General features: G+C 70.3%; 50 protein-coding genes (1 of these 50 cut by a window edge). 33 read left to right on the top strand and 17 right to left on the bottom strand.

Going from position 1 to position 57,031, the window contains the following annotated elements:
- The first annotated feature begins 211 nt into the window (after window positions 1-211).
- From ACGFYP_RS18800 to ACGFYP_RS18845, 10 genes are all read left to right on the top strand, one after another.
- Window positions 212-343, top strand: a complete 132-nt coding sequence (locus ACGFYP_RS18800; protein ID WP_393494379.1) for a hypothetical protein — start codon at window positions 212-214, stop codon at window positions 341-343.
- Window positions 344-479: 136 nt separating this feature from the next.
- Complete coding sequence (locus tag ACGFYP_RS18805) at window positions 480-4,169, top strand: DEAD/DEAH box helicase family protein (RefSeq protein WP_393494382.1); 3,690 nt, start codon at window positions 480-482, stop codon at window positions 4,167-4,169.
- Complete coding sequence (locus ACGFYP_RS18810; protein ID WP_393494385.1) at window positions 4,166-5,569, top strand: restriction endonuclease subunit S; 1,404 nt, start codon at window positions 4,166-4,168, stop codon at window positions 5,567-5,569. Before ACGFYP_RS18805 ends, ACGFYP_RS18810 begins: the two co-directional genes overlap by 4 nt.
- Window positions 5,566-7,164 carry an N-6 DNA methylase gene (locus ACGFYP_RS18815; protein WP_393494388.1) on the top strand — a complete coding sequence of 533 codons (1,599 nt, stop codon included), beginning with the start codon at window positions 5,566-5,568 and terminating at the stop codon, window positions 7,162-7,164. The genes ACGFYP_RS18810 and ACGFYP_RS18815 overlap by 4 nt, the downstream gene beginning before the upstream one ends.
- Window positions 7,165-7,320: 156 nt before the next feature.
- Window positions 7,321-8,244, top strand: coding sequence for a HEAT repeat domain-containing protein (locus tag ACGFYP_RS18820; protein WP_393494391.1), 924 nt, complete (start codon window positions 7,321-7,323; stop codon window positions 8,242-8,244).
- Window positions 8,187-8,819, top strand: a complete 633-nt coding sequence (locus tag ACGFYP_RS18825; protein WP_393494394.1) for a DUF6000 family protein — start codon at window positions 8,187-8,189, stop codon at window positions 8,817-8,819. Before ACGFYP_RS18820 ends, ACGFYP_RS18825 begins: the two co-directional genes overlap by 58 nt.
- Before the next feature lie 279 nt (window positions 8,820-9,098).
- Window positions 9,099-10,352, top strand: coding sequence for a helix-turn-helix domain-containing protein (locus tag ACGFYP_RS18830; protein WP_393495051.1), 1,254 nt, complete (start codon window positions 9,099-9,101; stop codon window positions 10,350-10,352).
- A gap of 267 nt (window positions 10,353-10,619) precedes the next feature.
- Entirely contained in the window at window positions 10,620-11,408 is a 789-nt protein-coding gene (locus ACGFYP_RS18835; RefSeq protein WP_393494397.1) for a toll/interleukin-1 receptor domain-containing protein, read from the top strand.
- Entirely contained in the window at window positions 11,405-13,414 is a 2,010-nt protein-coding gene (locus tag ACGFYP_RS18840; protein ID WP_393494400.1) for a hypothetical protein, read from the top strand. The genes ACGFYP_RS18835 and ACGFYP_RS18840 overlap by 4 nt, the downstream gene beginning before the upstream one ends.
- A complete protein-coding gene (locus ACGFYP_RS18845; RefSeq protein WP_393494403.1) occupies window positions 13,411-14,697 on the top strand; it encodes a hypothetical protein in 1,287 nt (428 codons plus the stop codon). The genes ACGFYP_RS18840 and ACGFYP_RS18845 overlap by 4 nt, the downstream gene beginning before the upstream one ends.
- Window positions 14,698-14,821: 124 nt before the next feature.
- Here the strand turns inward: ACGFYP_RS18845 and ychF are convergent, their stop codons facing one another.
- On the bottom strand, window positions 14,822-15,910 hold the full coding sequence (ychF, locus tag ACGFYP_RS18850; protein WP_393494406.1) for a redox-regulated ATPase YchF: 1,089 nt from the start codon (window positions 15,908-15,910) through the stop codon (window positions 14,822-14,824).
- Between the two features lie 173 nt (window positions 15,911-16,083).
- On the opposite strand from ychF, the gene ACGFYP_RS18855 reads away from it, so the two are divergent.
- A complete protein-coding gene (locus tag ACGFYP_RS18855; protein WP_393494409.1) occupies window positions 16,084-16,752 on the top strand; it encodes a DUF6542 domain-containing protein in 669 nt (222 codons plus the stop codon).
- 58 nt (window positions 16,753-16,810) lie between these two features.
- Here ACGFYP_RS18855 and ppgK read toward each other — a convergent pair whose 3' ends face one another.
- The gene (ppgK, locus tag ACGFYP_RS18860) at window positions 16,811-17,554 is read right to left on the bottom strand and encodes a polyphosphate--glucose phosphotransferase (protein WP_361966856.1); all 744 of its coding nucleotides are present in this window, start codon (window positions 17,552-17,554) and stop codon (window positions 16,811-16,813) included.
- 65 nt (window positions 17,555-17,619) lie between these two features.
- Complete coding sequence (locus ACGFYP_RS18865; protein ID WP_361966854.1) at window positions 17,620-18,624, bottom strand: 4-hydroxy-3-methylbut-2-enyl diphosphate reductase; 1,005 nt, start codon at window positions 18,622-18,624, stop codon at window positions 17,620-17,622.
- Window positions 18,625-18,885: 261 nt separating this feature from the next.
- On the opposite strand from ACGFYP_RS18865, the gene ACGFYP_RS18870 reads away from it, so the two are divergent.
- The 4 genes from ACGFYP_RS18870 (at window position 18,886) to ACGFYP_RS18885 (ending at window position 22,763) form a co-directional block, all read left to right on the top strand.
- Window positions 18,886-20,232, top strand: a complete 1,347-nt coding sequence (locus ACGFYP_RS18870) for an APC family permease (protein WP_393494413.1) — start codon at window positions 18,886-18,888, stop codon at window positions 20,230-20,232.
- 176 nt (window positions 20,233-20,408) lie between these two features.
- Entirely contained in the window at window positions 20,409-21,629 is a 1,221-nt protein-coding gene (gene xseA / locus ACGFYP_RS18875; RefSeq protein WP_393494416.1) for an exodeoxyribonuclease VII large subunit, read from the top strand.
- Between the two features lie 10 nt (window positions 21,630-21,639).
- Window positions 21,640-21,888: an exodeoxyribonuclease VII small subunit gene (locus tag ACGFYP_RS18880; RefSeq protein WP_361966846.1), complete on the top strand. Its 249-nt coding sequence runs from the start codon at window positions 21,640-21,642 to the stop codon at window positions 21,886-21,888.
- A 284-nt stretch (window positions 21,889-22,172) separates the two neighbouring features.
- Window positions 22,173-22,763: a malonic semialdehyde reductase gene (locus ACGFYP_RS18885; protein ID WP_393494420.1), complete on the top strand. Its 591-nt coding sequence runs from the start codon at window positions 22,173-22,175 to the stop codon at window positions 22,761-22,763.
- 105 nt (window positions 22,764-22,868) lie between these two features.
- Here ACGFYP_RS18885 and ACGFYP_RS18890 read toward each other — a convergent pair whose 3' ends face one another.
- A complete protein-coding gene (locus ACGFYP_RS18890; protein WP_393494423.1) occupies window positions 22,869-23,402 on the bottom strand; it encodes a DUF4245 domain-containing protein in 534 nt (177 codons plus the stop codon).
- A gap of 117 nt (window positions 23,403-23,519) precedes the next feature.
- On the opposite strand from ACGFYP_RS18890, the gene glpX reads away from it, so the two are divergent.
- The gene (gene glpX, locus ACGFYP_RS18895; protein WP_393494426.1) at window positions 23,520-24,551 is read left to right on the top strand and encodes a class II fructose-bisphosphatase; all 1,032 of its coding nucleotides are present in this window, start codon (window positions 23,520-23,522) and stop codon (window positions 24,549-24,551) included.
- A 183-nt stretch (window positions 24,552-24,734) separates the two neighbouring features.
- Here the strand turns inward: glpX and ACGFYP_RS18900 are convergent, their stop codons facing one another.
- Window positions 24,735-25,106 carry a WhiB family transcriptional regulator gene (locus ACGFYP_RS18900; protein ID WP_393494429.1) on the bottom strand — a complete coding sequence of 124 codons (372 nt, stop codon included), beginning with the start codon at window positions 25,104-25,106 and terminating at the stop codon, window positions 24,735-24,737.
- Between the two features lie 291 nt (window positions 25,107-25,397).
- On the bottom strand, window positions 25,398-26,114 hold the full coding sequence (locus ACGFYP_RS18905) for a DUF1707 domain-containing protein (RefSeq protein WP_361966835.1): 717 nt from the start codon (window positions 26,112-26,114) through the stop codon (window positions 25,398-25,400).
- Between the two features lie 117 nt (window positions 26,115-26,231).
- Between ACGFYP_RS18905 and ACGFYP_RS18910 the strand changes: the two genes are divergently transcribed.
- The 5 genes from ACGFYP_RS18910 to ACGFYP_RS18930 all read left to right on the top strand — a co-directional run bounded on the left by ACGFYP_RS18910 (window position 26,232) and on the right by ACGFYP_RS18930 (window position 30,622).
- Window positions 26,232-26,597, top strand: coding sequence for a DUF1304 domain-containing protein (locus tag ACGFYP_RS18910; RefSeq protein ID WP_393494433.1), 366 nt, complete (start codon window positions 26,232-26,234; stop codon window positions 26,595-26,597).
- A 35-nt stretch (window positions 26,598-26,632) separates the two neighbouring features.
- The gene (locus tag ACGFYP_RS18915) at window positions 26,633-27,226 is read left to right on the top strand and encodes a TetR/AcrR family transcriptional regulator (RefSeq protein ID WP_393495054.1); all 594 of its coding nucleotides are present in this window, start codon (window positions 26,633-26,635) and stop codon (window positions 27,224-27,226) included.
- A 155-nt stretch (window positions 27,227-27,381) separates the two neighbouring features.
- The gene (locus ACGFYP_RS18920) at window positions 27,382-29,052 is read left to right on the top strand and encodes a fumarate hydratase (RefSeq protein WP_393494436.1); all 1,671 of its coding nucleotides are present in this window, start codon (window positions 27,382-27,384) and stop codon (window positions 29,050-29,052) included.
- A 254-nt stretch (window positions 29,053-29,306) separates the two neighbouring features.
- Window positions 29,307-29,948 (top strand): HAD family acid phosphatase, encoded by a 642-nt coding sequence (locus tag ACGFYP_RS18925; RefSeq protein WP_393494439.1) that lies wholly within the window; start codon window positions 29,307-29,309, stop codon window positions 29,946-29,948.
- Window positions 29,949-29,992: 44 nt separating this feature from the next.
- Window positions 29,993-30,622 (top strand): lipoprotein, encoded by a 630-nt coding sequence (locus ACGFYP_RS18930; RefSeq protein ID WP_393494442.1) that lies wholly within the window; start codon window positions 29,993-29,995, stop codon window positions 30,620-30,622.
- Between the two features lie 117 nt (window positions 30,623-30,739).
- Here ACGFYP_RS18930 and ACGFYP_RS18935 read toward each other — a convergent pair whose 3' ends face one another.
- The gene (locus ACGFYP_RS18935; protein ID WP_393494445.1) at window positions 30,740-32,272 is read right to left on the bottom strand and encodes a ricin-type beta-trefoil lectin domain protein; all 1,533 of its coding nucleotides are present in this window, start codon (window positions 32,270-32,272) and stop codon (window positions 30,740-30,742) included.
- Between the two features lie 105 nt (window positions 32,273-32,377).
- On the opposite strand from ACGFYP_RS18935, the gene ACGFYP_RS18940 reads away from it, so the two are divergent.
- The 3 genes from ACGFYP_RS18940 (at window position 32,378) to ACGFYP_RS18950 (ending at window position 36,788) form a co-directional block, all read left to right on the top strand.
- A complete protein-coding gene (locus tag ACGFYP_RS18940) occupies window positions 32,378-33,817 on the top strand; it encodes a class II fumarate hydratase (protein ID WP_393494448.1) in 1,440 nt (479 codons plus the stop codon).
- A 44-nt stretch (window positions 33,818-33,861) separates the two neighbouring features.
- Entirely contained in the window at window positions 33,862-34,527 is a 666-nt protein-coding gene (locus tag ACGFYP_RS18945; RefSeq protein WP_393494451.1) for a DUF402 domain-containing protein, read from the top strand.
- Window positions 34,528-34,817: 290 nt separating this feature from the next.
- Window positions 34,818-36,788, top strand: coding sequence for a SpoIIE family protein phosphatase (locus ACGFYP_RS18950; RefSeq protein WP_393494454.1), 1,971 nt, complete (start codon window positions 34,818-34,820; stop codon window positions 36,786-36,788).
- A 98-nt stretch (window positions 36,789-36,886) separates the two neighbouring features.
- Here ACGFYP_RS18950 and ACGFYP_RS18955 read toward each other — a convergent pair whose 3' ends face one another.
- A complete protein-coding gene (locus ACGFYP_RS18955) occupies window positions 36,887-39,088 on the bottom strand; it encodes a transglycosylase domain-containing protein (RefSeq protein ID WP_361966815.1) in 2,202 nt (733 codons plus the stop codon).
- Between the two features lie 247 nt (window positions 39,089-39,335).
- On the opposite strand from ACGFYP_RS18955, the gene ACGFYP_RS18960 reads away from it, so the two are divergent.
- From ACGFYP_RS18960 to ACGFYP_RS18970, 3 genes are read left to right on the top strand one after another with little or no spacing between them, the layout of a single operon-like run.
- Window positions 39,336-39,860 carry a PadR family transcriptional regulator gene (locus ACGFYP_RS18960; RefSeq protein ID WP_393494457.1) on the top strand — a complete coding sequence of 175 codons (525 nt, stop codon included), beginning with the start codon at window positions 39,336-39,338 and terminating at the stop codon, window positions 39,858-39,860.
- Entirely contained in the window at window positions 39,857-40,540 is a 684-nt protein-coding gene (locus ACGFYP_RS18965; RefSeq protein WP_393494460.1) for an ABC transporter ATP-binding protein, read from the top strand. The genes ACGFYP_RS18960 and ACGFYP_RS18965 overlap by 4 nt, the downstream gene beginning before the upstream one ends.
- Window positions 40,537-42,885 (top strand): FtsX-like permease family protein, encoded by a 2,349-nt coding sequence (locus tag ACGFYP_RS18970; RefSeq protein WP_393494463.1) that lies wholly within the window; start codon window positions 40,537-40,539, stop codon window positions 42,883-42,885. The genes ACGFYP_RS18965 and ACGFYP_RS18970 overlap by 4 nt, the downstream gene beginning before the upstream one ends.
- 31 nt (window positions 42,886-42,916) lie before the next feature.
- On the opposite strand, the gene ACGFYP_RS18975 is transcribed toward ACGFYP_RS18970, so the two are convergent.
- Entirely contained in the window at window positions 42,917-43,867 is a 951-nt protein-coding gene (locus ACGFYP_RS18975) for a LysR substrate-binding domain-containing protein (protein WP_393494466.1), read from the bottom strand.
- A gap of 134 nt (window positions 43,868-44,001) precedes the next feature.
- On the opposite strand from ACGFYP_RS18975, the gene ACGFYP_RS18980 reads away from it, so the two are divergent.
- Together ACGFYP_RS18980 and ACGFYP_RS18985 are read left to right on the top strand one after the other, a co-directional pair.
- Complete coding sequence (locus ACGFYP_RS18980; RefSeq protein WP_361966802.1) at window positions 44,002-44,556, top strand: peroxiredoxin; 555 nt, start codon at window positions 44,002-44,004, stop codon at window positions 44,554-44,556.
- Window positions 44,557-44,562: 6 nt separating this feature from the next.
- Window positions 44,563-45,096: an alkyl hydroperoxide reductase gene (locus ACGFYP_RS18985; RefSeq protein ID WP_147980985.1), complete on the top strand. Its 534-nt coding sequence runs from the start codon at window positions 44,563-44,565 to the stop codon at window positions 45,094-45,096.
- A 54-nt stretch (window positions 45,097-45,150) separates the two neighbouring features.
- Here the strand turns inward: ACGFYP_RS18985 and ACGFYP_RS18990 are convergent, their stop codons facing one another.
- The 5 genes from ACGFYP_RS18990 to ACGFYP_RS19010 form a co-directional block, all read right to left on the bottom strand.
- Window positions 45,151-45,846, bottom strand: coding sequence for a hypothetical protein (locus tag ACGFYP_RS18990; RefSeq protein ID WP_393494471.1), 696 nt, complete (start codon window positions 45,844-45,846; stop codon window positions 45,151-45,153).
- The gene (locus ACGFYP_RS18995) at window positions 45,843-47,444 is read right to left on the bottom strand and encodes an AI-2E family transporter (protein ID WP_393494474.1); all 1,602 of its coding nucleotides are present in this window, start codon (window positions 47,442-47,444) and stop codon (window positions 45,843-45,845) included. Before ACGFYP_RS18995 ends, ACGFYP_RS18990 begins: the two co-directional genes overlap by 4 nt.
- A gap of 114 nt (window positions 47,445-47,558) precedes the next feature.
- Window positions 47,559-48,248 (bottom strand): transglycosylase SLT domain-containing protein, encoded by a 690-nt coding sequence (locus tag ACGFYP_RS19000; RefSeq protein ID WP_393494477.1) that lies wholly within the window; start codon window positions 48,246-48,248, stop codon window positions 47,559-47,561.
- A 385-nt stretch (window positions 48,249-48,633) separates the two neighbouring features.
- A complete protein-coding gene (locus ACGFYP_RS19005; protein ID WP_393494480.1) occupies window positions 48,634-49,956 on the bottom strand; it encodes a PhoH family protein in 1,323 nt (440 codons plus the stop codon).
- A gap of 434 nt (window positions 49,957-50,390) precedes the next feature.
- Window positions 50,391-51,152, bottom strand: a complete 762-nt coding sequence (locus ACGFYP_RS19010; protein WP_361966793.1) for an isoprenyl transferase — start codon at window positions 51,150-51,152, stop codon at window positions 50,391-50,393.
- 111 nt (window positions 51,153-51,263) lie between these two features.
- On the opposite strand from ACGFYP_RS19010, the gene mgrA reads away from it, so the two are divergent.
- On the top strand, window positions 51,264-52,301 hold the full coding sequence (gene mgrA, locus ACGFYP_RS19015; RefSeq protein ID WP_393494483.1) for an L-glyceraldehyde 3-phosphate reductase: 1,038 nt from the start codon (window positions 51,264-51,266) through the stop codon (window positions 52,299-52,301).
- A gap of 396 nt (window positions 52,302-52,697) precedes the next feature.
- Here the strand turns inward: mgrA and ACGFYP_RS19020 are convergent, their stop codons facing one another.
- A complete protein-coding gene (locus ACGFYP_RS19020) occupies window positions 52,698-53,147 on the bottom strand; it encodes a winged helix-turn-helix transcriptional regulator (protein WP_393494486.1) in 450 nt (149 codons plus the stop codon).
- Between the two features lie 98 nt (window positions 53,148-53,245).
- Between ACGFYP_RS19020 and ACGFYP_RS19025 the strand changes: the two genes are divergently transcribed.
- Window positions 53,246-54,403, top strand: a complete 1,158-nt coding sequence (locus ACGFYP_RS19025; RefSeq protein ID WP_393494489.1) for a winged helix DNA-binding domain-containing protein — start codon at window positions 53,246-53,248, stop codon at window positions 54,401-54,403.
- A 72-nt stretch (window positions 54,404-54,475) separates the two neighbouring features.
- Here the strand turns inward: ACGFYP_RS19025 and ACGFYP_RS19030 are convergent, their stop codons facing one another.
- Window positions 54,476-55,054 carry a TetR/AcrR family transcriptional regulator gene (locus ACGFYP_RS19030; protein WP_393494492.1) on the bottom strand — a complete coding sequence of 193 codons (579 nt, stop codon included), beginning with the start codon at window positions 55,052-55,054 and terminating at the stop codon, window positions 54,476-54,478.
- A 90-nt stretch (window positions 55,055-55,144) separates the two neighbouring features.
- On the opposite strand from ACGFYP_RS19030, the gene ACGFYP_RS19035 reads away from it, so the two are divergent.
- Both ACGFYP_RS19035 and ACGFYP_RS19040 read left to right on the top strand, forming a co-directional pair.
- Window positions 55,145-55,591, top strand: a complete 447-nt coding sequence (locus ACGFYP_RS19035; protein WP_393494495.1) for an anthrone oxygenase family protein — start codon at window positions 55,145-55,147, stop codon at window positions 55,589-55,591.
- Between the two features lie 124 nt (window positions 55,592-55,715).
- Window positions 55,716-56,141, top strand: a complete 426-nt coding sequence (locus ACGFYP_RS19040; protein ID WP_393494498.1) for a DUF4267 domain-containing protein — start codon at window positions 55,716-55,718, stop codon at window positions 56,139-56,141.
- A gap of 73 nt (window positions 56,142-56,214) precedes the next feature.
- Here ACGFYP_RS19040 and ACGFYP_RS19045 read toward each other — a convergent pair whose 3' ends face one another.
- A protein-coding gene (locus ACGFYP_RS19045; RefSeq protein WP_393494501.1) for a DUF2079 domain-containing protein crosses the window boundary here: on the bottom strand, window positions 56,215-57,031 show its 3' portion. It continues 704 nt past the right edge of the window; only the last 817 of its 1,521 coding nucleotides appear in the window; its start codon lies beyond the right edge, outside the window — the gene reads right to left on this strand; its stop codon occupies window positions 56,215-56,217.

Consider the following 57,031-nt stretch of genomic DNA (forward strand, 5'->3'; position numbering starts at 1 on the left):
ACCCGTGGCCGGGTCCAGAGCGAGCAGCAGAAGCTCCTCCGGAATTGTTCTGCGGCTCCTGCCCATCCATGCCTCCCCGCGTGGATGAGTCACAGAGTGGCCCCTCTCACATTCATCTGTCGAGAGCGCCTGGGTGCTTCGTACGGGAACCAGTAGGTATGTCGTTCTCGTCTAGCACGGGGGCCAAGGGGTTCACACAGGACACCGATACATGGTTCGGACAGCGCTGGTCGGCTTCGGCATCCCGCAGGACATCGCCGACGAGGGGGCCGGTTCCGAGACCGGGCGGGGCCGACTCCAGTTCCGACGACTGCGATGGTTCGGATTCCGGTTCAGGTTCTGAATCGGGAGGCCGGCGACGCGCGCCTGCGTGCCGCGGTGGCTGGGGTGGGTGGGATCGCAGCTCACGGCCGCAGTGCTGGTGTGGCCGTGATCGGCCGCGGCGAGGATAACGGTTGGGTGTACTGAGCAGGACGGAGATGCTTCGCGCCTACGCTGACGGCACGGAGATCAGCTCCATCTGGAACGACGATCGGGACGGCGGGGACAACGTGAGGCGCGACCGTGAGCACCGGAACAATGACGTACCGGAACCGCTGCGGCAGGCGGCACGGAACTCCACGAACTTCGGCCGCCTTTACCGGCTCGAGCCGCTCCTCTCGATCTACGGCTCACAGGCCGAGCAGGCTGTCTTCGCCAACCCCAACGCGTCCTATGTCAGCGCAGGGCAGTTTGGTGAGGTGTTGGCGGAGGAGCTCGTCCGCCGCCTCGGCCTGCGCGTGAACGGTGATCGGCAGATCGACCGGCTCGAGGCCCTGGACAGGGTGGGGGCCTTGCCGGGCACCACACGCCGTGCCTTCGACGCGCTGCGTCGAGGACGCAATGACGCCGCGCACAACCACCTCTTCGACACGACGAAAGCGTTGGAAGCCGTCCAGACCTGCTTCCAGCTCGGCGATTTCTTCCTTCGCGCCGTCGAGGGTGTGCGCGAGGTCGCAGCCTTCGTCCCGCCCCGCCTGCCGGACGTGGAGTCCGCCGCCGAGCTCGACGAACTGAGGGAAGCCCTCGCCAGCCACCGGGCGACCCTGATCGAGTCCCGTACCCGCCTTGGGGAAGTCCGCTCCAAGCTGGAGGCGGAGCAACAGGCGCGCGCCGAGGCCGAGAACCTGATCGCCGCCGCCGAGCGGGCCCGCGCCGAGGCCGCTGAGCAGGCTGCCCGCTACCGGATCGAGGTCGAGGCGCTCCACGCTGAGCAGCAGCGCCGTTACGACGAGGCCCGCCGCAACCCCCGCAAGATCGCCCACTCCGCGCGGGACGCGATCGTGCAGCGTGCACAGAGCCCGGCGCCGCTCAATGAAGTCCAGGCACGGACCCGTATCGACGAGCTGCTCACCGCCGCCGGCTGGATCGTTCAGAACCGCGACGAGCTGAATCCGGATGCGGGGACCGGTATCGCCGTCCGGGAGTTCCCGGTAGCCACCGGCCGCGCCGACTACGTCCTGTACGTCAACGGCAGGATCGTCGGCGTGATCGAGGCCAAGCGGGAAGGGACCCCGCTGGCCGGCGCCCTCGCCCAGAACGAGCAGTACGCGGCAGGAGTGCTCAAGGAGCACTCGATGGCCGTCTGGAACCAGAATGAGCCCTTCGTCTTCCGCTACGCGACGACCGGCACCGAGACCTACTTCCTCAACCGGATCGACCCACACGCCCGCTCCCGCGAGGTCTTCGCCTTCCATCGCCCGGACACCTTCGCCACCTGGATGCAGCGGGCCGAAGAGAACCCGGACGCACCCACCTACCGAGCCGCCCTGCGGACTCGAGTGCCCCAGCTGGAGTCGCACGGTCTGCGCCTCGCGCAGGTCGAGGCGATCGCCGGCCTGGAGTCCTCGCTGGCGGACGACCGTCCCCGCGCGCTGATCCAGATGGCGACCGGCGCCGGCAAGACCTTCACCGCTGTCACCGAGAGCTACCGCCTGCTCAAGCACGCGGGCGCCCGTCGCATCCTCTTCCTCGTCGACCGCAACAACCTCGGACGTCAGGCCCGCGCCTCGTTCGACAGGTACATCACTCCGGAGGAGAACCGGAAGTTCACCGACCTGTACAACGTGGACGTACTGGGCAGCGCGGGGCTGCAGGACACCTCGTCGGTGGTCATCTCAACGATCCAGCGGATGTACTCCCTGCTCAAGGGCGAGCGATTGGACGACTCCCCCGCCGCCGCCGACATGCAGGAGGTGTCTGGTGGCTCCGCCTTCGACGAAAGCTACGAATCGGACGCTCCGGTCGGCGTCGAGTACAACTCGAAGGTCCCCATCGAGTCCTTCGACGTGATCGTCATCGACGAGTGCCACCGCTCGATCTACGGCCTGTGGCGCGGCGTCCTGGAGTACTTCGACGCTCACCTCGTCGGCCTCACCGCCACCCCGACCCCGCAGACCAAGGGCTTCTTCAACCAGAACATGGTCTCCGAGTACACCTATCCGCAGGCCGTCGCCGACAACGTCAACGTCGACTTCGACGTCGTCCGTGTCAACACCGATCTACGGGAGAACGGCGGCGCGAAGATAGAGAAGGGGACGACCGTCAAGGTCCTGGACCGCGCGACGCGCGAGAAACGTCTGGAGGAGCTGGAGGACGATTTCACCTACACGACCTCCCAGCTCGGCCGCACCGTCATCACCCCGGACGAGATCCGCGCCGTCCTCGTCACCTACCGCGACAACTGGCGGCGCTGGTTCCCGGGCCGGGCCGAGATCCCCAAGACCCTGATCTTCGCGGCGGGCGACCACCACGCCGAGGACGTCATCAAAGAGGTCAAGGAAGTCTTCAGTCGGGGGGACGACTTCGCCAAGAAGATCACTTACCGCTCACGCGACAACGGCGAGGACCCGGACCAGCTCATCAATGACCTGCGCAACTCCGCCCTGCTGCGGGTCGCAGTCACCGTCGACATGATCGCTACGGGCACGGACATCCAGCCCTTGGAAGTGGTCATCTTCCTGCGTGACGTCAAGAGCCCGACCCTCTTCGAGCAGATGAAGGGCCGCGGCGCCCGCACCATCGACCCCGAAGATCTGAAGGCGGTCACCCCGGAGGCAGCGGCCGACCTCACCAAAGACCGCTTCATCATGATCGACGCGGTCGGCGTCACGGACTCGCCCCTGGTCGACGCCCGCCCGCTGGCGTCATCGGACAGCCGAGGGCTGTCACTGCAGAAGTTGATGGACAAAGCAGGCAGCCGCAGTCTTACCGCCGATCAGGCCGGCACCTTGGCCCGTCGCCTCGCCCGAGTCAACCGGCAGCTCGACAAGGACCAGCAGCAGGCCGTCGAGGCGCAGACCGGGGGAGTCCCGCTGACCTCGATCGTCCGCGCCATCACGGACGCCGCCGACGTCGACAGCCAGGACCAGGCATACCGCCGGGGCGGAGCAGCCGAGGCCCGCCGCCTCATTCACGAGGCGATATCGCCGCTCACCACCAATCCCGAGCTCCGCAAGACCATTCTCAGGATCCGCCACAACCAGGACCTTACGTACGACGAGGTCACGGAAGTAACGGTCACCGAGGTCGTCGAGGTGCCGCGCAAGGAGCGGTCCCGTGTCGAACTGGAGCACTGGCGCGAGCTACTGGAAGAGGAACAAGAGCGGGCCCGCTCGGCCGGGGAGGAAGCAGCCCTCCAGGTCATCCTGGGCAGCGGCGTACGACACCGTCCGGAGGCGGCCCGCGCCTACCTCAAAAATCTCGAGACCAAGATCAAGGCGGGCAACGCGGCCTGGACCACGGCCGCGCTCTGGGGAAAGTACGAAGACCTGGGCAAGACCGCCGAGCCCCCCGGCAAGAACGCCGGCATCGGTGACCTGATGAACCTCATCCGCTACGAGCTCGGCGTCGACGACACGTTGCGCCCGTACCATACGGTTGTCGAGGCGCGCTTCGAGAACTGGCTGGAGCGCCGGCGTCAGGCAGGCGCCGACTTCACCGACGACCAGCTCTGGTACCTGGAGCGCATCATGGACGTCATTGCTGTCGGCGTCGGCGTCGAACGCGCCGATTTCAACAGCGCGCCGTTCACCGAACGTGGCGGCGGGCGGGGGTTCGTGAACGCGTTCGGAGGCCAGCCGGACAAAGCGCTTGAACTTCTGGACGAACTCAACAGGGATGTGGCTTGAGCAAGGGTAATGACGGGGTGCCATCGGGGTGGATCCAGACCCCCCTGGCCGATGTTGTCGACGTTCTCGATCGATATCGCATCCCGGTGAGCGCAAAAGAACGTTCCCAGAGGGCGGGAAATGTCCCGTATTTCGGCGCGTCCGGACAGGTCGGCTGGATTGACGAGGCGATCTTCGACGAGGATCTGACGCTTCTCGGCGAGGATGGAGTTCAGTTCTTTGATCAAACCAAGAAAAAGGCGTATTTGATCTCAGGCAAGAGCTGGGTCAACAACCACGCCCACGTCTTGAGAGCTCGATCAGAGATCCTCGATTGGCGATACCTCTGCCACTACCTCAACGTATTCAATTACGAAGGATATGCAAACGGCACGACGCGACTGAAGCTGACCAAGGCCGCGATGCTCGGCATCCCCGTCCTGCTCCCTCCCTTGGGCGAACAGGTCCGCATCGTCGAGGCCCTCGAAGAGCAGCTCTCGCGGCTCGACTCTGCAGAGATGGCGCTGAAGCGCAATTCCGCCCGCGTCAAGCGACTCGTCCCGCGCGTCATGACACAGATCCTGGCGGACGCTGGAGGTGAGGAACTTCGATTGGATCAACTCGCCGAAGTTCGACTCGGCCGCCAACGATCACCCAAGAATCATCAGGGCGAGAACATGGTGCCCTACCTGCGCGCGGCAAATGTCGGCTGGCAGGGTCTCCTGCTCGACGACGTCAAGGAAATGAACTTCTCCGGCAAGGAAACCGAGAGGTACAGACTCAGAGACGGCGACATCGTCCTCAGCGAAGCTTCGGGAAGCCCCGGCGAAGTCGGAAAGCCGGCGATCTGGCGCGGCGAAATCGAGAACTGCTGCTTCCAGAACACCTTGATTCGCGTCCGCCCTACCGGAATCGATCCGGAGTTCCTTCTGCTCTATCTGCGCTGCCTCGCACTTCGGGGTGACTTTCGCGCGGGGGCTCGTGGAGTCGGGATTCATCACCTGGGAGCTGCGAAGCTCGCCTCCTGGCCTGTCCCGGTGCCCAGCCAGGAGAAACAGAAGGAAGCTGTCGAAAAGATCCAGTCGTTCTTGGATCTGATCGATGCGACTTCCCCTGCCTTCTCCTCGAAAGGTGACGTCGCGAAGCGCGCTACCGCCCTCCGCACCGCCCTCCTCCGCAAGGCCTTCAACGGAACCCTCGTCCCTCAGGACCCCGCCGACGAGCCCGCCTCCGAGTTGCTGGCCCGGATCAAATCCGGGCAGGAGGCTGCCGCCGCTTCCAAGAATCCGCGCACGGGTGGCACTCGCACGGGTGGCCCTCGCAAGCCCGCCAAGACGGCACAGGCTGCCGACGACCGACCGCCCGCACCGGCCCCGACTGCCGCCCCTACCATCGCTGTTCAGCAGGAGTTCGAGCTGTGACGACCACCCCGGCCACCACCGCGTCCCAAGCGAAGCCCGCCAAGGCTGCCGCGCAGACCAACCACCTCGTCGCCAAGCTCTGGAACTATTGCAACGTCCTCCGGGACAACGGCATGTCCACCATCGAGTACGTCGAGCAGCTCTCCTACCTGCTCTTCCTCAAGATGGTCGACGAGTTGGAGCACGACCCCTTCGAGACCCGCGACTTCAGCGCCATCGTGCCGCCCAAGTACAACTGGGCCTCCCTCGTCTCCAAGCGCGGATTCGAGCTGGAGAGGCACTACAGCGAGACACTCGAAGTGCTCGGCTCCCAGCCCAGGACGACGATCGGCACGATCTTCGCCGGTGCCCAGAACCGCATCACCAAGCCCGCCCTCCTGGAGAAGCTGGTCGTCGAGCTGATCGGCAAGGAGGACTGGACGGTCACCGGGACGGACCTCAAGGGGGACGCCTACGAAGGCCTACTGAACAAGGGTGCGTCCGACACCAAGACCGGTGCCGGCCAGTACTTCACCCCGCGTGCGCTGATCGACGCGATGGTCGACGTCTGCCAGCCGCGCCCTTCCGATACCATCACGGACCCCGCCTGCGGCACCGGCGGCTTCCTGATCGCGGCCTTCGCCTACCTGAACAAGCACCACATCAGCAAGATGCCGATGGAAGAACGGCGGGCGTTCGACACCGGCGAGAAGATCTGGGGCAACGAGCTGGTCACCGGCACCGCCCGGCTCGCCGCCATGAACATGCTGCTCCACGGCATCGGCAAGAGCGACGGGCCCAGCCTGATCACCGTCGGCGATGCACTCGCCGAGAAGCCGAGCGGCAAGCACGCCTCTCTCGTCCTCGCCAACCCGCCCTTCGGGCGCAAGTCCGCGATCACAGTGGTCGGTCAGGACGGCGAAGTCGAGAAGGAGGACGTCCAGTACGACCGCGACGATTTCACCGCCACCACCACCAACAAGCAGCTCAATTTCCTGCAGCACATCATGTCGCTGACGGCCGTGAACGGCAGGGCAGCGGTCGTCCTGCCGGACAACGTCCTCTTCGAAGGCGGAGCCGGCGAGAAGGTCCGCCGCAAGCTACTCAAGGAGTTCGACCTCCACACCCTCCTGCGTCTGCCCACCGGCATCTTCTACGCAGGTGGTGTCAAGGCGAACGTCCTGTTCTTCGACAAGAAGCCCCCGCGCGCGGACGGCAAGCCGCACACCACGGAGACGTGGGTCTACGACTTCCGCACCGGCCAGCACTTCACCCTCAAGCAGCGCCCTCTGACTCGCGCCCACCTCGACGATTTCGTCGCCGTATACAAGCCGGGGGAGCCCGCCGGCGCCCGTGTCGAGGTAAAGGACGAGGAGAGTGGGGATTTCGGTCGTTGGCGCGCGTTCTCGTACGAGGAATTGACCGCCCGCGACAAGGTCAACCTCGACATCTCCTGGCTCAAGGACCCAGCCCTGGAGGACGCGGACAGCGACCTGCCGCCCGAGGTCATCGCCGAGGAGATCGTCAGAGACCTGCAGTCGGCTCTCGTCGAGTTCGCCGCCATCGCCACGTCTCTGGGCGGAGACGTCAACGTTCCGGAGGCCGAGGAGGAGTAGAGCGCTTCGTTCCGGCCAACGTCGAGCAAGATTCCGGCAGATGGCTTGACCCGGCTCCAAGGTACGCGTGGACGATCACTCCGACCCATCCACTGCGCAGCGAGGATTCGCATGGCCATCCCCCACCCACAGACCCGCCCATTCGCGTCGTTCAGCATGAATCTGACGTATGCCAGGAAGATGGTGACGGCCGGGCGGGCCCTGGAGGTGTTACGCCCCGACGGCATCGACACGGGGGACTTCTACCGGGCGGCCTGGGTGCAGGCCATCTCGGCCCTGGAGCACTGGGTGCAGGAGGAGGTGCTCCGCAGAGTTGCCGAGCGGGCGGACAAGGACAGCCCGCAGATGCCCGGGAAACTGCGCGAGTTCCGGCTCCCCTTGGAAAGCGTGGAGTCGGTACAGCGCGGCGACGTCTCGCTGGCGGAGGCGGTCGTCGAGCACGTCCGGGCCGATGTCGCCTACCGCTCCCTGCAGAACCCCGACGCCATCGCCCAGATCATGGAGAGCACCGAGCGGTCGTCGGGCCACGGGGCCCGGTCCTCGTCGTCCCAGTTGGTGGCTCCCCACTTTCTGGCGCCGGGACCACCCATGACCACCCACATCGAGAAACTCATCCAGCAGCTCGACGACTCGACCGGCCCGTCGTACGACGCCCGCGCAGAACTGATCGACATCGGCCCCGACGCCATCCCCGTCCTCATCGACGGACTGCCCTCCCTCGGCGGCTTCGGTCAGCTGACCGCCATCGAGGTCTTCGAAGAGGTGGCGGACCCGCGCTGCGGCCCGGCCCTGATTGCCCTCCTGGGCAGCGACGACTCCACCGTCCGGGAATGGGCGGCAATGGCCCTGGCGAGCCTGGAGATCGACGGCGCGGTCGAGCCCCTGCGCCGCGCCTACCGCGCCTGCCTTGAACGGGCGACCCCGCCCGACTGCTGGAAGCCACCGAAGCCCCCGTCGGCGACAACATCTTCGTCGCCCCCACTTGGATCGACCGGACCGACCTGCACCCCGAGAGGTGACCGATGCCGTCCCAGCACCCCGAGGAAGTCGGCTACGGCCACGTGGTCGAGAGCTACGTGACGAGGATGCACGGCGGCCTCCCGCGCTATCTCGTACTGAATGGCGGGCGGTTCCTGGGCCCCCGGTGGTGGCACACCACACGCTTTACCCGGCACCTGATCGCTGACGCCGCTGCGATCAACGACGAGGAACTGGAAGCCCTCCTCGGCTACGAATGGCGCTCACGCCTCACTGCCGCCTGGCTGATCGGCATCGACCGCCGCGAACGGTTCAGAGCACGCATGGGCGACCTGCTCATGGCCAGCGAGGTCTGCTACTCCGGCAGCGCCTACTGCTTCGCCCTGGCCCGCTTCGGCACACACGCCGACGCCGAGATCCTCACCGCCTACCTCGACCACTACCTCCCCCGCACCGACCTCCACTACGACCAGCCCGCCGCCCTGGGCGCCCTCCTCCGCCTCGACGCCCTCCTCGGCACCCACCACGCCAACCGCTTCACGGAGCCCGATGGCCTCTGGGACCGGTGGGTCCAGGCCCTTGCGCACCTCCAGGACTCTCCCTACTTCACCCCTGCCGAACAGCGCCGATTGACCGACCTCCTCTGCGACTTCGCCAACGGCTGGACCAGCCCGTGATCCTGTCATTCTCGATCGCTTTGTCCCGATCGTGGTCGACCCCGGTCACTCCGAGGAACGTACGGGGAACAACGGAGAGCGAAAGAGGCAACGGGCAACACCGCCGAACCCCGATTCTCCAGGCACGCGTCGTGCCAGACTATTTCCGGATGCGAAGCGCCACGGCGCCGTCACAGCGGGTGCTCGCCGTCGGGTTTTGTGTCGACCGGTGGTCGTCGGATGACGGCTCCCCGTGGGGGCGGACAGCTCTCGCGGTCACTGTTCAAGGGGAGGTTGATGATGAGCACGACTTTACGTTTTGGCCCGGAACTTCGCCGTTTACGAGTGGAAGCGGGGCTGACTCTGACCGAGTTCTCCGTGGCGCTCAACTACGACAAAGGGCACCTCAGCAAGGTCGAGCGCGGGGAGCGTTCCGCGTCCCCCGAACTGGCCCGGCGGTGCGACGCCTTCCTCGGCGCGGACGGCGAGTTGCAGCGCCTGGTCACCCGTCCCGAGACGGACTCGGACTCGGGCACCGCCGAATCACCCGCCGGTCCGAGCCGCTGGCTCATAGGGCGCCGGGCGGTCCTCTCGGCGGGTACGGGAGCGCTGATCGACCTCGGCCTGAAACTCGGCGGTCAAGCGGTGTCCTCTACCGACGATCCCCTCCTGCCCTCCTTCCGTATGCAGTTCGACCAACTTCGGAAGCTCGGCCAGTCCACCGCGCCCAAGGTCCTGCTGCCCCTGCTGGAGACGCAGACCCGCATGGTCGCCGGGCTGGCTGTCGACGCCCGATCCGCTTCTCGGGCCCCGGCGCTCCTGCTCGCCTCGCGGTTCGCGGAGTTCACCGGCTGGATGGCCCAGGAGGCCGGGGACAGCGACGCGGCACTCGGCTGGACGGGCGAGGCCGCCGAACTGGCGCGCGCCGGGGGTGACCCGTACCTCGGTTCCTACGCACTGGTGCGACGCGCCCTGGTCACGATGTACGGCGGGGACGCCGCCGGCACCGTCTCCCTGGCCCGCCGCGCCCAGAGCAGCGAACTCCCGCCGCGCATCCGGGGACTCGCGGCCCAACGGGAGGCCCAGGGGCACGCGCTCGTCGGCAACGAAGTCGACTGCCTCCGCAGCCTCGACAGGGCGCGGGAACTGCTCGCCAGCGACGACGCCCGCAACGGCGCCGAGCCCGTCATCGGCACCTCTCATGTAAGCGATCCGGCGGCGATGTCGACCGGCTGGTGCCTGCACGACCTCGGCCGCCCCAAGGCCGCCGCCGAGGTACTCGACCGTGAGTACCGCCGCCTCCCGCCGCACGCGCTGCGCACCCGCGCCCGGTACGGGTTCCGCAGGTCCCTGGCCCACGCCGCTTCCGGAGAGGTCGAGCACGCGTGCACGATCGCCGCGGAGCTGCTCGGCTTGATGCCGGCCGTTCCGTCGGCAACGGTAAACAGCGACGTTCGGCGTCTCGCACGGGAACTCTCCCGGTTCCGGAGCAGCCGCGCCGTACGTGATTTGCAGCCCACGCTGGCACGCGTACTCGCCCCCGCGCACGACTGACAGCCGCTCCAGGACCGACACCGGCTGGAGCCGCCCGGCTCGCCGGATCCCTGGTCCCGGTCCCGGTCCGTCCGGACCTGCAGACCTGCTGATCCCTGCCCGACGCAACACGCCGAGCGGCAAGCCCTCGCTTCCTTCGGGCTGCCCGCGACCAGTGACCCGCCGGGCGGCGCACCCTCCTCCTTACGCCTCCGATGGCTGCGCCATGCCGCCACGAGGTCGCGCTCCCCATCTCCGTCCTCCGTTCCTCTCACGAAGGGAATCGGCATGTCCGACGTCTTCATCAACTACCGCACAGGCGACGAGGAATCCGCCGCGACCCTGATCGCCCGGGAGCTCGTCCGGCGGTTCGGCCGCGAGCACATCTTCTTCGCCAGCAATTCGATCGAGCTCGGACACCGCTTCCCGGCGGAACTGGACGGGGCGGCGGAGAAGTGCGACGCGCTCATCGCGGTGATCGGCCCGCGCTGGGCGAAGGTCCTGGGGCCCGACGGCCGCCCCGCCCTCGAAGCCGAGCAGGACTGGACCCGGCGCGAGATCCGGACCGCGCTCGACCGCGGAATCCTGGTCATCCCCGTGCTCGTCGGAAAGGCCACGCGGATCGACCGCCTTGTCCTCCCAGAAGACCTGCGTGAGCTGGCGGACTGCCAGTACAAGCGCTTCGACCACCGCAACAGCGACGCGGACCTGGCGGTGCTCGGCGACGCCCTGGCCCGGCAGCTCCCCGAGCTGGGCAAGCTGGACCGCGACGCCCCCGCGGCGCGGGACAGGGCGGAGACGAAGTCCCGCAAGGGGTCGGCCAAGGACGCGGGGCACACCAGGATGCGGACGCGGGACGTCGAGCAACGCGTGCGCGGCGGCATCGGAAACCTCAACGGCGACCTCGGCACCTTCGTCAACGAGCCCCAAGGGCCGGTGAACACCGGCCCGGGGCCCCAGTACAACGCCCCCCACTTCGAGGGTGACAACACGGGCCAGTTCACCGCGGGCGACAACAGCGGCACCGTCCACCAGCGCTTCGAGCGCGAGCGCCGGCCCTCGGACGACCGACGATGACCGCGCAGGACCGCGTCACCGTCAACGATGCGCGTGGCCCGGTGAACAACGGCCCGGGGCCCCAGTACGTCATCTACGGCGCCCGAGCTGCCTGGAGGATCCGCAGAAGTGCGGAACCCCTGCGGATCGTCCGCGAGGACCGGTTGCATCTGGCCGACCGGTTCGCCTCACCGGTGAACTACCGCGTCGCCGCCGACCGCGTGGAGAAGCCGGGCTCGGTGGTGCTGCTCGACGCCCAGCCCGGCACCGGCCGTCGCGCCGCGGCGATCATGCTGCTGCACGAGCTCGGTGAGGACGGCGACACCGAGGAGGGAGACGTCCGGTTCGAGGAGCTTCTCACTCCGGACAAGCCCAAGGACGGGGACGGGGACGGGGACGTGGAACCTGCTGCCCCCGGTGCGGGGGACCGCTTCCTCCTCGACCTCTCCCGGATCGCCGACGAGGAGGCGTACGCCGAGGCCCAGCACCGCTTGGCCGGGCTCCGGTCACAGGTCCAGGAGGCCGGGGCCCACTTGGTCGTCGTCCTGCCCTCGGACATGACGCACACCCATCCGCCGGAGCTCGCACCGCAGACGGTGACACTGGAACGCCCCCGGGGCATCGCCGTCATCACCCGGTACCTCCGGATGGACCTGATGCCCTTCCGCCCCGCGGACCTGGAGCGCCCCGACCTCCGACTCCTGTGCGACCGCTCCCCCATGCGGGAACTGGCGCGGCTGGCTGGCCTGGTGAGGACCGCTCGCGACAGCGGCCGGTTTGGCACCGACTTCGCGAGCTGGCTTGAAGAGGCCTTGCGCGCGGTGAAGGACCGCGCCGCCGAGGTGGGCCAGCGAGTGGCCGCGGCCGGCACCGCGCCCGAGCGGGCCCTGCTGCTCGCGGCGGCGGTGTTCGAGGAAGCGCACGCCGACACCGTCCACGAGGCGTGGCGCGGCCTGCTGAAGACGGTGGGGCACGAGGAAGAGGCGACCACCGAACTCGCGCGGATGGATTTCGGGCAGCGGTTGAGGGACCTCGGGATCGAGCGGGCCCCGGACGGACGGCTCCGCTTCGAGCAACTGGCCTACGCCGACGCGGTACGGACGTACTTCTGGGCGAACTTCCCCGGACTGCGCGACAAGCTCGCGGAATGGATCGGCGTGGCCGCCGGGCTCCCCGGTCTGACCACCGACGACCGGGTGAACATCGTCGTCCGCTTCGGCGAGCGATCGCTGGCCGTCGGGCGACCCGACCACCTCTTCGACCTCGCGGCTCGGTGGGCGAACGGCGCGACCGGGGCGTCCAGCGACCCGCGAGCCGTGGCGGCCCTCGAACTCGGCCTCAGCCACGAGGGGTTCGGGGTCTGGTTCCGCAGGCGGATGTACGACTGCGTGAACTCCAGCTCCTTGTCGGACGGTCTCGTCCGCGCCCTAACCGCCGCGTGCGTCCGGAGTCTCGCCTCGACCCACCCCGATCAGGCCGTCGTGCGGCTGCGGCACCTCGCCGCACGGGAAGGGGAGGCGGCCCGCGCGGCCGGGGAGGCACTCTTCGGGCTCGTCGGCAACGACCGCCGGCTGTACCGATTGCTGATCGACCGTCTACGGGTCCCGGCGCGCCGGGAGTCCCGCGCGGCCGAGCCCCCTCTTCGGCTCCTCACCGCGCTGTTGAGGAGCGACCGGGTACCGGGCCCGCCGCGGTGGCCGGACCTGTTCCTGGGCTGGGAGACGGTCTTCGCCCAACCACCGACGAAGCTCTGGGATCCGCTGGTGAAGAGCTGGCTCGACACCGTGGAGGGCGACCGTACTCGGGAAGTGGCGCTGGACGTGATGGTCGGGGCGACGCACGGCCGCACGGTCGCCCTCCACCGCCTCTACACCATCGCCTGCGACTGGGCGGGGACCGCGCGCAACTCCTCCCGAGCGGCCGTCGCCGCCGTTTTCTGGCAGCACATCGACCACGCACAGTACGCCCGCACCGAGAGTACGGAGCGTGCGGGCGCCGGACCACCGACCACGGAAGAGGCACGATGAAACACCGCTTTCCCAGCCTGCTGTTCGTCGCTCTCTGCGGCCTCGCGCCGGCCGTGCTCGGAAACCTCCTGCACTGGTCGGCGTGGCTGTGGGGCTTCATGTCCATGGTCACAGCCTCGGGCTCCCTGCTGCTCGTGATGACGGTCCTCAGCGGTGGCCGCGCGTCGGCCGCCCCGTACCGGCCCGGGGTACCTGAACCGCCCGCGGCGCCGACGGAGCAGCCGTACCAGGAGACACGGGTTGTCGACGCGGCGTTGCCGAGCGCGGCGAACGGCTACGACTTCCTCTTCTCCGCCACCGTGTGGTGGAGGCCGGTCCCCGACCACGCCGACCGGTCCGACGACGCCTCCCCGGCCCTCGCCGTGTCCTCGATCGTCAGCCGGGCCCTGGAGGTCGTCCACCGCGAGGAGCCCGGCCGCGCGAGCTTCGCGCGGTATCTCCTGGAAGGGGAGCTGGGCGTCCCGCTCCCGGACCCGAGCGGACAGGTGAAGGCCCTGGCGGTCGATGTGACGCTGGCCCTCGCCCCCGCCGACCGCGAGCGCCTACGGAAGTTGAACGACCTTCGCAAGGACGAGGAGATCTGGGAGTACGAGCGTCAGCACGAGCGCAACAAGCGGCGTTACCTCGGTGACGACGTGCTCAAGAGCGCGGGCAGCGCGGTGGTGTGGTGGCTGGCCCGTCACGAGAACGAAATCGAGAAGGCGGTCGACATGATCGGCCCGCTCGCCCAGATCGCGGCGGCGGCCAACGACGAGGAGGTGCCTGAACTCTTCCGTCACCTGCTCGTCCCGCCCGTGGGCTCGCGAAGCGAGGCGACCGTCGGGGGCCCGCTATGGGGCGGACACAGCCAGGGAGGAGGGGCGTTCGACCCCGAGGAGGAAGTGGGGGTTTCGGATCGGCTGCTCCTGTTGCTGGCGGCGGTAGGCCTGAAGCCGGACATGGACGAGTACACGGTGTTCGTGCACCGTGTAGTGCGGAGCCTGGAAGCGGCCGGGCTGGACGAGGCCGCCGAGGAGATCAGGCGGACCCTTCTCCTGGCGCCTGACGAGGGCGGGGGCGAGGGGCCGGACGGTGGACCTTCGGACGAGGGCTCCACGGGGGACTCGCCGTTCACCGACGCGGCCGCAAGCACGTTCACGCCGGGGGCAGCGGAGAGCAGTGCGGGCGAACGGAACCACGACTGGCAGGAGGCGGCCGAGGAGGACATGACGCCTCCGTACTTCTGGGACACCTCGCAAAGCCCGCACCGGCCCGCCGCACCTCTGGACGAGGACGGGAGCTGACCCGGACGTCGGACACCGTTCCACGGTCTACGACACGTAGCCGCTCCAGGTTCTGCGGACTGCTGCGGACAGCACAACGGCCTGACCTGCTTTCTCGCAGGTCAGGCCGTTTGTCCACGTTCAATCAGACGTTGAAGCGGAACTCCACCACGTCGCCGTCCTGCATCACGTACTCCTTGCCCTCCATGCGGGCCTTGCCCGCCGCGCGGGCTTCGGCCACCGAGCCGGTTTCGACGAGGTCGGCGAAGGAGATGACCTCGGCCTTGATGAAGCCCTTCTGGAAGTCCGTGTGGATCACGCCGGCCGCCTCCGGGGCCGTCGCGCCCTTCTTGATCGTCCAGGCGCGGGATTCCTTCGGGCCGGCCGTCAGGTAGGTCTGGAGGCCCAGGGTGTCGAAGCCCACGCGGGCGAGGGTCGCCAGGCCCGGCTCCTCCGCGCCGACGGACTGGAGGAGCTCCATGGCGTCCTCCTCGTCCAGCTCGGCGAGGTCCTGCTCCAGCTTGGCGTTGAGGAAGATCGCCTCCGCCGGGGCCACCAGCGCGCGCTGCTCGTCCTTGAACGAGTCGTCCGTCAGCTCGTCCTCGTCCACGTTGAAGACGTAGAGGAACGGCTTCGTGGTCAGCAGGTGCAGGTCGTGGAGGAGCTCCGCCTTGTCCGAGCCCTGCAGGATGCCCTGCGAGAAGAGCGGGTCGCCGCGCTCCAGGATCTCCTTCGCCGCCTCGACCGCCGCGACCTTCGGGGCCACGTCCTTCTTGATCCGGGCCTCCTTCGCCAGGCGCGGGAGGACCTTCTCGATCGTCTGGAGGTCCGCGAGGATCAGCTCGGTGTTGATCGTCTCGATGTCGTCCTTCGGCGAGACCTTGCCGTCGACGTGCACGACATTCTCGTCCTTGAAGGCACGGATGACCTGGCAGATCGCGTCCGACTCACGGATGTTCGCCAGGAACTTGTTGCCCAGGCCCTCACCCTCGCTCGCGCCGCGGACGATGCCCGCGATGTCCACGAAGTCGACCGTCGCCGGCAGCACGCGCTGCGAGCTGAAGATCTCCGCCAGCTTCGTCAGACGGGGGTCGGGGACACCGACGACGCCGACGTTCGGCTCGATCGTGGCGAACGGGTAGTTGGCCGCCAGGACGTCGTTCTTGGTCAGGGCGTTGAACAGGGTCGACTTGCCGACATTCGGCAGACCGACGATTCCGATCGTGAGCGACACGGTGGCGACCTTCTGGAGTACGGATGGGGGTGCGGTGGGTGGGCCGATCCCCCAGTTTACGGGGGGTCCGAACCGGCCTGTGACGCCGACCTTCGGCCGTTCTCGACGGCAAGGTCACCCAAAGGGCGTGTCCTGGGCCGCTCCCCCACCCCCTCCCGACCTACGTTGGTGTAGTGGAGCAGCACAGGACAAGTCAGCCTCAAGGCCGCCGGCGGCCGCAAACCCCCCTCACGCCGCCCGGCGCGCTCGTCGAGGGCGCCGCCGTCTATCGCGTCGCCGCCCGCCCGGGCCGCGGCCGCGTCGAGCGGGCCACGCCCTCCGGGCCCGTGCCCGTCACCGTTCCCGTACGACGGCCCGCGCCCCCCGTGGCGCCCTTCGTCCTCGCCCTCCGGCGGTTTCCCAACCCCCGGCTCACCGGCCTCGGCGCCGGGCTCTTCGCCTCCGCCACCATGCTGGTCCTCGGCCTCCTCGACCGGCTGCTCCTCGACGGCTCCCCGATCGTCTACGGGCTGCTGTTCCTGCCGGTCAGCGCCCTGACCGCGCTCTGGGTCCGCACCGCCGACCTCGTCACGGCCCCGATCAGCGTGCCCATCGCCTTCGCCGTCGGCGTCGTACCCATCTCCGGCGGCGCCGGCGGCTTCGGCGGACAGGCCATGGCCGTCGTCACCGCCCTCGCCGTACAGGCCGGGTGGCTGTACGGCGGCACCCTCGTCGCCGGGCTCATCACCAGCGTCCGGAAGGTACGCGACATGGGGCGCCGCCAGCGCGCCGCCGCTCGTGCCGCCAAGAACGGCTCGGGGGCGAAGGGTGCGCCCCAGGCTGTTAGGCGGGTCGCTCCGTAGAACCGTAGAACCGTAGAACCGTAGAACGGACCCGCCCCCGGCTGTCCCCGCGCCCCGCCTACCCCCGCGCCGCCGCCATCGCCGCGCCCACGATCCCCGCGTTGTTCTCCAGCTCCGCCGGTACGATCTCCGCCCTGATGCCCTCGATCAGCGGCAGGAACTTGTCCGCCTTCCGGCTCACTCCCCCGCCGATGATGAACAGCTCCGGTGAGAACAGCATCTCCACGTGCGCCAGGTACTTCTGCAGGCGCCGCGTCGCCCAGTGCTCCCAGCTGAGGTCCTCGTCCTCCTTGGCCTTCGTCGACGCCCGCTTCTCCGCGTCGTGGCCCTTCAGCTCCAGGTGGCCCAGCTCCGTGTTCGGCACGAGCCGGCCGTCCACGAAGAGCGCCGAACCGATGCCCGTACCGAGCGTCAGCAGGATCACCGTGCCCTTACGGCCCCGGCCCGCCCCGAAGGTCATCTCGGCGATCCCGGCCGCGTCCGCGTCGTTCAGGATCGTCACCGCGAGGCCGCCCAGCCGGTCGCTCAGCAGCTTGCCCGCGTCGACGTCGATCCAGCCCTTGTCGACATTGGCCGCCGTCCGGATCGTCGAGCCCGTGACCACACCCGGGAAGGTGACGCCCACCGGGCCCGACCAGCCGAAGTTCTCCACGACCTCGACGACGCATCCCGCCACACCGTCGGGGGTGGCGGGATGCGGGGTCAGTACCTTGTGGCGGGGCTCGGCGAGCTCGCCGCGCTCCAGATCCACGGGAGCGCCCTTGATGCCCGAACCGCCGATGTCCACTCCGAAGACGTTCATGGAACCCACGGTAAGGGCTTGTGTGCGGAGTTACTCCTTGAACAGCCGCTCCCCGAAGGAGGCTGCTACTCCTTGACCAGCTCCGCGGCCTCGGCGCGCAGGTCCTTGTTCCGGAGCTCCTTCGGGAGCGAGAACGTCAGCGACTCGTCGGCCGTCTTGACGATCTCCACGTCCACGTAGCCCCGCTCGGAGAGCCACTCCAGGACCTCCTGCACCAGGATGTCCGGGACCGACGCGCCCGACGACAGGCCGACCGAGGTGACGCCCTCCAGCCAGGCCTCGTCGATCTCGCTCGCGAAGTCGACCAGGTACGCGGCCGGGACGCCGGCCTGCTTGGCGACCTCGACCATGCGGATCGAGTTCGAGGAGTTCTTCGAGCCGACGACGATCACCAGCTCGGCCTGGCCGGCGAGCTCCTTGATGGCCAGCTGCCGGTTCTGCGTGGCGTAGCAGATGTCGTCGGACGGCGGGGAGATCAGCTGCGGGAACTTCTCCTTCAGCGCGTCCACCGTCTCCATCGTCTCGTCCACCGAGAGCGTGGTCTGCGAGAGCCAGACGACCCTCGACGGGTCGCGGACCTCGACCTTGGCCACGTCCTCGGGGCCGTCGACCAGCTGGATGTGGTCCGGGGCCTCGCCGGAGGTGCCGATGACCTCCTCGTGGCCCTCGTGACCGATCAGGAGGATGTCGAAGTCCTCGTTGGCGAACCGGACCGCTTCCTTGTGCACCTTGGTGACCAGCGGACAGGTCGCGTCGATGGTCTTGAGACGACCCTGCCGGGCCTCCTCGTGCACGGTCGGGGCGACGCCGTGCGCGGAGAACATCACGATGTTGCCGGCCGGCACCTCGGTCGCCTGGTCGACGAAGATCGCGCCCTTCCGCTCCAGGGTCTGGACGACGTACTTGTTGTGCACGATCTCGTGGCGCACGTAGATCGGCGCGCCGTACTGCTCCAGGGCCTTCTCCACGGCGATCACGGCACGGTCCACACCCGCGCAGTAGCCGCGGGGAGCGGCGAGGAGGACACGCTTCGGGCGGTTGGTCGCGGGCGTCGCAGTCATGCGTCCCATCGTAAGGCCGCGTGCGGTGACGGCCTGCGACGGCCGCGTCGGTACGACCCGCGCCGGTGCGAACCGTGATCGGCTCGGCCGCGTGCGTGGGGCCCGTACGGCCGCGTCGGTACCACCCGTGATCGGCGCGGCCGCCGTGCGGTGGCGGCCCGTACGGCCGCGTCGGTACCACCCGTGATCGGCGCGGCCGCCGTGCGGTGGCGGCCCGTACGGCCGCGTCGGTACGGCCTGTGATCGGCGCCGTGGCCGAGACTGGGCCCCATGGCCGAGGAAGCACAGGTGGCATCGCACACCGGACTGCGGCGGACCCTGGGGTTCCGCGACCTAGTCGTCTACGGGCTGCTCTTCATCGCGCCCATGGCCCCCGTCGGTGTCTACGGCACCCTCGACGCGAAGTCGCACGGCGCGGTGGCACTGGTGTACGTGGTGGCCACGGTCGCGATGGCGTTCACGGCCTTCAGTTACGCGCAGATGGTGCGGGTCGCCCCGCTCGCCGGCTCCGTCTTCACGTACGCCCGCAAAGGGCTCGGGGAAGGGCCGGGGTTCGTCGCCGGGTGGATGGCGATGCTCGACTACCTCCTCATCCCGGCCGTGGCGTACCTCTTCGCCGGCATCGCCATGGAGGCGCTGGTTCCGGAGGTGGACCGGTGGGTGTGGACGGCGATCGCGGTGGTCGTGACGACCCTGCTCAATCTCTGGGGCGTGCGGGCGGCGGCCCGCGTCGGCTTCGCGGTGCTCGCCATGGAGATCGTGGTGCTGCTGATCTTCGTCGTGTCGGCGGTGGTCTCCCTCGTCCAGGACGGGGCGCGGCGCGACTGGTGGTCGCCGCTCGCCGGTGACGGGACGTTCTCGACGGCGGCCGTGGTGGGCGCGGTGTCGGTGGCCGTGCTCTCGTACCTCGGTTTCGACGCGATCGCCTCGTTCGCGGAGGAGGTCACCGGGGGCTCGGAGAAGGTGGCGCGGGCGGTGCTGTTCTGTCTGGCGCTCGCGGGTGTCCTGTTCGTGGCCCAGACGTATCTCGTGGCGCTCCTCGAACCGCTGTCGTCGGCGGAGCTGGCGGCGGACCCGGGGAAGCAGGGGTCCGCCTTCTACGACGCGGTGGACGTGTCGGTGGGGACCTGGCTGCACGACCTGGTGGCGGTGTCGAAGGCGATCGGGGCCGCCTTCGCCGCGCTCGCAGGGCAGGCGGCGGCCGCGCGGCTGCTCTTCGCCATGGGGCGGGAGCGGCGGCTGCCGGGGCTGCTCGCCCGTACGGACTCGGGGGTGCCGAGGGTGGCGCTGCTGCTCGCGGCGACGGTGACGATGGTCGCGGCGGTGTGGGCGGCCCAACGGGACGACGGCCTCGACCACCTGGTCTCGGTGGTCGACGTCGGGGCGCTGACGGCGTTCGTGCTGCTGCACGCGAGCGTGGTGGGGTGGTTCGCGGTACGTCGGATGGAGGGGCCGCCGCACTGGCTGCGGCACGTGGTGATGCCGGTCGTCGGCGCGGCCATCCTGATCGCGGTGATCGTCGAGGCGTCGGTGACGGCGCAACTGGTGGGCGTGATCTGGCTGGGCGTCGGGCTGGTGGTGCTGGCGGTACAGGGGACTACCCACCGAAGGGCCTGAGGTCCGCTGGGACTGCCTGAGGCCGGATGGGAGGGCCTTGGCCTGAGGCCCGTGGCCCGGTGGGAAGGCCGCGGCCGCCCGGAAGGGCTGGGCCCCGCCGGAGGCCCGAGGCCCGATCGGAAGGCTGCGCCCGCCGGTCGGCCCCTCCTGTCGGTGGGTCCCACTACGCTCGGCGCATGGCTCTCACTACGTCCGCCGAAGCGCCGCTGCCCGTCGGAGAGGTCTCCCGGCTCATCGGGGGGTGGATCGACCGGCTCGGGGCCATCTGGGTCGAGGGGCAGATCACGCAGTTGTCGCGGCGGCCCGGCGCCGGGGTCGTGTTCCTGACGCTGCGGGATCCGTCGTACGACATCTCCATCGGCGTCACCTGCTACCGCCAGGTCTTCGACGCCGTCGCCGACGTCGTCTCCGAGGGCGCCCGAGTCGTCGTGCACGCCAAGCCCGAGTGGTACGCGCCGCGCGGGCAGCTGTCGCTGCGCGCCGTGGAGATCAAGCCGGTCGGCATCGGAGAGCTCCTCGCCCGCCTGGAGCAGCTCAAGCGGAGCCTCGGCGCCGAGGGGCTCTTCGCGCTCGACCGCAAGAAGCCGCTGCCCTTCCTCCCCCAGCTCGTCGGCCTCGTCTGCGGCCGTGCCTCCGCCGCCGAGCGGGACGTCCTGGAGAACGCGCGGCGCCGCTGGCCCGCCGTCCGCTTCGAGGTGCGGAACGTGGCCGTGCAGGGGGTGAAGGCCGTGCCCCAGGTCGTCCAGGCCGTGAAGGAGCTGGACGCCCACGAGGGGGTGGACGTGATCATCGTGGCCCGGGGTGGCGGCAGCGTCGAGGACCTGCTGCCGTTCTCGGACGAGCAGCTGATCCGGGCCGTCTCCGACTGCCGTACGCCGGTGGTCTCCGCGATCGGCCACGAACCGGACTCGCCACTCCTCGACCTCGTCGCCGACCTGCGCGCCTCCACACCGACCGACGCCGCCAAGAAGGTCGTACCGGACGTCGGCGAGGAGCTCGACCGGGTGCAGGCGCTGCGCGACCGGGCCCTGCGGACCGTGCGCGGGCTGCTCGACCGGGAGGAGCGCGGGCTCGCGCACGCACTCGCGCGGCCGGTCATGGAGCATCCGCAGCGGATGGTGGAGCAGCGCGAGGACGAGCTCGACGCGCTGCTCGCCCGCAGCCGCCGGACCCTCGGGCATCTGCTCGACCGGGCCGACTCGGAGCTGTCGCACACCCGGGCCCGGGTCCGGGCCCTGTCGCCGGCCGCGACGATGGAGCGGGGGTACGCCGTCCTCCAGCGGGCGGACGGGTCGGTCGTCCGGTCCCCGGAGGAGGTCGCCGTGGACGAGGAGCTGCGGGCGCGGGTCGTGGCGGGCGAGTTCACGGTGCGGCGCGTTGTCGGACCCGACGCATAGGGTGGCTCCCATGGCAGCCACCACGGAAGAGGCCCTCGGGTACGAGCAGGCACGCGACGAGCTGATCGAGGTCGTTCGGCGTCTGGAGACGGGCGGAACGACCCTGGAGGAGTCCCTCGCGCTCTGGGAGCGTGGAGAGGAATTGGCGAAGGTGTGCCGGCGTTGGCTGGAAGGCGCGCGGGCGCGTCTCGACGCCGCGATGTCCGCCCCGGAGGACGACGGCGACCGTGCCGACGAGGCCGCGGCGGACGCCGAGTAGCGAGTGGCGCGCAGCGACACCGGACCGGCGCGCCGACGACAGCTTGGGCCCCTACGGGGGCCCGCGCCTTGTCCCGTACGGCGTCCCCGCCAGGTCCCATATCGCGTCCCCACCTGGTGCCGTACCGCGTCCCCACGGGGTGCCCTACCGCGTCCCCGCCGCGTCCCGTACGATAGGGATGTGAACCGGATCACTATCCGGTTGGATTAGTTGAAAGTTCACCAAACACCGTCGTACGGTGAGGGCATCGCTTGAAACCCCCTGCAGTCCGGAAGGTACGCAGCATGTCCCTCGCTCTTGACCCCGCCGCCCAGGACCTCCTTTTCCGTGAGGCCCGCACCGCCAACACCTTCACCGACGAGCCGGTGACCGACGAGCAGGTCCAGGCGATCTACGACCTCGTCAAGTACGGGCCGACCGCCTTCAACCAGACCCCGCTGCGCATCACGCTGGTCCGCTCCCCCGAGGCCCGTGAGCGCCTGGTGAAGCACATGGCCGAGGGCAACCAGCCGAAGACCGCCACCGCCCCGCTGGTCGCGATCCTCTCCGCGGACAACGAGTTCCACGAGGAGCTCCCGAACCTGCTGCCGCACTTCCCGCAGGCCAAGGACATGTTCTTCGCCGAGCGCCCGGCCCGTGAGGGTTCGGCCCTGCTCAACGCCGCCCTCCAGGCCGCGTACTTCATCGTCGGCGTCCGCGCCGCCGGCCTGGCCGCCGGCCCGATGACCGGTCTCGACTTCGCCGGCCTCCAGAAGGAGTTCCTGGACGACGACCACACCCCGCTGATGGTCGTCAACATCGGCAAGCCGGGCGAGGACGCCTGGTTCCCGCGCTCCCCGCGTCTGGCCTACGACGAGGTCGTCACCACCGTCTGATCCCGTCGCGCACACGGTCGCACCGACCGTCGCACGACGCCCCGCGTACGTGAGAGCCCCCGGACTCCTGGAGTCCGGGGGCTCTCGCACGTACGGCTCGCGTCTCTACGCCTTCTTCGACTGCAGCGCGCCCGCCATCTCGGCCAGCCGCTCGAACGAGGCCGTCCCCGTCACGACCGTCGTCGCGCCGCCGTCCGTGCGCACCAGGGCGTCGTACTTCGGCCCCTCCCAGCGCTGCCAGACCTGACCGGCGACCGTCTGGGTCTTCCCGGAGTCCTTGGCCTGCTGCGTGACCTTGGGGACGAACTTCTCCGGCTCCGCCGTCGACTGGTGGATCGCCACGTACTGGGTGTCGGGGTCCAGGAAGCCCAGCTGCCAGGCGTCGCTCTGCTCGCGCTTGTACGAGACGACGGTCGCCTTCCAGCCCTCCCCGAGCCCCTCGGGGGCCAGCACCGCGTAGGGCGCCGCCCGCTGTGCCGTCACCAGCTCGACGCGGTAGTCCTTCGCCTTGACCGGATCCGCGTCCTCGTCGTGGGGGATGAAGAGATACATCACGCCCGCGGCGACCAAGATCACCCCGAGGGACTGGAACATCCCGCGTACCGTCTGCCTGCCTCGCATACCTGCCACGCCCCCCATGGTCGCATCATGGTGTTGTGCTCATACGTGGGCCCCTCTGCTCAATTTGTCGACGTACCGATAGAGTCGCAGCACCCTCTTTATTCCGGCCGTCGCCGTACAGAAAGGTGCGCTCCGATGACCGAGCATTCCCTGCCGTCCGAGCTCGAGGTCTCCCCCGAGGCCCCCGACCGCAACCTCGCCCTCGAGCTGGTCCGCGTCACGGAGGCCGCCGCCATGGCCGCCGGCCGCTGGGTCGGCCGCGGCGACAAGATCGGTGCGGACGGCGCCGCGGTGAACGCGATGCGGACGCTGATCTCCACCGTCTCGATGAACGGCGTCGTCGTCATCGGCGAGGGCGAGAAGGACGAAGCCCCGATGCTGTTCAACGGCGAGCGGGTCGGCGACGGCACCGGCGCCGAGGTCGACATCGCCGTGGACCCGATCGACGGCACGACGCTCAACGCCAAGGGCATGCCCAACGCGATCGCCGTCCTCGCCGCCGCCGACCGCGGCACCATGTTCGACCCGTCCGCGGTCTTCTACATGGACAAGCTGGTCACCGGCCCCGAGGCCGCCGACTTCGTCGACATCAACGCGCCCGTCTCGGTCAACATCCGCCGCGTCGCCAAGGCCAAGAACATGTCCCCCGAGGACGTCACGGTCGTCATCCTGGACCGCCCCCGCCACGAGGGCATCGTCAAGGAGATCCGCGAGACGGGCGCCCGGATCAAGTTCATCACCGACGGCGACGTCGCCGGTTCGATCATGGCCGTCCGCGAGGGCACCGGCGTGGACCTGCTCCTCGGCATCGGCGGTACGCCCGAGGGCATCATCTCGGCCTGCGCCATCAAGTGCCTGGGCGGTGTCATCCAGGGCAAGCTGTGGCCGAAGGACGACGCCGAGCGCCAGAAGGCCGTCGACGCGGGGCACGACCTGGACCGCGTGCTCTCCACGAACGACCTGGTCAGCGGCGACAACGTGTTCTTCGTCGCCACCGGCATCACGGACGGCGAGCTGCTGCGCGGCGTCCGCTACCGCTCCGAGACCGCGACCACCTCGTCGCTGGTGATGCGTTCGAAGTCCGGCACGATCCGCCAGATCGACTCCGAGCACCGGCTGTCGAAGCTGCGCGCCTACAGCAAGATCGACTTCGACCGGGCGAAGTGACCGACCGAAGCAGCCCGGCGCCGTAGCCGGGCGCCGTAGCCGGGCGCCGTAGCCGGGCAAGGCAGTCCGGCGACGCAGCCGGGCGAAGAAACGTCCCAGCGGTTGTACGGGAAGGGGCGCCCCCATGTGCGGTGGGGGCGCCCCTTTCCGTACGGCCGACGTCGAGAACCGCCGCTCGGGGGGTCAGCCTGCCGCGGCGATCCGGTCCGCCGCCGCGGCCTTCTGGAGCTCCACCTCGCGCCGCCTGCGCCGGGCGAGCACGACGCGGCGCTCGGCGGCGGTGAGCCCGCCCCACACGCCGTACGGCTCCGGCTGGAGCAGCGCGTGCTCCCGGCACTCGACCATCACGGGACAGCGGGCACAGACCCGCTTGGCGGCCTCCTCACGCGCGAGCCGCGAGGCGGTCGGCTCCTTGGAGGGGGCGAAGAACAGTCCGGCTTCGTCCCGACGGCACACCGCCTCCGTGTGCCAGGGGCCGGCCTCGTCCTCCCGAGCGGGGGCACGCTGGGACGGCACGGCGGCAACCTGGAGGGGCTGATGCGGCAGATGCAGCACGGTCTACTCCTGACGACGGCTTCGCGAGCGAGAGACGATGCAGCAGCCCTACCCGCTGTGCGCGCGCCTATGCACTGGGTGCCGCCGAGTTCCGGAGTTCGGAACCGCAGGGGCGGAATCCGGTCACTCCGTCACCCCTGGTCAGAGACCTGACGAACCGGGGACTCGGCAGCCGAGTCACCGCCCGCCGCCCGCCACCGACCACTGACGCCCGCCGCCGCCCGCCGCCGCCCGCCGCCGCCGCCCGGCATCACCCGGCGCCGCCCGGGCATCGCCCGCCGCCGACCGGCGTCAGTGGCCCAGGTGCTTGCGCAGCTTGTCCTGGACGACGTTCTGCAGGTCCGTGATCCACTTGCCGCGCTTCGGCTTGGCCTCGACGTTGCCGAAGACCGAGTAGCCGTTGATCACGACCACCGGGGCCTGCGGGTCCGCGGCCTCCAGTGTCACGACCTCGAAGTTGCCGAAGATCCCTGTGCCGTTGCCCCGCAGGCTGATGTTCTCCGGAACGCGGACCTCCACGTTGCCGAAGATCGACGTGGCGTTGATGGTGGTCAGCCGCTGGGCGAAAAGCGCCTCGGTCAGGTCGATCTCGATGTTGCCGAAGAGCGCGAAGGCGTTGGTCCTGCGGCCCACGCGCCAGCGGCCCTTGCGGGTCGTGCTGGAGAAGACCGCGATCAGGTTGTCGGCGGGGCCGGAGGTGTCGTCGTCGGGGCCGTACGCGTACGCCGGTTCCGGCTCCGGGCGGGGGCGGTTCCCGGCGGGCAGGTCGCGGACGATCGGCTCCAACTCGCCCACGGTCTTGGCGCGGTAGACCGCGTCGATCCGATCGGAGTGCTCCTCGGCGTCGATCCGCCCCTCGGCCAGCGCGTCCCTGAGGATGTCCGCGATCCGGTCCCGGTCGGCGTCCGAGGCCCGCAGGGAATCCCCCGGAGCGGCGGCGGGAACGGCCGGAGCGGGGGCGGGCTCGGCGGGGGCGACCGGCTTCTGAGGCTGCTTTTCGAGGTCCACGACGCCAGCGTAGCGAAACGCGATAGATCGCGACTAGGGGGCGCGGCCGAGAGGCGCGACTCCAGACACACTTCCTGGACATCACTTCCTGGACATCTGTCCATGTATTCTGGACAGGTGTCCACTACTCTTGCGAACGTCGCCGTCGGCCTTGTCGCCGCCCTGCACGCCTACATCCTGGTCCTGGAGATGTTCCTCTGGGAGCGTCGCCCGGGCCGCGAACTCTCCGGTTTCGACGCCGACATGGCGCGCGCGACCGCGCCCCTCGCCGCCAACCAGGGGCTGTACAACGGCTTCCTGACCGCCGGTCTGGTCTGGGGCCTGATCGCCGCCGACCCCACCGGATACCGGGTCCAGGTCTTCTTCCTCTCCTGTGTCGTGATCGCCGGGGTGTACGGCGGGCTCACCGCCAACCGCCGGATCCTGCTCGCCCAGGCCCTTCCCGGGGCCCTCGCCCTGGCCGCCGTACTGTGGGCGGGGTGACCAGCCCGACCCCGGCCCCGACCCCGACCTCGGCCCTGCCCTCAGACTCCACGGCCCAGCGCGCCGCCGACCCCCGCGCCACCGACCCCCGCGCCGCCCGCACCCGTGCCAAGCTGCGCGCCGCCCTTCTGGAGGAGTGCGCCGAGCGCCCCCTCGACGAGGTCGGCGTCGCCGCGCTCGTCCGCAGGGCCGGGATCGGCCGGGCCACGTTCTACCTGCACTACGCCGACCTCCAGGCCCTCGCCGTGGACGCCTGCGCCGATGTCGTACGGGACGCGGTCGAGGCCCTGCACGCCTGGCGCGGCACGCCCGCCCCGGACGCCGCGCCACCCGCCCTGCCCGCCTTCTTCGCCGAGGTCGCCCCGCACGCGCCGCTCTATCGGAGCCTGTTGCGGCCCGGCGGCGGCGGTCCGCTCGGCGAGCTGCTCCACCGGGAGCTGCGCGCGTACAGCGCGCGCGAGCGTGAGCTTGCCGGGGCGCCCGAGCCGGGCCTCGTCGCCTCTGCGGTGGCCGCGGCCTTCGCGGGGCTGCTCGCGGACTGGCTGCACGGCCTGATCGACGCCACCCCCGAACAGATCGCCGGCCGCACCTGGCGCCTGCTGATCGCCCTCCACCGCACCCCGCTGTGAAGCGCACAAGCCCGCCCCCACTCCACTTCGGCGGGGTCCCGGCCCCTAGTGAGCCTTACCTCACAGGATCGGGGCGGCGGCAGCGCTCTACGCTGGAGGAGGCGCCGCCAATGGAGGTGGCGCCGCCGTCTGCCGAGTGAGGAATGGCTGCCGTCATGCCAGAGTTTTCGTACTCCGATCTGCTCCCCCTGGGAGAGGACACCACGCCCTACCGCCTGGTGACCGCCGAAGGTGTCTCCACCTTCGAGGCCGACGGCCGTACGTTCCTCAAGGTCGAGCCGGAGGCGCTGCGCACCCTCGCCGCCGAGGCGATCCACGACATCCAGCACTTCCTGCGCCCGGCGCACCTCGCCCAGCTGCGCCGGATCATCGACGACCCGGAGGCGTCGAGCAACGACAAGTTCGTCGCGCTCGACCTGCTCAAGAACGCGAACATCGCCGCCGCGGGCGTCCTCCCGATGTGCCAGGACACCGGCACGGCGATCGTCATGGGCAAGCGCGGCCAGAACGTGCTGACCTCCGGCCGCGACGAGGAGGCCCTGTCCAAGGGCATCTACGACGCGTACACCAAGCTCAACCTGCGGTACTCGCAGATGGCCCCGGTCACCATGTGGGAGGAGAAGAACACCGGCTCGAACCTGCCCGCGCAGATCGAGCTGTACGCGACGGACGGCGGCGCGTACAAGTTCCTCTTCATGGCCAAGGGCGGCGGCTCCGCCAACAAGTCCTTCCTCTACCAGGAGACGAAGGCCGTCCTCAACGAGGCGAGCATGATGAAGTTCCTGGAGGAGAAGATCCGCTCGCTCGGTACGGCCGCCTGCCCGCCGTACCACCTGGCGATCGTCGTCGGCGGCACGTCCGCCGAGTTCGCCCTGAAGACCGCGAAGTACGCCTCCGCGCACTACCTGGACGAGCTGCCCACCGAGGGCTCGGCCGAGACCGGCCACGGCTTCCGGGACAAGGAGCTGGAGGAGAAGGTCTTCGAGCTGACGCAGAAGATCGGCATCGGCGCGCAGTTCGGCGGCAAGTACTTCTGCCACGACGTCCGTGTCGTCCGGCTGCCGCGCCACGGCGCCTCGCTGCCCGTCGCGATCGCCGTCTCCTGCTCGGCCGACCGCCAGGCCGTCGCGAAGATCACCGCCGAGGGCGTCTTCCTGGAGCAGCTGGAGACGGACCCGGCGCGCTTCCTCCCCGAGACGACCGACGAGCACCTCTCCGAGGAGAGCGACGTCGTGACCATCGACCTCAACCAGCCGATGGACGACATCCTCGCCGAGCTGACCAAGTACCCGGTCAAGACCCGTCTCTCCCTCAACGGCCCGCTGGTCGTGGCTCGTGACATCGCGCACGCCAAGATCAAGGAGCGGCTCGACGCGGGCGAGGAGATGCCGCAGTACCTGAAGGACCACCCGGTCTACTACGCGGGCCCGGCGAAGACGCCGGAGGGGTACGCCTCCGGTTCCTTCGGCCCGACGACGGCCGGCCGCATGGACTCCTACGTCGAGCAGTTCCAGGCGGCCGGCGGCTCCAAGGTCATGCTGGCCAAGGGCAACCGCTCGCAGCAGGTCACGAACGCGTGCGGCAGCCACGGCGGCTTCTACCTCGGCTCCATCGGCGGCCCGGCGGCGCGGCTCGCGCAGGACTGCATCAAGAAGGTCGAGGTCGTCGAGTACGAGGAGCTCGGCATGGAGGCGGTCTGGAAGATCGAGGTCGAGGACTTCCCGGCGTTCATCGTCGTGGACGACAAGGGCAACGACTTCTTCCAGAACCCGGCTCCCGAGCCGACGTTCACCCACATTCCGGTGCGCGGCCCGGGCCTCGTCTGACCCCTCCTCGCCCACCGCTCCCCGACGCCCCTCGGTCCCACCGGACCGGGGGGCGTCGTCGAGCCCGTAGTCGATGCCGTGGTCGACCCCGTCACCGAACCACTCTCGACCCCGTCACGGACCGCGCCACCGACCCCGTTGTCGATCTCCGCTCAGAAACTCGCTACCAACCGGTAGCCTTCTCGCCTCCTACTGGCCAGTATTGGCCGCGAGCATGTCAACCACTGAGCCGGTCGACCACTCGGGAGCCCCCCATGCCCTCCACCCCCCTCCTCAGGCGCGCCGCCGCCGGAACCACGGCCACCTTCGCCCTGACCACCCTTCTCGTCGTGGTGCCCGCGCCCGCCGCCTCCGCGGCCGACCCGGACAGCCACTCGACGTCGGCCGCCGCCTTCGACGACGTCGACTACACGACCTGGCGGCGTGACGTGGCGACCGTCGTCGCCGAGGCCCGCCCGTACATCGAGGAACGCTCCAAGAACGCCGGCCGCGAGAAGCAGGCGATCGTCCTCGACATCGACAACTCCTCGCTGGAGACGGACTTCCACCCCTTCTGGGAGCTGCCGACCCCGGCCATCGCCGACGTGCGCGACCTGGTCGACGACGCCCACGAGCGCGGTGTGGCGGTCTTCTTCGTCACCGCCAGGCCCGGGATCATCTACTCCCTCACCCACTGGAACCTGAAGCAGGCCGGCTACCCCGTCGACGGTCTCTACGTGCGCTCCCTGCCCGACCTGTTCGCGGAGGTCAGCGCGTACAAGACGGAGAAGCGCGCGGAGATCGAGGGCAAGGGCTACACGATCATCGCCAACATCGGCAACAACACCACCGACATCGTCGGCGGCCACGCCGAGCGCGCCTTCAAGCTGCCGGACTACGGCGGCAAGCTCTCCTGACCTGCGCCGACCGGCGCCGACCGGCGGCGGATAGTCTCGCGCGCATGAGACATCCGATACGGGTCCTGGTCCCGGCACTCGCCGCGCTCGCGGCGGCCGGGACCCTGACCGGCTGCCTGGGCACCACGCCGATGCCCGACGACGTCCCGCGGGCCGCGAAGTCGCCCTCCGCCCCCGCCACCGAGGCGGCGGCCGGGTCCGTCGGGGCGCCCGGGAGCGCCTGCGAACTGCCGGTCTCCTTCGGCCTCGCGGCCTACTGGAAGCCGCAGGCCGTGAAGGCCACCGACGACGAGGTCTTCGCCGCCCTGGGCAAGCAGGGCCCCGCGACGATGGTCTGCGAGATCGACGCGAAGCCGGCCGGGAACATCGGCTATCTGCGTGTGTGGACGGCCGGTACGGGTCCGGCCCGTGCCGCCCTCGAAGGGTTCGTGAAGGCCGAGGAGAACACCTCCAAGGTCTCCTACAAGGAGACGGAGGCCGGCGGGCTGCCGGTCGTCGAGGTGACCTACACCGTCTACGACAAGCTGATGGAGGAGTCGAAGGAGGAGAGCGCCTTCGCCGTCGCGGCCCCGAAGGGGACGGTGATCGTCCATCTCGGCGGGCTCGACTCCGAGGAGCACCGGGAGATGCGCCCGGCGTACGACCTGGCCCGCTCCACCCTGAAGTCCCGCTAGGCATCCGGGAAGTCCCGCTGGGCAACCCGGCACCGGACACCCGGAGACCCGGAGAATCTGACACCGGACATGACCGTGGCCCCCGTCCCGCACCGGACGGGGGCCACGGGGTTCAGGTCAGGCGAACCGCTGGTTCGCCGAGCCGTCGCAGTTCTGCAGCCGCAGCGGCTGCTTGGCCGCCGCCTGCGTCAGGCAGAGCCCGGTCGCGGCGGCGGGCCGGATCGTGGCCCCGTCGCGTACGAACTTCTGGTTCGCGGCGCCCGAGCAGTTCCACACGATCAGCGCCTCGCCCGTGCGGTACCGGGCGCCCGGCACGTCCAGGCAGCGGTCCTGGGTCAGCTCCGTGTGGACGGTCTGCCGGGCGGAGTCGTACCACCAGCCCTGGTTGCGGCCGCCGTGGCAGTCCCAGCCGAGGACGGCGGTGCCGTTGGCGCTGCTGGAGGCGTCCACGTCCGCGCAGTTGCCGGTGGCCTGGTTCTTCAGCGGCTTGTAGACGTCGTCCCAGGCGTACGGGAAGAGGGTCGGCGTCCCGCTGGAGTTGACGTCCGCGCAACTCGCCTCGCGCAGGCCGGAGTCGTAGATCTGGGTGAGGCAGGAGGCGAAGGCGCGGTGGCCGCTCGCGTTCGGGTGGAAGGACTGCCGGACCGAGTTCTCGTCCGGGGTTCCGGGCTTGGAGAGGTCGATGTACAGGCCCCGGGCCCAGGTGTCCTCCATGCAGACCTCGTGGCCGTGGAAGAGCCGGGAGTTGTCGAGGTAGGTCGCCCCGGTACCGGCCGCCGCCTTGCGCATGCCGCGCTCGAAGGCGGGGACGGCGGTGTTGCGGCCCCAGACGGTGTCGGAGTCGTAGCCGAGGCCGCCGCAGGCGAGCTTGCCGGGGAAGTTCGGGTTGTCCTTGAAGTCGGGGCCGATGGGGCTCGGGTAGCCCATGACGACGAGCTTGTAGTCGCCGTCGGCGTACCCGGCGTCGCGCATCACGGTCTTCAGGTCGCGGACGGTCTGTTCGACCTTGGGGACGAGGGCGTCGACGCGGGCCTGCCAGCCGGCGGCGTACTTCGGCTCGCACGGGCCCTGCAGGGTCAGATAGCGCGTGACGCAGTCCGTCATGACGGGGCCGAACTGCAGGTCGTCGTTGGCTCCGGCGACGAGCACGACCATCTTGATACGGGTGTTGCGGGCCTTGACGGCCAGGTTGTCGCTCTGGACGAGCTCGTCGGCGTACTGTTTCGAACCGCCGATCCTGATGTTGCCGGTGTAGCCGCCGGAACAGGACACGTTGAACGTGAGGTCCGCGGGGATCCCGGTGCGGTGGATGGCGGCCTCGGGCGAGCGGTGGCACCAGTTGCTCGGGCCGTTGGTGGGCGGCTCGTACGTGCCGACGCCCTCGCCGGAGATCTCGCTGTCGCCGAGCGAGATCAGCCCGGTCCTGCGCTGCGCGAGCGGGCGCTCCTCGGGGCTGCCGTAGATCTTGGTGGCCTCGGCCGCCCGGATCGCCTCGAGCTCGGGCGGGAGCGGTACGGCGGCGGCGGTGGCGGTACGGGGAGTGGCCTCGGCCGCGCCGGCGGGGGCGACGGCCGTCATGGATCCGAAGGCCGCGGCGGCCGCGGCCGTGGCCGCGATCGCCCAACGGAGTCTGTACCTGGTGCGCCTCATTGCGCCTCCTGGAAGTGGGGTTACCCACGGTTTTTACTGGCCGGTAAGCGCAATGGGAATAGCCAGAACAAGACAAGTGCTCACCTTTGTATGGAGGTTGACGTCATGAGCGACGACAGGAACGACGGTATGAGCGACCGCACCGGCGACGGCACGAGCGAGTACCGGATCGAGCACGACTCGATGGGCGAGGTGCGGGTTCCCGCGCACGCCAAGTGGCGGGCCCAGACCCAGCGGGCCGTGGAGAACTTCCCCGTCTCCGGACAGCGCCTGGAGAGCGCGCACATCGCGGCCCTGGCCCGGATCAAGGCGGCAGCCGCCAAGGTCAACGCCGCGCTCGGCGTGATCGACCAGGACCTGGCGGACGCCATCGTCTCCGCCGCCACCGAGGTCGCCGAGGGCCGCTGGGACGCCCACTTCCCGGTCGACGTCTTCCAGACCGGCTCGGGCACCTCCTCCAACATGAACACCAACGAGGTCATCGCCACCCTGGCCGGCGAGCGGCTCCCCGAGGGCCGCGAGGTCCACCCCAACGACCATGTGAACGCCTCACAGTCCTCCAACGACGTCTTCCCGTCCTCCATCCACATTGCCGCCACGGCCGCCGTGACCGAGGAGCTCATCCCTTCGCTCGACCATCTGGCCGCCTCCCTGGAGCGGAAATCGGCCGAATTCGCGGAGGTCGTGAAGTCCGGCCGTACGCACCTCATGGACGCCACCCCCGTGACCCTCGGCCAGGAGTTCGGCGGCTACGCGGCCCAGGTCAGGTACGGGATCGAGCGGCTGCACGCCTCCCTCCCCCGGCTCGCCGAACTCCCCCTCGGCGGTACGGCGGTGGGCACCGGCATCAACACGCCACCCGGCTTCTCCCGCGCCGTCATCGCCGAACTCGTCGCGGCGACCAGCCTTCCGCTCACCGAGGCCCGCGACCACTTCGAGGCGCAGGGCGCCCGCGACGGCCTGGTGGAGACATCCGGCCAGCTCAGGACCATCGCCGTCGGCCTGACGAAGATCTCCAACGACCTGCGCTGGATGGCGAGCGGCCCGCGCACCGGCCTCGCGGAGATCAACCTCCCCGACCTCCAGCCCGGCTCCTCGATCATGCCCGGCAAGGTGAATCCGGTCGTTCCCGAGGCCGTCCTGATGGTCGCCGCGCAGGTGACCGGAAACGACACCACCGTCGCGGTGGCGGGCGCGGCCGGAAACTTCGAGCTCAACGTGATGCTCCCGGTGATGGCCAAGAACCTGCTGGAATCCGTACGACTCCTGGCCAATGCCGCGCGCCTGCTGGCCGACCGCACGATCGACGGCATCACCGCCAACGTCGAACGGGCCCGCGAGTACGCCGAGTCCTCCCCCTCCGTCGTCACCCCGCTGAACAGGTACATCGGCTACGAGGAGGCCGCGAAGGTCGCCAAGCGGTCCCTGGCCGAACGCAGGACGATCCGCCAGGTCGTCCTGGAGGGCGGGTACGTCGAACGGGGCGACCTGACGGTCGAGCAGCTGGACGAGGCGCTCGACGTGCTGCGTATGACTCATCCGTGACCTGGGTCGCAGCGGCCGGGGAGGCGCCCCCCTAATATCTGCGCATGACAGGATCGGGCGATTCCCAGCACTGGGCGCCGGGGGACCATGTTCTCTGGCGCTACCGCGACAACGGCTCAGGCGACGTACACATCTGCCGGCCGGTGACGGTCGTCCGCGACACCCCCGAGCTGCTCGCGGTCTGGATGGCGCCGGGCACCGAGTGCGTCAAGCCGGTGCTCGCCGACGGCTCCCCCGTCCACCAGGAGCCGCTCGCCACCCGCTACACCGTCCCGCGCACCACGGTCCGCGCGCACTGGGCCGGCGAGGGCGTGCTCAAGCTCGCCCGGCCCGGCGAGCCCTGGTCGGTCTGGCTGTTCTGGGAGCGCGGCTGGCAGTTCCGCAGCTGGTACGTGAACCTGGAGGAGCCGCGCACCCGGTGGTCCGGCGGCTTCGACTCCGAGGACCACTTCCTCGACATCTCCGTCTACCCCGACCGCAGCTGGCTGTGGCGGGACGAGGACGAGTTCGCGCAGGCCCAGCTGTCCGGCCTGATGGACGCGGCGCAGGCCGCGCGGGTACGGGCCGCGGGCGACGCGGCCGTCGAGACCATCCGGGCCTGGGGCGCGCCGTTCCGCGACGGCTGGGAGGACTGGCGGCCCGATCCGGCGTGGACCGTCCCCGAGCTGCCTGCGGACTGGGATCGCACTCCGGCCCACACCGCTCCGTGAGACCCTTGATGCGCCCCCGGGGTGCAAACGTAGGATCGTCCTCCGCAAGGCGGTGATCCACCGGACGAGGCGTCAACCACACAGCACAGCGCAGGACCTGACCGTAAGTCATTCTTGAGGGGGAGAGCAGTGCCGGACGTCTGCCCGGGTGTGCCGACCCCTGTCGTAGCCGCTGCTCGCGGGGCATTCACATCCACCGCGCGCCAGGGGTTTATCCCCCGCGAAGGCGCGGCATCGGCGAGAAGAGCGAGTGCATCGCACCACCGGCCCGGACGGACGGAATCCCACGCGTGACGGAGCATCCCACCTCCCACGAAGGCCGGCAGCCGCTGGCTGCCCGCCCGCATGAACGCACCCGCCCCCGGCAGCAGGCGGCCGAGGCGCCGGTACCGGCCCAGCCGGGCGCGCCCGACGGCGGTGGCCGTCCCGTGCCCGGACAGGCCGCCTCACGCCCGACCGCGCCCTCCGGAGGCGGTACGGCCCCCCAGCCGGGCGCGCCGGCGGCCGCCATGGCCGTCAACGCGACCCCGGGCGCACCGGCCGCTCCGGTCGCGCCGGACGTCGCCGCGGCGCGCCGCGAGGGCGACCGGCTGCGGTTCGTCGGCGCCGCGACGCGGCGCATCGCGCGCGGGATCGACCTCGACGAGATCGTGCTGGGCCTGTGCCGGGCGACCGTGCCGACCTTCTCCGACGCGATCCTGGTCTACCTCCGCGACCCGCTCCCGGTGGGCGACGAGCGCCCCGTCGCGCCGTTCGCGCTGCGGCTGCGCCGCACCGACCGGCTGCGGTTAGCGGAGGTGGACGGCGAGGAGCTGACGCTCGTCCCCGACCCGGACCCGACCCCCGCGGCCGAACTCTGCGAGGTGCGTTCCGGCGGGGCCCTCGCCGAGGTGCTGCGCGGTGTCCGGCCGGTCTTCGGCGACTCCGCCGCAGCCCGCGCCGCACTGCCCGAGCTGCTCGGGCCCGATCACATCCTGCCCCGCGGTCACCGGGCGATCCTGGCCCCGCTGCGGGGGCGACGGCGGGTCATCGGCGCCGCCGTCTTCCTGCGCCGCCCCGAGCGGCCCGGCTTCGAGCCGAACGACCTGCTCGTCGCGGCCCAGCTCGCCACCCACACCGCGCTCGGCATCGACAAGGCCGTGCTGTACGGCCGTGAGGCGTACATCGCGGACGAGCTGCAGCGCACGATGCTGCCGGACTCGCTGCCGCAGCCGACCGGTGTCCGGCTCGCCTCCCGCTACCTCCCGGCCGCCGAGACGGCCCGGGTCGGCGGCGACTGGTACGACGCGATCCCGCTGCCCGGCAGCCGGGTGGCGCTGGTCGTCGGCGACGTCATGGGCCACTCCATGACCTCCGCCGCGATCATGGGCCAGCTGCGGACCACCGCGCAGACCCTCGCCGGGCTCGACCTGCCGCCGCAGGAGGTCCTGCACCACCTGGACGAGCAGGCGCAGCGGCTCGGCCAGGACCGGATGGCGACCTGCATGTACGCGGTGTACGACCCGGTATCGCACCGGATCACGATCGCCAACGCGGGCCACCCGCCGCCGATACTGCTCCACCTCGGCGGCCGTGCGGAGGTCCTGCGCGTACCGCCCGGGGCGCCGATCGGCGTGGGCGGGGTCGACTTCGAGGCGGTCGAGCTGGACGCCCCCGCGGGCGCGACGCTGCTGCTGTACACGGACGGTCTGGTGGAGTCCCGGCTGCGGGACGTCTGGACCGGGATCGAGCAGCTGCGGGAGCGCCTGGCGGCCACCGCGCAGTTGACGGGCCCGGACCACTCGCCGCCGCTCGAGGCGCTCTGCGACGACGTCCTCGACATGCTCGGCCCGGGTGACCGGGACGACGACATCGCGCTGCTCGCGGCCCGCTTCGACGGGATCGCGCCCAGTGACGTGGCGTACTGGTTCCTGGAACCGGAGGACGCGGCGCCGGGTCGGGCCCGGCGCCTCGCCCGGCGGGCCCTCGCCCGCTGGGACCTGGAGGAGCTCTCGGACTCGGTCGAGCTGCTGATCAGCGAGGTCGTGACGAACGCCGTGCGGTACGCGGAGCGGCCGGTGACCCTGCGGCTGCTCAAGACCGACGTGCTGCGCTGCGAGGTCGGCGACGACTCGCCGCAGCTGCCCCGGCAGCGGCGGGCGCGGGACACGGACGAGGGCGGTCGCGGGCTCTTCCTGGTGAACCGGCTGGCGCGGCGGTGGGGGGCGACGCGGCTCTCGGGCGGCAAGGTCGTCTGGTTCGAGCTGGCGACGCGTACGTGAGCGCGTGAGCGCATTCGGTACGGCGAGAGGCCGGGCCCTTCCGGGTCCGGCCTCTCGTCATGTGAGCGTTCGCATCACCGCTCGTGTCACCGTTCACGTCACCGCGGCGGGCGGCCGTCGGCGTTGCCCTCGCCGGTGTCTCCCCCGTCGACCGGCGGTTCGATCGTCGGCGGCACCGGGTCCGTGGTCTCGGTGGGCGGCGGCGGCACCGTGATCGTGCCCGTCGGCTCCGGCGGCGTGGTCGCCGTCGAGGTCGGCGGGGTCGTCGGGTCGGTGGAGCCGGTGGTGGGCGGCGGGGTCGACGTCGGTGTCCCGCCGGTCGGCGTCGAGGTCGGGTCCGGCTCGACCACGTCGCCGGAGCTGCCGTCGGTCTCCAGGTCGAAGCGGGCGTCGGAGCCGCCGCCGAGCGCGGCGGTGGTGTAGTCGCCCCAGATCTGCGCCGGGGTACGGCCACCGTTGGCGCGGCCCGGGTTGATCGTGTCGGTCAGGGTGACCTGGTTGCCCTTGACGTCCTCGCCGAACAGGCCGACGGCGGTGACCAGTTCGGGGGTGTAGCCGACGAACCAGGCGGAGCGGTTGTTCTCCGAGGTGCCGGTCTTGCCCGCGGCCGCGTAGTCGCCGGCGGCGCGGGTGCCGGAGCCGTTGCGGACGACGCCGGTCATGGCCTTGGTGACGGTGTCGGCGGCCTCGCGGCTGATGACCTGGCTGCCGATCGACTTCACCGGGTCGGCCTTGCGGTCCTTGTGCTCGGCGGACTTCACGATGGTCGGGGTGACCTTCACACCGTGGTTGTCGAGCGTGGCGTAGACGCCCGCCATGTCCCAGGTGGAGGCGCCCATGGTGCCGAGCGACATCGCGGGGGTCTCGCCGAAGTCGGGGCCGTCCTTCATGCCGAGGTCGAGGGCGGTCTTCTTGGTGTTGCCCGCGCCGACGTCCACGATCATCTGCGCGTAGACGGAGTTGATCGAGCTGTTGGTGGCCTTCTGGACGGTGACCGGGCCGTAGCTCCGGTTGTCCTCGTTCTCCGGGTTGAACGGGACCGTGCTGCCGACGACCTTGCGCTTGCTGGTGCCGTCGTAGATCGTGCCGAGGCCGATCTTCCGGCCGTCCTGGGTGTCGGAGCCGTTGTCCAGGGCGGAGGCGAGGACGAGCGGCTTGAAGGTCGAGGCGGGCTGGTAGTCGCGGCGGGTGGCGTTCGACGTCCAGTGCTCGGTGGCGCCGATGCCGCCGTACATCGCGACGACCTTGCCGGTCTTCGGGTCGACCGAGGTGGCGCCGGCCTGGACGGTGGCGTCCTTCTTGTCGCCCTTGCGGTCGAGCTTCGCCTCCAGCTGCCGCTCGACGGCCTTGACCAGGTCCTTCTGCTTCTGCTCGTCGATGTTGAGGGTGATCGTCCAGCCGCCGGCCTTGATGTCCTCCTCGGGGATGCCCTGCCGCACCAGCTCCTGGTTGGCGGCCTCCACGAGGTAGCCGCGCTGGCCCTCCATGCCGGGGGCGGGCTTGGCCTTCTGCGGCGCGGGGAACTTCAGTCCCGCCCGCTTCGTCGCGTCGAGCCAGCCCTCCTCGACCATGTTGTCGAGGGTGTAGTTCCAGCGGTCCTCGACCAGCTTCTTGCCGGTGGCGGTGGCCGCGGTCCAGTCGTACTGGTTGGGGGCCTGGAGCAGGGAGGCGAGGTAGGCGCCCTGGGCGACGGTCAGCTTGCCCGCGTCGACGCCGTAGTACGACTGCGCGGCGGCCTGGATGCCGTACGCGCTGCGGCCGTAGTAGCTGGTGTTCATGTACCCGGCGAGGATCTCCGGCTTCTTCATCTGCTGGTCGACCTTGAGCGCGATCACCATTTCCTTGAGCTTGCGGGTGACCGTCTGGTCCTGGTCCAGGTAGTAGTTCTTCACGTACTGCTGGGTGATGGTCGAACCACCCTGCTTGCCCTTGCCCGTGACCGTGTTCAGGGCGCCGCGCAGGGTGCCCTTGATGTCGATGCCGTTGTCCTTGTAGAAGGTCTTGTTCTCGGCGGCGACGAAGGCGCGCTGGACCTCGAGCGGGATCTTGTCCAGGCCGACGATCTCGCGGTTGATCTCGCCGGTACGGGCGAGGATCTTGCCGTTCGCGTACTTGTAGACGTTGCTCTGCATGGTCGCCTGGGCGTTGGCCTTCGGCACCGGGACCATCAGATAGACCACGTAGAAGGCGCCCATCAGGAGCAGGCAGCCGACGAGGAACGTGCCCAGGAGTTTCTTCCAGGTGAAGAGGCGGCGTATCCGGCCGCCCTTCTTCCCCTGGCTCTTGTCCGATCGGCCCATGTTCTCCGTCGCTCCGCTCGTCGTGGTGTCGGGCGTGTCCGCTCCGAATCAGCTCAGCAAGCTAACACCGCCGATACTGACAAAGGGCGATCGATCCGGTCTTTCCGGACGTGACAATCAGCACCCGTCCCGGTGGAACCGACGCGTATGGGGCCCGGATGGTTGTGCGGCGCCGGTCACATCACCCCTTCGGGGCGGATTCGGCCGCTATACATCGCGCGTATACACCCCGTGTACAGTGAGCGGCATGTCAATCGGACACACGCTCCTCGGACTCCTGGAGTCCGGTCCGCGCCACGGCTACGACCTCAAGCGCGCCTTCGACGAGAAGTTCGGTCACGACCGCCCGCTGCACTACGGGCAGGTCTACTCGACCATGTCCCGGCTGCTGAAGAACGGCCTGGTCGAGGTCGACGGCATCGAGGCCGGCGGCGGCCCCGAGCGGAAGCGGTACGCCATCACCGAGGCCGGTGTCACCGATGTCGAGCAGTGGATCGTCCGGCCCGAGAAACCGGAGCCGTACCTCCAGTCCACCCTCTACACCAAGGTCGTCCTCGCCCTCCTCACCGGACGCGAGGCCGCCCAGGTGCTCGACGTGCAGCGGGCCGAGCACCTGCGCCTGATGCGCGAACTGACCCGGCGCAAGAAGGACGGCGACCTCGCCGACCAACTGATCTGCGACCACGCCCTGTTCCACCTCGAAGCCGATCTGCGCTGGCTGGAACTGACCGCCGCCCGCCTCGAAAGGCTCGCCGAGGAGCTCCGCCGATGACCACCACCCCCCTGCTCCGTGCGAGCGGCCTGACCAAGTCGTACGGACCGACCCCCGCGCTCTCCGGCGCCGAGTTCACCATCCGGGCCGGCGAGGTCGTCGCCGTGATGGGCCCCTCGGGCTCCGGCAAGTCCACGCTGCTGCACTGCCTCGCCGGGATCGTCCGGCCCGACGCCGGCACCATCACCTACGACGGGCGCGAGCTGACCGCCCTCTCCGACGGCGCCCGCAGCGCCCTGCGCCGCACCGACTTCGGCTTCGTCTTCCAGTTCGGGCAGCTGGTGCCCGAACTGACCTGCGCCGAGAACGTGGCCCTGCCGCTCCGCCTCAACGGCGAGCGCCGCAAGGCCGCGGAGTCCCGGGCCCGGGAGTGGCTGGACCGCCTGGAGGTCGGCGACGTCGCCGGCAAGCGGCCCGGCGAGATATCCGGCGGCCAGGGCCAGCGCGTCGCCGTCGCCCGCTCCCTGGTCACCGCCCCCCGGGTGCTCTTCGCCGACGAACCGACCGGCGCCCTCGACTCCCTCAACGGCGAGCGCGTGATGCAGCTGCTCACCGACGCGGCCCGGGACACCGGCGCCGCCATCGTCCTGGTCACCCACGAGGCGCGGGTCGCCGCCTACTCGGACCGCGAGATCGTCGTCCGCGACGGCTCCGTGCGCGACGCGGAGTGGGCGGTATGAGGCTCCGTACCTGGTCCCGCGATCTGGCGCTCGGCGCCCGGTTCGCGGTCACCGGCGGCCGCAGGGGCTGGATCCGGACGACCCTGACGGCCGTCGGCATCGGCCTCGGAGTGGCGCTGCTGCTCGTCGCCTCCGCCCTGCCGCACATGTCCTTCGCCCGCGAGGTGCGCGAATCGCAGCGCAGCGTCGACGCGAGCACGGAGAACCCGAACCCCACCGCGGACTCCTTCCTCTACGCGACCCCGTCGACCGTCTTCCGGGGCGACGCGGTGACCGGCCTGGTCCTGCGCCCCGAGGGCACGGACGCGCCCACCCCGCCGGGGCTGCCGAAGGTCCCCGCGCCGGGCGAGATGTGGGTCTCCCCCGCGCTCTCCGACCTCCTCGACTCCCCCTCGGGCTCGCTCCTGAAGGAACGGCTGCCGTACAAGGTGGCGGGCACGATCGGCGAACCCGGGCTCATCGGCCCGGCCGAGCTGCGGTACGTCGCCGGAAACGCGACCCTCACCACCGACACCTACGACGGCCGCGGCCGGGCCTACGGCTGGTCGGTGCCGGAGGAGCCGCTGAACGCCTTCCTGCTCCTGCTCGTCGTCATCGCCTGCGTCGTGCTCCTCCTGCCGGTCCTCGTCTTCGTCGCGACCGCCGTCCGCTTCGGCGGCGAGCAGCGCGACCGACGCCTCGCCGCGCTGCGCCTCGTCGGCGCGGACACCGCCATGGTGCGGCGGATCGCCGCCGGCGAGTCCCTCGCGAGCGCGCTCCTCGGGCTCGCGCTCGGCGGCGTCTTCTTCGCCCTGGGCCGGCAGGCCGTCGGCCTGGTGAAGGTCTGGGACGTCAACGCCTTCCCCTCCGACGTCGTGCCGCTGGCCCCGCTCGCCGCCCTCGTCCTCACGGTCGTCCCGGTCTCGGCGGTCGTGGTGAGCCTCTTCGCCCTGCGCGGGGTCGCCATCGAACCGCTGGGTGTCGTACGGGCCGCCACGCCCCGCCCCCGCAGGCTGTGGTGGCGGCTGCTGCTCCTCGCGGCCGGCCTCGCACTGCTCCTTCCGATGGCCGGCGACATCGACCTGCGGGACACGGCGATCGACACCAGCGGCGTCGCGGTCGGCGCCACCCTCGCCCTGATCGGCCTCACCACGCTGCTGCCCTGGCTGGTGGAGGCCTGCGTCAAGCGGCTGCGCGGCGGCCCGGTGGCCTGGCAACTGGCGACCCGCCGACTGCAGTTGAGCAGCGGTACGGCCGCCAGGGCGGTCAGCGGCATCGTCGTCGCGGCGGCCGGGGCGATCGCGCTGCAGATGCTGTTCCACGCGATGCAGGACGACTTCATGCGCGTCACGGGCGCCAACTCCGAGCGGGCGCAGATCCAGTCGACGATCGACGCCAAGAACGGCGGCGAGGCCCGCGAGATGATCGAGAAGTTCTCGAGGACCGAGGGCGTCTCGGCCGTCGTCGGCACGATCGAGTCCAACGCCTGGCGGCCGGGACCGCTGAAGAAGGGCGAGCAGTTCTCCCCGATCACCCCGCTCGTGGTCGGCGACTGCGCCTCCCTCAAGGAACTGGCGCACCTGCCCTCCTGCACGGACGGCGACGTCTTCGTCGCCCTCGCCCACGGGCAGCGGGGCGCGGCGGAGGACTCCTGGGTCAAGGAGACCGCGAGGCCCGGCGCCGACATCGCGCTCCGGGACCCCGCCGAGCGCCGCACGGCGCCGCCGACCTGGCGGATCCCGGCCTCGGCCCGCACGGTCGACTCACGCGTCGACCCGGTCGGCCACTACCAGTTCGGGATCTTCGCCACCCCGTCGGCGATCGACGTCACGCGGATGGACGCGGCGGAGGCGACCGCGCTGGTGCGGGTCGACCCGGCGGTGCCGGACGCCACCGAGCACGTACGGAACACGGCGGCGACGATCACCCCGCTGGCCTGGGTCCGCACCCTGCAGAACATGGAGCGGGACGAGCAGTACTCCAGCGTCCGCACGGGCATCCTGGTCGGCGCCACCGCGACGATGATGCTGGTCGCGGCCTCGCTCCTGGTCACGACCCTGGAGCAACTGCGGGACCGCAAGCGGCTGCTGTCCTCACTGGTCGCCTTCGGCACCCGGCGCACCACCCTGGGCCTGTCGGTCCTCTGGCAGACGGCGGTCCCGATCGGCCTCGGCATGGCGCTCGCCGTCGCGGGCGGACTCGGGCTCGGCGTGGTGCTCCTGAAGATGATCGGCAAGCAGGTCGTGGACTGGTGGGTGTTCCTGCCGGTCGCGGGCGTCGGCGCGGCGATGGTCGCGCTCGTGACCGTACTGTCCCTGCCGCCGCTGTGGCGCCTGATGCGTGCGGACGGCCTCAGGACGGAGTAGCGGCCCTCCAGGTGCGGGTGGTGGGCGTCGGTCAGTGACCGGCGCCCACCACCCGTACCGGCAGCCGCTTCATCGCGCCGCGCAGCGCGCCGGCCAGCTCCTCGAACTCGGCCTGGCGGGCCGCGCCCGTGCGCATCGCGAGGGCCACCTGCCGGGTGGGCGCCGGGTCGGTGAAGCAGCCGGTGAACAGAGCCGTGTTGCGCGCGGTCTCGACCTTGACGGCCGTGCGCGGCAGCAGCGTCACCCCCAGCCCGCCCGCCACCAGCTGCACCAGCGTGGAGAGGCCCGCCGCGGTCGTGGTGACCGGCGCCCCCTCCGTACGCCCGGCCTCCCGGCAGATGTCGAGGGCCTGGTCGCGCAGGCAGTGCCCCTCGTCGAGGAGCAGCAGGTTGAGCTCCTTGAGGGCCTCGCGCGGAATGTCGTTCCGCCCGGCCAGCGGATGGCCCTGCGGGGTGACGAGCACGAAGTCCTCGTCGAAGAGCGGGAGTTCGGTGACCCCAGGCACCCCGAGCGGCACGGCGAGCAGCAGCAGGTCGAGCCGTCCGGCCGCGAGCCCCTCCAGGAGCGAGGAGGTCTGCTCCTCGTGGACCTGCAGGTCGAGTTCGGGATAGCGCTCGTGGACCAGGCCCAGGACGGTGGGCAGCAGATACGGGGCGACGGTCGGGATCACGCCGAGCCGCAGCACCCCGGTGAACGGGGCCTGCGCCGCCTCGGCCTCCTCCATCAGCTCCGACACGGCGTCCAGGACGGCCCGGGCCCGGGCCGCGAGCCGCTCACCGGCGGGCGAGAGCAGCACCTTCCGCGTCGTACGCTCAAGCAGCTGGACACCCAGTGCCTCTTCGAGGGCCGAGACCGCGCCCGAGAGCGCCGGCTGGCTCATCCCTATGGCCGCCGCCGCGTCCCGGAAGTGCAGATGCTCCGCGACCGCCGCGAACGCTCTGAGCTGGGAAAGGCTGGGCTGTTTCACCCGTCGTGCCGACATCACTGATAACCACCTTCGATCAACCCGACCCAGTCTAGCTATTTCACTGATCAATGCACTCCGTGCCAGGATGAGGGTCCGTCCAACCCCCACGGAAGCCCCAAAAGGGATCTTCCAACCTGCAAGGAGAGCGCGTGCTCACTGTCGGTGACCAGTTCCCCACCTACGACCTGACCGCCTGCGTGTCGCTGGAGAGCGGCAAGGAGTTCGAGCAGATCGACCACAAGTCCTACGAGGGCAAGTGGCGCGTGGTGTTCTTCTGGCCCAAGGACTTCACCTTCGTCTGCCCGACCGAGATCGCCGCCTTCGGCAAGCTGAACGACGAGTTCGCGGACCGCGACGCCCAGATCCTCGGCGTCTCCGGCGACTCCGAGTTCGTCCACCACGCCTGGCGCAAGGACCACGCCGACCTGCGTGACCTGCCCTTCCCGATGCTCGCCGACTCCAAGCACGAGCTCATGCGCGACTGCGGCGTCGAGGGCGAGGACGGCTTCGCCCAGCGCGCCGTCTTCATCGTGGACCCGAACAACGAGATCCAGTTCACCATGGTCACCGCCGGCTCCGTGGGCCGTAACCCCAAGGAGGTCCTGCGGGTCCTGGACGCCCTGCAGACCGACGAGCTGTGCCCGTGCAACTGGAACAAGGGCGAGAACACCCTCGACGCGGCCTCGCTCCTGTCGGGCGAGTGATCTGACATGGCTCTCGACGAACTCAAGTCCGCCATCCCGGACTTCGCCAAGGACCTGAAGCTGAACCTCGGTTCGGTCATCGGCAACAGCGAGCTCCCGCAGCAGCAGCTCTGGGGCACGGTCCTCGCCTGCGCGATCGCCTCGCGCTCGCCGAAGGTCCTGGCGGAGCTGGAGCCGGAGGCCAAGGCCAACCTCAAGCCCGAGGCGTACACGGCGGCCAAGTCCGCCGCCGCGATCATGGCGATGAACAACGTCTTCTACCGGACCCGGCACCTGCTGTCGGACCCCGAGTACGGGACGATGCGCGCCGGTCTGCGGATGAACGTCATCGGCAACCCGGGCGTCGAGAAGGTCGACTTCGAGCTGTGGTCGCTGGCCGTCTCGGCGATCAACGGCTGCGGCCAGTGCCTGGACTCGCACGAGCAGGTCCTGCGCAAGGCCGGTGTCGACCGCGAGACGATCCAGGAGGCCGTCAAGATCGCCTCGGTGATCCAGGCGGTCGGCGTCACGCTCGACGCGGAGGCGCTCCTCGCCGAGTAAGGCGTACGAGGATGTGCGAAGGGCCCCGGGGCGTCATGCCCCGGGGCCCTTCCGTCACTTCTTGAGCGCGGCCATCAGAGCGGTCAGGTCCTGCGCGAGGAGGGTGTCGATGCCCGAGAGGTCGACCTTGGCCGTCCCCTTGGCCGGCCGGCCCGTGTCCGCGTCCTCGTCCCAGACGCTCTGCGCGCTGACCGAGATCTCCAGCTCCACCTGGCCGTCCAGGACGGCCATCTCGGCGCCCTCGTCGCCCGGGTGCAGCAGGAAGAAGCCGGTCTCACCCACTCCGTCGACGCGCTGGAAATCCCCCCACGAGGAACCCTCGTGGCGAGCCGCGAACTCAGGACCCGGGTCGGTCACCTTGTGCAGCCGGTAGCTGATCGAGACCCCGTGGCCGGTGTCCGGCGCTCCCAACGTCAGCGAGCAGTGCGCCGTGTCCAACGCCGCGTGGTTCTCCGCGGAGGCCCCGACGTCCGAGGCCTTCGCGCCCAGGGCCCCGACGAGCCCCTTCAGTTCGGCCCGCGCGCAGAGGTCGGCCACGGTCCCGTACCCCGCGAGGTCCGGCCCACCCTCCTGGCTCCGCCCGTACGCGTACAGTCCGCCGGCCCACACCGCGGAGGCCACCACCGCGCCGCCCAGCGCCCACAGCCAGGGGCGGCCGGTACGGGGCGGCTTCGGCTCGGCCGGCTCCGGCGCGAGCACCTGCCCGGCCGGGAACTCCTCCCCGCCGACGAGCTCCGGTTCGGATATCACAGCCCGCCCTTGTCCTTGGAGCCCGGCGCCGGGGTCGGCGCGACGGCGAACGCGGTGGCACCGCGCGGTTCCGGCGTGCTGAGCAGGGCCTGTTCCTGGCTGTACGCGCGGAGGTAGCCGACCACGGTGTTGGTGACGGCGACCAGCGGCACCGCGACCACCGCGCCGCCGATGCCCGCGGTCAGACCGCCGGCCGCGACCGCGAGGACGACGGCGAGCGGGTGGACCCGTACCGCACGGCCCAGGATGAACGGCTGCAGCACATGGCCCTCGATCTGCTGCACGGCCAGGACCACGACCAGGACCATCAGGGCGGTGAACACCCCGTTGGTGACCAGGGCGACCACGACCGCGAGGGCGCCCGAGATGACGGCACCGACCAGCGGGATGAAGGCGAACAGGAAGATGAAGACGGCGAGCGGCACGGCCATCGGCACGTCGAGGAAGTACAGGCCGAGGCCGATGAAGACCGCGTCGATCAGGGCGACGAGCACCGTGCCGCGCACATAGGCGGTCAGCGTCCGCCAGGCCCTGGGCCCCGCCCCTGCGACGCCAGGCCGGGCCTGGGCGGGCACCAGCTTCAGCGTCCACTGCCAGACCTTCTTCCCGTCGTAGAGAAGGAAGAGGGTCGAGAACATCGCGAGCAGTATCCCGGTGATCGCCTCGATGATGACGGTCACGCCCTGGAGGCCCGCGGAGGTGATCTGCTCGGTGTTGGAGCCGATGGTGTCGCTGAGGTTCTTGGCGATGTCGTTGATCTGCTTCTCGGTCACGTGGAACGGACTGTCGAGCAGCCAGCGCTTGAGCTCCTCGATACCGTCCCTGACCCGGTCCGAGAGGTTGTCGATGTTGTCCATGACCTGCCAGACCACGAACCAGCCGACCAGGCCCATGATCACGAAGCCGGAGACGGCGGTGACGGCCGTGGCGACCCCGCGCGGCAACCCCATCGTGCGCAGCCGGGCGACGGTGGGCTGGAGCAGGGCGGTGATGAGGAGCGCGGCGACGAAGGCGAGAACGACCAGCTGCACCGAGCTGATCACCTTCATCAGCACCCAGAGCGTGCCCGCGAGTACGAGCAGCCGCCAGCCGGCCTCTGCGGCGACCCGCATGCCCCACGGGATCGCGGCGACGGGGTCGGGGCGCGCGGCTATGGCCGGCGCGTAGGCGGGCGGCGCGGGTACGGAGGTGGCGGCCTGCTGCGGCGCCCGCCGCCCGGGCCAACGCTCGACGGCGGGGGTGCCCTCGTCGGAGGCCCGGCCGCCGCCCTCCTCGGGCGACTTCTGCCGCGGCTCCTTCTCGGGTCCTGCGCCCGTACCCGACTCCGTACCGGCACGACCGGCGTCACCGGCTCCACCGGCGGTCGACTCCGAACCGGCGACACCGGCATCTCCGGCACCTCCGGTACCGCCGGCTTCACCGGCGGACGGCTCCGTACCGCCACCGCCCGCGGACGGCTCTTTTCGGCCACCGCCCATGGAGGGCTCGTCGCCCAGGTCGTCCGCGCGCTCCGCGCGGGCGCGGCGCTCGTCGAGCCGTTCGCCCATGCGACTGAGCTCGTCGCCCAGCCGACTCAGCCATCCTGGCAGTCTCGACATCTCCATCCCTCTCCCCCGCTCACTCCCCCGGGGAGCACGTGGGCCCGAACCTACACGCATGAAGCCCCCCACCGTATGACGGTGAGGGGCTCAGCGAGGTTGAGAGCGCCGGTGCTAGTACCAGCGGTTGGCCTGCCAGAAGTTCCACGCGCCGCAGGGGCTGTCGTAGCGGTTGTTCATGTAGTTCAGGCCCCACTTGATCTGGGTGGCCGGGTTCGTCTGCCAGTCGGCGCCGGCCGACGACATCTTCGTACCGGGGAGGGCCTGGACGAGACCGTACGCGCCGGAAGACGGGTTGGTCGCGCGGTAGTTCCAGCCGGACTCGTGGTCCACGATGTTGCTGAAGCACTGGAACTGCGAGGCCGGGATCATCTGGCGGGCGATCGCCTTGACCTCGGCGATGGAGTAGGAGCCCTGCGACGAGAAGCTCGACGCGTCGCGGACCGAGGAACGCTCGGCGCGCTCGGCGGCGTCCTTGCGCTCCTGCTCCGCCTTGTCGGCGGACTTCTTCTTCGCCTCAGCGTCCTTGGCGGCCTGGAGGCGGGCCGATTCCTCCGCGGACTTCTTCGCGGCCGAGTCGGCCGCGGCGGCCTGGACGTCGGCCTGCTCCGAGAGCGAGGAGACCTGAACCTGGGCCTGCTCGCCCGCGGGAATGTCCGCGAGCAGCGTGGTGTCGGCCGCGGTGGCCTCGAAGTTGTCGCCCGAGGGCTGGGCGTCGCCCGAGGCAACACCCACGACGGCGCCGACGGTGGTGACCGCAGTGGCCGAAGCCACCGCGAATCCCCGGACCGAGATCCGGCTCACACGGTTTCCTTCCAGCATCGCCCACACAGGTGACCAAGCGGGCGAAATCGTGCCCCTTGCGCTGGTCTCCGACGTACTGGGTCACAGAAGACACGGGCCCGTGGTGCTGTGGGCGGCATACGGCGAACGGCTGTTGAGTTGTGTGGTGCCACACCCCTGAAGGTGTGCGTGGGCCGTATGCGGGGCCTGACGGAAGCAAGACTCTGCCGGACGCCGACACCGCAAGGCAATTCTGCGTTGCGTGTGAAAGCTCACACCTCGTAAGTCACAGAGGTTTTGGCCGATTTCCCGGACAGCACGACGCCGCCCGGCTAAGCTCCTGCGCTCTGCCGGGCGGCGCCAACTCCCGTATCCCTACGGGATCGTGCGAATCGGGTCAATCAGTTCAGATCTGACCTTCCTCCAGCATTTCGGTCACCAGCGCGGCGATCTGCGAGCGCTCCGAACGCGTCAGCGTGACGTGCGCGAAGAGCGGATGCCCCTTCAGTTTCTCGACGACGGCGACGACTCCGTCGTACCGGCCGACCCGCAGGTTGTCGCGCTGGGCCACGTCATGGGTCAGCACGACACGGGAGTTCGCCCCGATCCGGGACAGAACGGTCAGCAGAACGTTCCGCTCCAGGGACTGGGCCTCGTCCACGATGACGAACGCGTCGTGGAGGGAGCGGCCGCGGATGTGCGTGAGCGGCAGGACCTCCAGCATCCCGCGGCCGAGCACCTCCTCGATGACCTCGCGGCTCGCCACGGCCGAGAGCGTGTCGAAGACCGCCTGCGCCCAGGGGCTCATCTTCTCGGCCTCGCTGCCCGGCAGATAGCCGAGCTCCTGGCCGCCGACCGCGTACAGCGGACGGAACACCATCACCTTCTGGTGCTGCCGCCGCTCCAGGACCGCTTCCAGGCCCGCGCAGAGGGCGAGCGCCGACTTGCCCGTGCCGGCCCGGCCGCCCATCGAGATGATGCCGACGTCCGGGTCGAGGAGCAGATCGAGCGCGATCCGCTGCTCGGCGCTGCGGCCACGGATGCCGAACGCCTCCCGGTCGCCGCGCACCAGCCGGACGTTGCCCTCCGCCGTGATCCGGCCGAGCGCCTTGCCCCGCTCGGACTGCAGGACCAGACCCGTGTGCACCGGAAGCTCGGCGGCCTCCGGCACGTACAGCGTCTCCTGGTCGTAGAGGATGTCCACCTGGTCGGCGGAGAGCGCAAGTTCGGACATTCCGGTCCAGCCGGAGTCCGTGATGGCGAGCTCCGCGCGGTACTCCTCGGCGAGGAGCCCGACCGAGGACGCCTTGATGCGCAGCGGCAGGTCCTTGGAGACGACCGTGACGTCGTACCCCTCGGCCTGGAGATTGCGCGCGACGGCCAGGATCCGGGAGTCGTTGTCCCCCAGCCGGTAGCCGGCCGGGAGGACACCGGGGTCCGAATGGTTCAGCTCGACACGCAGGGTGCCGCCCAGCTCCCCGATGGGGAGCGGGGCGTCCAGGCGCCCGTACCTGACCCGGAAGTCGTCCAGGAGGCGCAGGGCCGCCCGGGCGAAGTAGCCGAGCTCGGGATGGTGCCGCTTGGCCTCCAACTCGGTGACCACGACGATCGGGAGCACGACCTCGTGCTCGTCGAACCGTGACACGGCGTTGGGGTCGGCCAGCAGGACGCTGGTGTCGAGTACGTAGGTGCGCCTGTCGGACAAGCGGCGCTTAGTGCTGGTCACCACGGAAGGACAGACCCCCTTTGACGACCCCTGAGAGGTCGGGGCGCGACGGAAGCGGTGTCGCTGCGGGATGGGACCGGGCTCTGGCCACGATGCGCGGGCCGAGCTCCGGCCCTCCGCTCCGTCCGTACATGTCCTGCACGGTCGTCCTGGTGCAACGGGCCTCCCGGGTGGCGGTCTCCGTGCCGCTCACTCTGGAAGGGATATGCCCTCGATCACGCGCCGCCATGCCATGGCATATGACGACGTGTTCGTGAACAGAGTCGAACGTCCGGTGATCGCTCCCGCGGACTGTCCTACCGAATCCGACCGGGTGCCGTGAAAAACGGCTCAGCTGCCGTGAAACCCGCTCAGGTCCGGCTCAGGTGCGGTGGTCCGGGTCAGATGCCGACGCCCCGCTCAGATGCCGACGCCCCGCTCGGGTGCCGTGGTCCGGCTCAGGTGCCGTAGCGGCGGTGGCGCGCCGCGTAGTCGCGCAACGCCCGCAGGAAGTCGACCTTACGGAAGGCCGGCCAGTGGACCTCACAGAAGTAGTACTCCGAGTGCGCGCTCTGCCACAGCATGAAGCCCGACAGACGCTGCTCACCACTCGTACGGATCACCAGATCCGGGTCGGGCTGGCCGCGCGTGTAGAGGTGCTCCGAGATGTGCTCGACGTCGACGATCTCGGCGAGCTCCTCGAAGCTCGTCCCCTTCTCCGCGTGCTCCAGGAGCAGCGAGCGGACCGCGTCCGCGATCTCCTGACGGCCGCCGTAGCCCACCGCGACGTTCACGAGTATCCCCGTGTTGTCGTGCGTGGCCTGCTCGGCCTCCTTCAGTACGGACTGGGTACGGGCGGGCAGCAGGTCGAGCGTGCCCACGTGGTGCACCCGCCAGCGGCCGTCGGCGGCCAGGGCGCGCACCGCGCCCTCGATGATGGCGAGCAGCGGGCGGAGCTGGTCCTCGGGCCGGTTCAGGTTGTCCGTGGAGAGCATCCAGAGCGTGACGACCTCGACGTCGGTCTCGGCACACCAGCCGAGCAGCTCCTGGATCTTGTCCGCGCCGGCCTTGTGGCCCTGCTCGGGGGTCCCACCGGAGGCCTTGGCCCAGCGCCGGTTGCCGTCGAGGATGACCCCGATGTGCTTGGGCACCTGGTCGTGGTCGAGGCGGCCTTCCACCCGGCGTGCGTAGAGCCCGTACACCAGGTCGCGCAGGTTCACTGTTCTTAACCCCTCCATGCCGCGGCGGTCCCCGCAGCCGACCACATTACTGCGGACGGGTAACAGGCTCCCAGCCCGGGACTGTCACAAGTACGTGATAAGCAGAGAGACGTGACTGAATCCCCGATCTACACCGCCTCCGCGGACCGCTACGAGCACATGGAGTACCGCCGCACGGGCCGCAGCGGGCTCAAGCTCCCGGCCGTCTCCCTCGGCCTCTGGCACAACTTCGGCGACGACAAGGCGCTCGACACGCAGCGCGCGATCCTGCGCCGCGCCTTCGACCTCGGCGTCACCCACTTCGACCTGGCGAACAACTACGGGCCGCCGCCCGGCTCCGCCGAGCTGAACTTCGGCAAGATCTTCGCCCAGGACTTCGCGCCGTACCGGGACGAGCTGATCGTCTCCACCAAGGCGGGCTACGAGATGCACCCCGGCCCGTACGGCGAGTGGGGCTCCCGCAAGTACCTGATGTCCTCGCTCGACGCCTCCCTGAAGCGGATGGGCCTCGACTACGTCGACATCTTCTACTCGCACCGCTTCGACCCGCACACCCCGCTGGAGGAGACGATGGGGGCGCTCGCCTCCGCCGTCCAGCAGGGCAAGGCGCTGTACGTCGGCGTCTCCTCGTACAACAGCGAGCAGACGGCCGAGGCGGCGGGGATCCTCAAGGACATGGGTGTCCCCGCGCTCATCCACCAGCCGTCGTACTCGATGATCAACCGCTGGACCGAGGACGACGGCCTCCTCGACACGCTGGAGGCGGCCGGCATGGGCTGCATCTCCTTCGTGCCGCTGGCGCAGGGTCTGCTCACGAACAAGTACCTGAAGGGCATCCCGGAGGGGTCGCGGGCGACGCAGGGCAAGTCCCTCGACCCGAACCTGCTCTCCGACGAGGTCCTGCGGCGGCTGCGCGGCCTCGCCGACATCGCGGAGCGGCGCGGTCAGTCGCTGGCGCAGCTGGCGCTGTCGTGGGTGCTGCGCGACGAGCGGATGACCTCCGCGCTGATCGGCGCGTCCAGCGTCGCCCAGCTGGAGGAGAACGTGGCCGCCCTCGCGGGTCCGCCGCTGACGGACGACGAGCTGAAGGAGATCGACTCCTTCGCCGTGGACACCGCGGGCACCAACATCTGGGCCGGCCGGGGCTGAGGCGCGGGTCGGGGGGCCTGGGCGGGGGTCCGGGGCGCGGGTCCGGGGGCCTGGGCGGGGGTGGCCTGGGGCGCGGGGCCGGGGGCCTGGGGCCCGTGGCCCGGGCGACGGGTCCGAGGCGGGGCCCGGGCAAAGAAAACGGGCCGGTCCGTGGGGGGGATACGGACCGGCCCGAGGGGGGGTTTCCACCATAACCCTTCATAAGCGGTGCTGCGTGCCACGCGACACCGCCGGTCCCAGCCGGATTCCTCGGAGCCCAGTCGGGACAAGGGCCGTGGGCCCCTCTGGCGGGTTTGCGCCCCGGCGTGGCGGCGGGTTTCGTACCTCCCAAGAGGGACCCCCACACCAGGGCCTCCGGTTGACGGACGGCCACCGCCCGGAGGCGGCCGCGGCAGGTCAGGCGGCCTGCGCCGCGCGCGGGGCGTCGCCCTGCCGGGCGCCCGCGCCGGCGTGCGGGGCATCGTCCTCCACCGCACGCTCGGCGTCGTCCTCCGCCGCCAGCTGGGCCTCCTTGATCGCGAGGATCTGCGCCATGAAGTGGTCCCCCCAGTCCCCCAGCGGCAGCAGCGCCGTGTTCAGCGACTCACCGAGGGGGGTCACGGAGTACTCCACCCGGGGCGGGACCTCCGGGTAGATCTCCCGGTGGACGATGCCGTCCGCCTCCAGCTCGCGAAGCTGCTGGATCAGCACCTTCTCGCTGACGCCGGCGATCAGCCGCCTGAGCTCCCCGAAGCGGGTCGTGCCGTGCGCGTGCAGCGCCCACAGGATGAGCGGTTTCCACTTGCCGCCGACGACATCGACAGCCGCGTGGAGCCCGCACCCGTACATGATCTTCGCCTTGGCCATCGCCAACTCCTCGTCCGGTCCCGACGCTTCGACTCTTCGACTCTGCCCTCCGGGCAAGGCGGACAGGCCCTGACCTATTCCGCGCCTACCGTCGAAGCATGACGCCATCCACCCCACCACAGGTCAACTGGGCGCGCGCGGACGCCCGGAGGATCCACCGTCAGTTTCTGGCCGAACCCACGGACGCGCCCCCGGCCGCGGTGACCGCCGCGATGCTCGGCGCGCACGCCCAGGTCCTGTCGGCCGCCGAACTGTCCGTCGCCCTGCGCATGGCCGAGGGGACCCGGGCCGACGTACGGGCGGCCCTCTGGGAGGACGGCTCGCTGGTCAAGACGTACGGCCCGCGCGGCACCGTCCATCTGCTGCCCGCCGCCGACCTGCCGATGTGGACCGGGGCGCTCTCCGCGATCCCCACCGGGGCGAACCCGATGCCGCCGGACGTACGGATGACGGCGGAGCAGACCGACGAGGTCCTCGCGGCCGTCGCGGACGCCCTCACCGACACGGAGCTGACCGTGGACGAACTGACGGACGCGATCGTGGCGCGCACCGGCCCCTGGGCGGGCGACCGGGTCATGGACGCCTTCCAGGACAAGTGGCCGCGCTGGCGGCAGATCACCCACCTGGCGGGGCACCGCGGGGTGCTGTGCTTCGGCCGGGACCGCGGCCGGAAGGTCACGTACACCAACCCGGGGGTGCGCCCGGCGGAGGGGACGGGGGCGCTCGGCGACCTCGTGGAGCGGTACCTGTACGCGTACGGCCCGGCCGGCCCCCGGCACTTCGCGAAGTGGCTGGCCGCCCCGTCCGGCTGGGCGACCGGGCTGTTCGCCTCGCTGGCCGAGGCCGGGCGGATCGAGGAGGTGGACTTCGACGGGGAGCCGGGGTGGGTCGTCGCCGGGGACACCGCGTTCCCCGACGAGCGTCCTGCCCGCGGGGTGCGACTGCTGCCGTACTTCGACGGCTTCACCATCGCCTCCCAGCCACGCGAACGGCTCTTCCCCGGCGAGGCGTACACCCGGGTCCTCGCGGGCGGCCAGGCCGGGAACTACCCGGTGCTCCTGATCGACGGCACGGTGGCGGGCGTCTGGCACCAGCGCCGTTCGGGGAAGCGGATCACGGTCACGGTCGAACCGCTGAAACCGCTGAGCGCGACCCGCCTACGTGCCGTGGAGGCCCAGGCCACACGCGTCGCCGCGATCCTGGAGGGCAACGCCGAACTGGTGGTCGACCGGGTGACGGTGGGCCCGCACGCCTAGGGGCCCGGGCCCTGATCCGCCGGACAGCCCCTAGGGCGAGTATCGGGTCGTGGTCGATGGGCAGAGCACGTGTCAGACCACGGCGAGCCGGTCCACCAGCAGCTCCACCCTCGGCGCGGCGTCCTCCGGCAGCAGCCGTCCCGCCCGGGTCAGCGTCGCGAGGCCGTGCAGGGCCGCCCAGAACACCTCGGTGAACAGCCCCGGGTGGACGCCGTCCCCGGCGACCTCGCCCAGGCTCTCCAGCAGAGCGGCGAAGGCGTCCTTCAAGGGCTCCGGGGTGTCCTCGCGCGCGAACGCGAGACCGCCGTCGAGCTGGAACATGGCGTCGTAGACCGCCGGGTTGCGTTCGGCGAAGTCGAGGTAGGTGCGCGCGAGGGCGGCGGCCCGCTCGCGCGGGCCGTTCGCGCCGGAGGCCGCGGCCCGCACCGCCACGGCCATCTCGGCGGCGCCCTGCAGGGCGACGGCGCCGATGATCTCCCGCTTGCCTCGGAAATGGCTGTAGAGGACGGGCTGGCTGTACTCGATGCGCTCGGCGAGCCGACGGGTGGTGACCGCGTCCCAGCCCTGCTGCTCGGCGAGTTCACGGGCCGTCGCCACGATGAGGCGCTCACGTTCCGCCCGTTCGCGCTGCTTGCGTTCCTGTACCGACATGATTCGATCCTAGCATCGCTAGACAATTGAGCGTCAGCAGTACTAGCGTTGCCTCATCAGCTAGCAACACTAGATTTCAGGGGGAGCATCATGTTCGACGCACTCGAGGTCGTCACCACCGTGATCGTCGGCGTGATGGTGGGGGTGGAGTTCTCCGTCGCCTTCGTCATGAAGCCGATCCTCAACGCACTCCCCGAGGACAGCGGCCAACTCGGCCATGCCCACGGAGGCCGGATGCTCGGCGCCGTCATGCCGGTCTGGTACATCGGCTCGCTCGTCCTCGTCGCGGTCTGGGCCGTCGCCGGATGGCACCACCACGGCACCGGCCTCGTCGTCACCGCCGGCGCGCTGCTGCTGCTCAGCGTGGTCATGTCGATCCTGCTGCTCGTCCCGATCAACAACCTGAACAAGACGTGGACCCCTGACAACCGGCCCGCCGACTGGAAGCAGCAGCTGCGCCGCTGGGAGCGCTTCCACTACGTCCGCCTCGCCGTCATCGTCGCCGCCTTCACCCTGCTCGTCGCCGCCCTCGCCTGAGCCCGGGGTCCGGCCCCGCGCCGGCCCCGCGCCGGCGGCCCCACACGACTCGGCAAGCTCCACGAAGCCCCACGAAGCCCCACGAAGCTCACCAAACCGACGAAGACTCGCAAGGAGAAGAACAATGGCGCTGAAGAAGATCAACACCGCACTGGCCGCCGTCTTCATCCTCTTCATCCTCTGGTTCGGGACGGAGTACATCCTGAGCCCGGAGACGACCGCGCCGGGCTACGGCCTGCCGAGCTGGCCGTCCGGCGACGGCGACGGCTTCCTGATCATCAAGGGAATCCGCGACGTCGTCCTGGCCCTGGTCCTGGGCATCCTGCTGGTGACGGGTCACCGCCGGGCGCTGGGCTGGGTGCTGCTGGTGGAGGCCCTCGCCGCGTACGGCGACATGACCAACGTGCTGGCCCACCAGGGCTCCGTGGCCACCGCGCTCGGCGTCCACGGCCTGACCGCGACGCTGATGGTGGTCAACGGCCTGCTGATCATGCGCGAGACCCGCACCATCGCGACCGCTCCGGCAACGCCCGCCCCGCAGCCCGCCTAGGGCCTGTCCGGCGGATCAGGGTCCGATAGGCCGCGGTGTGGATCGGGCCGCTCCCCTTCTGTCCTGCCGGGCGCTAGCGGGCGCGGCGCAGGAGCGTCACACCGTCCCGGGCGGCCACCAGCTCGTACCCGTGCTTCTCGCGCGCGGCGCGCAGCTCGGCCTCCTGCTGTTCGACGGGGTAGGGCCACGGGCCGCTCTTCTGCGGCCAGGCCTCCGGCGGCACGGCGTCGTAGACGATCCACTCGGCCGTCGGAGCGGGCAGCGGGCCGGTCTCCCGGTGGTCGATCCGGCTGTCCACCGGGAACGTCGGGAAGATCACGACCTCGCAGCGCGATGTGAGCTGCGGGGCGAGCCGGTTGGAGGCGGCGACGGTCGCACCGTCCGGCACGCGCGCGAGGAGCGCACGGGCGGCCTCGATGTGGGGTGTGGTCCGCCAGGTGGGCCGCTGGACGAGCTGGGCCAGCGGGAACGACGGGAGCATCGCGGCGGTCACGACGAGGACGGTGGCGAGGGAGGCGCGCACGTTCCGCGCGGACCGGGCGGCGTGCCCGGCCTCCGCGGCCTTCTCGGCGCTCAGGACGTCGACGAGGCCGGCGAAGACGACGGGCATGAGGATGGCGCTGTAGTGGTAGGCGGTGCCCCAGTGGAAGGGGTTCTCGGAGACCATCCGCCACGCGAGCGTGGGGACGGCGATCATCGCGAGCGGCGAGCGCAGGGCGAGCAGCGCGGACGGGGCGAAGACCAGGATCAGGGTCAACGCCTTGACGTCGGGGCGCAGGGCGTCGAGCGGGGCGTGGGCGAGGGTCGAGAGCAGCGAGCCGTGCCCGTCGCCGAGGTTGCCGCCGTGGGCGTAGTCGCCACCGGGGTTGAAGGCGGGCAGCAGCAGCTTG

Source organism: Streptomyces sp. NPDC048370, assembly GCF_043200825.1.
GTDB lineage: Bacteria > Actinomycetota > Actinomycetes > Streptomycetales > Streptomycetaceae > Streptomyces.

Excerpts from the sequence above, each read along its gene's own strand:
- ACGFYP_RS18960 (WP_393494457.1), top strand. The coding sequence starts at position 39,336 with ATGTCAATCGGACACACGCTCCTCGGACTCCTGGAGTCCGGTCCGCGC.
- ACGFYP_RS19030 (WP_393494492.1), bottom strand. The coding sequence starts at position 55,054 with ATGTCGGTACAGGAACGCAAGCAGCGCGAACGGGCGGAACGTGAGCGC.
- glpX (WP_393494426.1), top strand. The coding sequence starts at position 23,520 with ATGACCGAGCATTCCCTGCCGTCCGAGCTCGAGGTCTCCCCCGAGGCC.
- ACGFYP_RS19025 (WP_393494489.1), top strand. The coding sequence starts at position 53,246 with ATGACGCCATCCACCCCACCACAGGTCAACTGGGCGCGCGCGGACGCC.
- ACGFYP_RS18975 (WP_393494466.1), bottom strand. The coding sequence starts at position 43,867 with ATGTCGGCACGACGGGTGAAACAGCCCAGCCTTTCCCAGCTCAGAGCG.
- ACGFYP_RS18835 (WP_393494397.1), top strand. The coding sequence starts at position 10,620 with ATGTCCGACGTCTTCATCAACTACCGCACAGGCGACGAGGAATCCGCC.
- ACGFYP_RS18930 (WP_393494442.1), top strand. The coding sequence starts at position 29,993 with ATGAGACATCCGATACGGGTCCTGGTCCCGGCACTCGCCGCGCTCGCG.
- ACGFYP_RS19020 (WP_393494486.1), bottom strand. The coding sequence starts at position 53,147 with ATGGCCAAGGCGAAGATCATGTACGGGTGCGGGCTCCACGCGGCTGTC.
- ACGFYP_RS18890 (WP_393494423.1), bottom strand. The coding sequence starts at position 23,402 with ATGGGGGGCGTGGCAGGTATGCGAGGCAGGCAGACGGTACGCGGGATG.
- ACGFYP_RS18920 (WP_393494436.1), top strand. The coding sequence starts at position 27,382 with ATGCCAGAGTTTTCGTACTCCGATCTGCTCCCCCTGGGAGAGGACACC.
- ACGFYP_RS19035 (WP_393494495.1), top strand. The coding sequence starts at position 55,145 with ATGTTCGACGCACTCGAGGTCGTCACCACCGTGATCGTCGGCGTGATG.
- ACGFYP_RS18965 (WP_393494460.1), top strand. The coding sequence starts at position 39,857 with ATGACCACCACCCCCCTGCTCCGTGCGAGCGGCCTGACCAAGTCGTAC.
- ACGFYP_RS19040 (WP_393494498.1), top strand. The coding sequence starts at position 55,716 with ATGGCGCTGAAGAAGATCAACACCGCACTGGCCGCCGTCTTCATCCTC.
- ACGFYP_RS18825 (WP_393494394.1), top strand. The coding sequence starts at position 8,187 with ATGCCGTCCCAGCACCCCGAGGAAGTCGGCTACGGCCACGTGGTCGAG.
- ACGFYP_RS18970 (WP_393494463.1), top strand. The coding sequence starts at position 40,537 with ATGAGGCTCCGTACCTGGTCCCGCGATCTGGCGCTCGGCGCCCGGTTC.
- ACGFYP_RS18840 (WP_393494400.1), top strand. The coding sequence starts at position 11,405 with ATGACCGCGCAGGACCGCGTCACCGTCAACGATGCGCGTGGCCCGGTG.
- ACGFYP_RS18885 (WP_393494420.1), top strand. The coding sequence starts at position 22,173 with ATGTCCCTCGCTCTTGACCCCGCCGCCCAGGACCTCCTTTTCCGTGAG.
- ACGFYP_RS18955 (WP_361966815.1), bottom strand. The coding sequence starts at position 39,088 with ATGGGCCGATCGGACAAGAGCCAGGGGAAGAAGGGCGGCCGGATACGC.
- ACGFYP_RS18845 (WP_393494403.1), top strand. The coding sequence starts at position 13,411 with ATGAAACACCGCTTTCCCAGCCTGCTGTTCGTCGCTCTCTGCGGCCTC.
- ACGFYP_RS18805 (WP_393494382.1), top strand. The coding sequence starts at position 480 with ATGCTTCGCGCCTACGCTGACGGCACGGAGATCAGCTCCATCTGGAAC.
- ACGFYP_RS18925 (WP_393494439.1), top strand. The coding sequence starts at position 29,307 with ATGCCCTCCACCCCCCTCCTCAGGCGCGCCGCCGCCGGAACCACGGCC.
- ACGFYP_RS18935 (WP_393494445.1), bottom strand. The coding sequence starts at position 32,272 with ATGAGGCGCACCAGGTACAGACTCCGTTGGGCGATCGCGGCCACGGCC.
- ACGFYP_RS18870 (WP_393494413.1), top strand. The coding sequence starts at position 18,886 with ATGGCCGAGGAAGCACAGGTGGCATCGCACACCGGACTGCGGCGGACC.
- ACGFYP_RS18800 (WP_393494379.1), top strand. The coding sequence starts at position 212 with ATGGTTCGGACAGCGCTGGTCGGCTTCGGCATCCCGCAGGACATCGCC.
- ACGFYP_RS18865 (WP_361966854.1), bottom strand. The coding sequence starts at position 18,624 with ATGGGACGCATGACTGCGACGCCCGCGACCAACCGCCCGAAGCGTGTC.
- ACGFYP_RS18995 (WP_393494474.1), bottom strand. The coding sequence starts at position 47,444 with ATGTCGAGACTGCCAGGATGGCTGAGTCGGCTGGGCGACGAGCTCAGT.
- ACGFYP_RS18945 (WP_393494451.1), top strand. The coding sequence starts at position 33,862 with ATGACAGGATCGGGCGATTCCCAGCACTGGGCGCCGGGGGACCATGTT.
- ACGFYP_RS18940 (WP_393494448.1), top strand. The coding sequence starts at position 32,378 with ATGAGCGACGACAGGAACGACGGTATGAGCGACCGCACCGGCGACGGC.
- ACGFYP_RS18830 (WP_393495051.1), top strand. The coding sequence starts at position 9,099 with ATGAGCACGACTTTACGTTTTGGCCCGGAACTTCGCCGTTTACGAGTG.
- ACGFYP_RS18880 (WP_361966846.1), top strand. The coding sequence starts at position 21,640 with ATGGCAGCCACCACGGAAGAGGCCCTCGGGTACGAGCAGGCACGCGAC.
- ACGFYP_RS18820 (WP_393494391.1), top strand. The coding sequence starts at position 7,321 with ATGAATCTGACGTATGCCAGGAAGATGGTGACGGCCGGGCGGGCCCTG.
- ppgK (WP_361966856.1), bottom strand. The coding sequence starts at position 17,554 with ATGAACGTCTTCGGAGTGGACATCGGCGGTTCGGGCATCAAGGGCGCT.
- xseA (WP_393494416.1), top strand. The coding sequence starts at position 20,409 with ATGGCTCTCACTACGTCCGCCGAAGCGCCGCTGCCCGTCGGAGAGGTC.
- ACGFYP_RS18985 (WP_147980985.1), top strand. The coding sequence starts at position 44,563 with ATGGCTCTCGACGAACTCAAGTCCGCCATCCCGGACTTCGCCAAGGAC.